At 56.9% G+C, this 41,559-nt stretch carries 33 protein-coding genes, 2 tRNA genes and 1 pseudogene; 25 read left to right on the forward strand and 11 right to left on the reverse strand.

The genetic code is table 11. The features are described 5' to 3' along the window. The 12 genes from AB5Z14_RS04170 to AB5Z14_RS04225 all read left to right on the forward strand — a co-directional run. On the forward strand, positions 1–2,061 hold a 2,061-nt coding region (locus AB5Z14_RS04170; protein WP_368130428.1), incomplete at its 5' end, for a hypothetical protein. 83 nt (positions 2,062–2,144) lie between these two features. Beyond that, a complete protein-coding gene (locus AB5Z14_RS04175) occupies positions 2,145–3,425 on the forward strand; it encodes a lipopolysaccharide biosynthesis protein (protein ID WP_368130430.1) in 1,281 nt (426 codons plus the stop codon). A gap of 5 nt (positions 3,426–3,430) precedes the next feature. Continuing rightward, positions 3,431–4,579: a glycosyltransferase family 4 protein gene (locus AB5Z14_RS04180; RefSeq protein WP_368130431.1), complete on the forward strand. Its 1,149-nt coding sequence runs from the start codon at positions 3,431–3,433 to the stop codon at positions 4,577–4,579. 121 nt (positions 4,580–4,700) lie between these two features. Next, positions 4,701–5,396, forward strand: a complete 696-nt coding sequence (locus tag AB5Z14_RS04185) for a glycosyltransferase family 2 protein (RefSeq protein WP_368130432.1) — start codon at positions 4,701–4,703, stop codon at positions 5,394–5,396. A gap of 5 nt (positions 5,397–5,401) precedes the next feature. Then, positions 5,402–5,740 carry a DUF2304 domain-containing protein gene (locus AB5Z14_RS04190; protein ID WP_368130433.1) on the forward strand — a complete coding sequence of 113 codons (339 nt, stop codon included), beginning with the start codon at positions 5,402–5,404 and terminating at the stop codon, positions 5,738–5,740. A gap of 17 nt (positions 5,741–5,757) precedes the next feature. Beyond that, positions 5,758–7,311 (forward strand): DUF2142 domain-containing protein, encoded by a 1,554-nt coding sequence (locus AB5Z14_RS04195; RefSeq protein ID WP_368130435.1) that lies wholly within the window; start codon positions 5,758–5,760, stop codon positions 7,309–7,311. Between the two features lie 131 nt (positions 7,312–7,442). Then, a complete protein-coding gene (locus AB5Z14_RS04200) occupies positions 7,443–9,800 on the forward strand; it encodes a glycosyltransferase family 2 protein (RefSeq protein WP_368130436.1) in 2,358 nt (785 codons plus the stop codon). 223 nt (positions 9,801–10,023) lie between these two features. Then, positions 10,024–10,923, forward strand: coding sequence for a glucose-1-phosphate thymidylyltransferase RfbA (gene rfbA, locus AB5Z14_RS04205; protein WP_124786700.1), 900 nt, complete (start codon positions 10,024–10,026; stop codon positions 10,921–10,923). Between the two features lie 95 nt (positions 10,924–11,018). Then, positions 11,019–11,456 carry a DUF4869 domain-containing protein gene (locus tag AB5Z14_RS04210; RefSeq protein WP_117790449.1) on the forward strand — a complete coding sequence of 146 codons (438 nt, stop codon included), beginning with the start codon at positions 11,019–11,021 and terminating at the stop codon, positions 11,454–11,456. A 9-nt stretch (positions 11,457–11,465) separates the two neighbouring features. Then, positions 11,466–12,440 (forward strand): hypothetical protein, encoded by a 975-nt coding sequence (locus AB5Z14_RS04215; RefSeq protein WP_368130438.1) that lies wholly within the window; start codon positions 11,466–11,468, stop codon positions 12,438–12,440. A gap of 75 nt (positions 12,441–12,515) precedes the next feature. Continuing rightward, complete coding sequence (rfbB, locus tag AB5Z14_RS04220; RefSeq protein WP_368130439.1) at positions 12,516–13,535, forward strand: dTDP-glucose 4,6-dehydratase; 1,020 nt, start codon at positions 12,516–12,518, stop codon at positions 13,533–13,535. A gap of 123 nt (positions 13,536–13,658) precedes the next feature. Continuing rightward, positions 13,659–15,113, forward strand: a complete 1,455-nt coding sequence (locus AB5Z14_RS04225) for a sugar nucleotide-binding protein (protein ID WP_368130441.1) — start codon at positions 13,659–13,661, stop codon at positions 15,111–15,113. Positions 15,114–15,150: 37 nt separating this feature from the next. Here the strand turns inward: AB5Z14_RS04225 and AB5Z14_RS04230 are convergent, their stop codons facing one another. Genes AB5Z14_RS04230 through AB5Z14_RS04240 form a run of 3 tightly spaced genes read right to left on the reverse strand, consistent with a single transcriptional unit; the run spans position 15,151 to position 19,492 of the window. Next, on the reverse strand, positions 15,151–17,562 hold the full coding sequence (locus AB5Z14_RS04230; RefSeq protein WP_368130442.1) for a YfhO family protein: 2,412 nt from the start codon (positions 17,560–17,562) through the stop codon (positions 15,151–15,153). After that, positions 17,546–18,514, reverse strand: coding sequence for a glycosyltransferase family 2 protein (locus AB5Z14_RS04235; RefSeq protein ID WP_117637215.1), 969 nt, complete (start codon positions 18,512–18,514; stop codon positions 17,546–17,548). The genes AB5Z14_RS04230 and AB5Z14_RS04235 overlap by 17 nt, the downstream gene beginning before the upstream one ends. Positions 18,515–18,520: 6 nt before the next feature. Then, positions 18,521–19,492, reverse strand: a complete 972-nt coding sequence (locus tag AB5Z14_RS04240; RefSeq protein ID WP_368130443.1) for a glycosyltransferase family 2 protein — start codon at positions 19,490–19,492, stop codon at positions 18,521–18,523. 160 nt (positions 19,493–19,652) lie between these two features. Here AB5Z14_RS04240 and AB5Z14_RS04245 point away from each other — a divergent pair, with 160 nt between their 5' ends. From AB5Z14_RS04245 to AB5Z14_RS04255, 3 genes are all read left to right on the forward strand, one after another. Further along, positions 19,653–20,498 carry an ABC transporter permease gene (locus tag AB5Z14_RS04245; RefSeq protein ID WP_368130444.1) on the forward strand — a complete coding sequence of 282 codons (846 nt, stop codon included), beginning with the start codon at positions 19,653–19,655 and terminating at the stop codon, positions 20,496–20,498. An 11-nt stretch (positions 20,499–20,509) separates the two neighbouring features. Then, positions 20,510–21,277 (forward strand): ABC transporter ATP-binding protein, encoded by a 768-nt coding sequence (locus tag AB5Z14_RS04250; RefSeq protein WP_006236046.1) that lies wholly within the window; start codon positions 20,510–20,512, stop codon positions 21,275–21,277. Positions 21,278–21,331: 54 nt separating this feature from the next. Then, positions 21,332–21,408: transfer RNA gene (locus AB5Z14_RS04255), tRNA-Arg, on the forward strand. A gap of 104 nt (positions 21,409–21,512) precedes the next feature. On the opposite strand, the gene aroQ is transcribed toward AB5Z14_RS04255, so the two are convergent. The 8 genes from aroQ to aroF form a co-directional block, all read right to left on the reverse strand. Then, positions 21,513–21,950 (reverse strand): type II 3-dehydroquinate dehydratase, encoded by a 438-nt coding sequence (gene aroQ / locus AB5Z14_RS04260; protein WP_117564232.1) that lies wholly within the window; start codon positions 21,948–21,950, stop codon positions 21,513–21,515. Between the two features lie 64 nt (positions 21,951–22,014). Further along, positions 22,015–23,265: a shikimate kinase gene (locus tag AB5Z14_RS04265; RefSeq protein WP_368130446.1), complete on the reverse strand. Its 1,251-nt coding sequence runs from the start codon at positions 23,263–23,265 to the stop codon at positions 22,015–22,017. Then, the gene (gene pheA / locus AB5Z14_RS04270; protein ID WP_368130447.1) at positions 23,266–24,411 is read right to left on the reverse strand and encodes a prephenate dehydratase; all 1,146 of its coding nucleotides are present in this window, start codon (positions 24,409–24,411) and stop codon (positions 23,266–23,268) included. 135 nt (positions 24,412–24,546) lie between these two features. After that, the gene (gene aroC, locus AB5Z14_RS04275) at positions 24,547–25,647 is read right to left on the reverse strand and encodes a chorismate synthase (protein WP_368130449.1); all 1,101 of its coding nucleotides are present in this window, start codon (positions 25,645–25,647) and stop codon (positions 24,547–24,549) included. Position 25,648: 1 nt separating this feature from the next. Beyond that, on the reverse strand, positions 25,649–26,968 hold the full coding sequence (gene aroA / locus AB5Z14_RS04280; protein WP_368130451.1) for a 3-phosphoshikimate 1-carboxyvinyltransferase: 1,320 nt from the start codon (positions 26,966–26,968) through the stop codon (positions 25,649–25,651). Continuing rightward, the gene (aroB, locus tag AB5Z14_RS04285) at positions 26,962–28,068 is read right to left on the reverse strand and encodes a 3-dehydroquinate synthase (RefSeq protein WP_368130452.1); all 1,107 of its coding nucleotides are present in this window, start codon (positions 28,066–28,068) and stop codon (positions 26,962–26,964) included. The genes aroA and aroB overlap by 7 nt, the downstream gene beginning before the upstream one ends. 36 nt (positions 28,069–28,104) lie before the next feature. Then, positions 28,105–29,019, reverse strand: a complete 915-nt coding sequence (locus AB5Z14_RS04290) for a prephenate dehydrogenase (RefSeq protein WP_368130454.1) — start codon at positions 29,017–29,019, stop codon at positions 28,105–28,107. A gap of 3 nt (positions 29,020–29,022) precedes the next feature. Beyond that, the gene (aroF, locus tag AB5Z14_RS04295; protein ID WP_368130456.1) at positions 29,023–30,045 is read right to left on the reverse strand and encodes a 3-deoxy-7-phosphoheptulonate synthase; all 1,023 of its coding nucleotides are present in this window, start codon (positions 30,043–30,045) and stop codon (positions 29,023–29,025) included. A gap of 203 nt (positions 30,046–30,248) precedes the next feature. Here aroF and AB5Z14_RS04300 point away from each other — a divergent pair. From AB5Z14_RS04300 to AB5Z14_RS04345, 10 genes and pseudogenes are all read left to right on the forward strand, one after another. Then, positions 30,249–30,325, forward strand: a tRNA-Arg gene (locus tag AB5Z14_RS04300). Between the two features lie 75 nt (positions 30,326–30,400). After that, positions 30,401–33,124, forward strand: a complete 2,724-nt coding sequence (locus tag AB5Z14_RS04305) for an HAD-IC family P-type ATPase (protein WP_368130458.1) — start codon at positions 30,401–30,403, stop codon at positions 33,122–33,124. Between the two features lie 103 nt (positions 33,125–33,227). Further along, on the forward strand, positions 33,228–34,370 hold the full coding sequence (locus tag AB5Z14_RS04310) for a zinc ribbon domain-containing protein (protein ID WP_158549290.1): 1,143 nt from the start codon (positions 33,228–33,230) through the stop codon (positions 34,368–34,370). Between the two features lie 107 nt (positions 34,371–34,477). Next, a complete protein-coding gene (locus AB5Z14_RS04315; protein ID WP_055249980.1) occupies positions 34,478–35,020 on the forward strand; it encodes a peptidylprolyl isomerase in 543 nt (180 codons plus the stop codon). Between the two features lie 11 nt (positions 35,021–35,031). After that, positions 35,032–36,336, forward strand: coding sequence for a tetratricopeptide repeat protein (locus AB5Z14_RS04320; RefSeq protein WP_368130459.1), 1,305 nt, complete (start codon positions 35,032–35,034; stop codon positions 36,334–36,336). 127 nt (positions 36,337–36,463) lie between these two features. Beyond that, positions 36,464–37,495, forward strand: a complete 1,032-nt coding sequence (locus AB5Z14_RS04325) for a rod shape-determining protein (protein WP_006236061.1) — start codon at positions 36,464–36,466, stop codon at positions 37,493–37,495. Between the two features lie 78 nt (positions 37,496–37,573). Beyond that, positions 37,574–38,515, forward strand: a complete 942-nt coding sequence (mreC, locus tag AB5Z14_RS04330; RefSeq protein ID WP_195534792.1) for a rod shape-determining protein MreC — start codon at positions 37,574–37,576, stop codon at positions 38,513–38,515. A 12-nt stretch (positions 38,516–38,527) separates the two neighbouring features. Then, entirely contained in the window at positions 38,528–39,094 is a 567-nt protein-coding gene (locus AB5Z14_RS04335) for a rod shape-determining protein MreD (RefSeq protein ID WP_324249473.1), read from the forward strand. A gap of 13 nt (positions 39,095–39,107) precedes the next feature. Next, positions 39,108–41,177, forward strand: coding sequence for a penicillin-binding protein 2 (gene mrdA, locus AB5Z14_RS04340; protein WP_195534768.1), 2,070 nt, complete (start codon positions 39,108–39,110; stop codon positions 41,175–41,177). A 9-nt stretch (positions 41,178–41,186) separates the two neighbouring features. Beyond that, a pseudogene (locus tag AB5Z14_RS04345) lies at positions 41,187–41,559 on the forward strand (rod shape-determining protein RodA); the annotation flags it as partial.

Below are 41,559 nucleotides of genomic sequence, written 5' to 3' on the forward strand. Positions count from 1 at the left end.
ACCGGCGACGTGAACATCTGGGTGGACGCCGTCGACTCGACCGGCAGGGTGACCACCCGCAAGTTCCCGGTGCACGTTGACGCTTGCCGCGTCTCGGTCGATGGGGGGACGGACATGCAGTGGGCGCCCGGCATGAGCGTCGGCATCCATGCCGCCGCGGCGCCGGGGGCTGAGCTCAAGTTCGTCTGGCAGAAGGACTCCTGGTCCAAGTGGGGGACGGCCCAAGCGGCTTCCGCTGCGACTTCCTGCACTTGGAAGCCGTCTTCCTCGGGCAAGTACGAGATCTATGTCGATGTCATGGTCGGTGGCTTGTCTGCGACCGAGACGCTGTCGGTCAACATAGCCGAGGACTTCTCCCTCGACGGCCTCTCCGCCGAGGCGTCAGACGGCGGCGCGCCCCTCCTCGGCGACGAGTGCAAGCTCGGCCTGTCCGTGTCCGGCAACTCTGGCTCCCTCAGCTACAAGTTCGTCTGGGAGCAGGGCGGCTGGGCCCGTTGGGGCACGATCCGCAAGGGCGATTCGTCCGCCTCGTGCTCCTGGGTCCCCGAGGTAACCGGCGACGTGAACATCTGGGTGGACGCCGTCGACTCGACCGGCAGGGTGACCACCCGCAAGTTCCCGGTGCACGTGGAGAATAATCTGGATAATTTCAACTCGATATCCATTGAGTCTCCTAATGGCGTAGCAACCGCTGGTGATTCAGTTGTGATTACACCGAACCTGAGCATTCGCAAAAACCAAGGAATCTTTTATAAATATGTATGGATGAAACATTCTTGGAAGGAATGGGGTGTTATTGATTCAGGTGAGGGAAAGTCCTCTTTAGACTGGTCCGTGAAATATACGGGTGATGTATCCATCTATGTTGATGTAGTTGATACAAATACTGGACAAACTCTTACGTGTAGCGCTAATTGTCATTTCGCGCCCGAACAATGGACTTATACTTCCCTGTCTACTTCTGATGCCTTGATTAAGCCTGGCGAGAAGGTGTCGATCCGAGCAAACTGTGACGGAGTTACAGGATTTCTATCATATAAGTTTGTTTGGAGTAAAAATAACTGGTCAAAATGGGGCGTAGCTCAGAGCGGATCGAACCCTGCTCTGTCTTGGACTCCTGATAGCCCCGGTGAATATGACATTTATTGTGATGTAAGCGGATCAGACGGTAAGGTGACTTCCCGTAACGTGCATATTGGTGTCTGGGGTTTTTCTGGGGTTGCTGCAGTTTCTACTGACGGCAATCTTTCATGGGGTGTGCGCGCAGATCTGGGCACCCTTGATGCGGAGAAATCCGGACAATTTCAATTTAAATTTGTTTGGGCAAAACCTGATTGGAGCAGTTGGGGAGTACTGAAGAACGGCTCTACCGAAAATAATGCGCATTTCAACCCGTCTGAGCTGGGCTTAAACTCGGGTTACTATGATCTTTACTGTGATGTAACTTATCCTGACGGCACGGTTCATACTAAGTCGACTCAGATTTACTACAACCCCATTGGCAGTTCCACTGTGCTTGGCGTCAGCAGGATTAGTTTGGTGACATGGCTTATGTCCCATCAATATGACTCTTATTATTTGGGAACTAGGTATTCGAGTGGCTTTTCATACGATACCTGTCTTTACCCCAACGGAAGCCCAAGATGGGATGGTTTTACCGGCATGAATTGCACAGGCTTTGTTGCCCATGCTTACGCTGCTGTCGGTGGAAATGTCTCTTCGATAGGTTGGAATAATTCCCATTCTCCATGGGCCGGTGGCCCTGGTGGTGGCGGCTACATTAACGCTTGGCGATGGTATGGGTATGCCTGCGATTCCGGTTGCAAAATGTATGAGTTCCGAACTGTCCAAGATATGCTTAATAGCGGATATGCTCAAAAGGGGGATATCATTTTCTTTAAGACGGATGGTTCAATTGATTGCCATATTGGCTTTTTCTGGGGTGATACTCCTTATGAGAACAAGATGTGGCATCAGATATTGCCTGGTAATCTAATTGGTCCATGCTTTAATAACGCTAATAAGGGAGAGGTCAGGCAATCTGTCGTCCTGATCAAATAGACATGTGAGCGTGCGTGCATTCTTATTTCCGATATTGCTCGTGCGCTCCTGTGTTCTTTCAGAAGAAATGGCTGTTCTTATAGATGTCGATGTTTTTCAATAATTTCAAAACAAAAGATCTTACGACACGCGAAAACATTATGTGGAACGCTTTGGGCTCCCTAGTGTTTCTTGGATGTCAGTGGCTGATTACCGTATTTGCCGCAAGGTTATCGAATGGATATAGCGATGCTGGCGTATTGGCGATCTGCATGTCCATTGCAAATATATATGCTCAAGTTGGCTTGTTTAAAATTCGTTCTTATCAAGTATCAGATCTGACTTGCGAGTATTCTGCTTCTGAATACATCTGCTTTAGATTGATTTCAATGGCAATGGGACTTGCTTTTGTTCTCTTATATGCCATCTTTACATGTAGCCTTCCTACAGCTTTTTCGGTTTTTCTTTACTGTGTTTATAAATCATTCGAAGTATTTATTGATGTGCTGCACGGGATTGATCAAAAATCCCGCAGAATGGATCTATGCGGGATTTCGATGTTCGTGCGCGGCGTATTATCACTTCTTGTATTTATTCTCAGCTTTGCTTTTTTGAAGAGTCTAAATGTTTCATTTCTGTGTATGATTCTGGTTAACGTCCCAATTCTATTGTTGGATTGGTACGGCGCCTTTTCTGTTTGCAATGCTGGCGAATTTCATTTTGCATTTTCTGCATCCCGTTGGCGTAACTTATTTGTTGAGTGTTTGCCGTCGGCCATTGGTGTCGTCTGCTGTTCCGCTGTAACAACAGTATCCAGACAACTACTCGACTATATGTCTGGATCTGAAATATTGGGGATCTATGCGTCCGTTTGTACCCCAGCCGTTATCGTGCAAGCGGGAGCTTCATTTGTGTACGCTCCTCTCTTGGGTGATTATGCGGCATATCTGTATAACGGTGATTTTAAAAAGATACGGAAATCGTTTGTTGTAAGTGTTGCCTGCTTCCTGTTTATTACAGGGGTAAGCCTTGTTTTTTCCTACCTTTTTGGGGACTGGTTTCTGCGTACGGTGTTTGGCTCTTCAATTAGCGGCTATACAGACTTGCTGTATTTGGCTCTAGTAAGTGCGGTGTCCACCGCGTTGATTGGCTATCTAACTGACTTGTCGATTGTTTTTAGGAATATGAGGGCAAGTCTGATTTGTAATTTGATTCCACTGCTGATCGTTGGACCACTTACTATTTGGTTTGTATCTTTGTTCGGGCCCAATGGCGTAAGCATAGCAATAGTCATTTCCTTTATCATCGGTTCAATTGCGCTTTGTATATCTCTCGCAAATACGATCAAGCGACTAACGAGAAATTCGACAACAACGGGGAAGTAAAGTAAGTGCACAGCAATTATTTGATTTTCAGCGCCTGTTACCTCCCTCACTTGGGAGGAGTGGAGATATTTACCGAAAACCTCGCGCATGAATTATGCGCTGAGGGTAATAAAGTCTATATCGTGACCAACAAATTGCCTGGACTTTCGGATTCGAGCGTCGATGAGCATGGAGTCACTATTATTCGAGTCCCTTGTATATCCTTTTTGGGTGGAAGGTTTTGTCTTAATTCATTTATTAAGTCCCATAGTTTGCTTAAGGAAAAACTCGGCAGCACCGAGATCGATGGCGTTCTAATCAATACGCGCTTTTACTTTCTGTCCATTGTTGGCTTAATTTATTCCAAGTCCAGGAGAATCAAGCCTGTCGTACTTGATCATGGATCTGCATATCTGAGTTTTGGTAGTCCAATATTAAATTTGGCTGCTAAAGCTTACGAGCACTTTATTACTTTTATCGGTAAGGGGTTTTCTCCCGATTATTATGGAATTTCGGAAAAAAGCTGTGAATGGCTTCGCAATTTTAGAATTGAAGCCAAAGGCGTAATCTCAAATTCAATTGATGCTACCGCATTTTCATCTTCGAGTTCCGGTAGAAGTTTTAGGGAAGAGTTTCAGTTGACGTCTGACTGTCTTTTGGTAGCTGTTGCTGGTCGATTGATTCCAGAAAAGGGCATCGCTCAGATTATCGAAGCTTCTTCAAATGAGGAACTCATCGAGCAGAATGTTGTTTTCGTTATTGCAGGTGATGGGCCTATGAAAGCTGAAGTCGAGAATGCTTGCTCTTCCAATTTCATTTATGTCGGTAGGCTGAATCGAAATGACATGGCTGCACTTTTCTTGGACTCTGATTTACTGTGCTTGCCATCTCGCTCTGAGGGTTTTTGCACTACGCTTCTTGAGGCGTCTGCATGCGGATGCCCCTCTTTGACAACAGATGTTGGTGGTGCGTCTGAGCTTATTTTGAATGGTAGCTACGGATCAATAATGAAATCCGGAGATGCTGCTGAGATAGTAGAGCGTCTTAAATATTTAGATTCAAATCGTAAACTGCTCAAAACCCAATCCAAAAATATTTGGGAGCGAGCTGTTAGCGATTTTTCATTCTCGAAAACCGCACAGCAGGCGGAAAACGCCATGAACGCGAATCACTAGGGGTGGGTGTTCAATATTCAATTATTATGGATATGAAAGACCGCATCTTTTATATGATATTTGGTTCTGACGACTCTCTACAATATGTTTGGCTCTGATTAGTTTCATTTAAGGAATGATGATGGCTTCTACTGGTTGCAAGGTTCTTATTGCAATTCCCGCTTATAACGAAGAGGAGTGTATTGAAGGCACGATTGCTGAATTGCGTTCGAAAGCGCCTCAGTACGATTTTGTTGTAATTAATGATGGTTCGACGGATGATACTGGATCTATTCTAAAAAGATTAAATTGCAAAGTAATTACTATGCCAATTAACTGCGGACTTACCGTCGGTTTTCAGACTGCAGTTCGATATGCTGTTGATAACGGTTATGACTATTTAATTCAATTTGATGCAGATGGCCAGCATAAACCTGAATATCTTCCCGTTCTGGTGGATGAAGCCCATAAAACCAGTAGCGATATCGTTATTGGTTCGAGATTCATAACTGAAAAAAAAGATACCTCGATGCGTATGGCCGGATCGAGACTTATTTCATTTCTCATTAAACTGATGTGCGGGCAGCGTATTGCTGATCCAACATCGGGTTTCAGATTGTTTTCCAAGCCTGTTCTCGAGGAGTTTTATTCTGATAAGAGCTTAAATCCGGAACCCGAAACAATCGCATTGCTCATTAAGCGCGGTTATTCAGTCTCTGAAGTTCAGGTGTCCATGCGTGAGCGCCAGGGCGGAGAGAGCTATCTTAATCCTGTCAAATCGGTGCAGTATATGGTAAGGGTAGTCGTCTCACTTTTATTTGTGCAGAGGTTCAGGTGATTTTTATGTCCGTAACGCTTCGCGTCTTCTTGATTTTCTTCGCAGTCCTGGTTCTTCTGTTTATTGTTTCAAAGCTTAAAAGGTCACAGATGCAGGCACTTGATTGCTTTTTTTGGTTAATTTTCTGTCTGTGCTTTGTTTTAATGGCTATATTTCCTGACTTTACTGAGTTTATTTCTCGGTGTTTTGGGTTTATGAGTGCATCGAATTTTGTTTTTCTATTTGTTATTTTCGTTCTTGTGCTTCGCGACTTTTCGAATTCACTTCGCTTAGCAAAACAGGAAGAACGTCTCAACTCCCTTGTTCAGTCAATAGCTCTTGGACAGGATAGAAACGCTCGATAAGGTGAAAGGCTGCTACTTTGAAGGCAATCAAGCGCGAAAGCCATAAATACTTCTCTTTGGTGTTGCTTGGGGTATTTTTCTCTCTCTACTGTTTTTACTATTTCTACAGCAATCCACGTAAGATTACGCTATTGATCGGTACTGTGTCTGTAATTTATAGCGTTCTTACCTACTATTTGTTTTGCATTAAGTCCGATTTCCGGTACAAGATGCCATATATTTTTGGCTCTTTAGCGCTTGCTCTCATTTTTTTTGTCGTCTTCTTTCCTCCTTTCGGTGTTCCTGATGAGGTGTACCACTATCTCTCTTCCTATTGGTTGTTGGACTGTTTTAAGGGAAGGGCATCCTTTGCTGGAGGGGAATTCCCCATTAGGTCTATTGATCATGACTTAATAGATTTATTTGGGGAGTCTTCTAAAAACATCGGCAATCACTCCTTTAGCAGCCTGACTTCTTGCTTTAGCCTCTGGGCGAATGACTCAGTTGATATAACTGTGGGCGGCTATGAGTTCACAATTGGCAATTGTAATTTTATTTGTAAACTTCCCTCGATGATAGGGCTTGCCGCAGGTATCGCCTTCACTTTCGGTGCTGTTCCGACCTTTTATCTTGGTCGGCTATTCTCTGCTGTGGCCTTCTTTATTCTTGTGGTCGTCTCATATAAATTGACTCCTTATTTTAAGCATATCATCCTATTTATCGCCTTTCTCCCAATGACACTGCACCTTGCTTCTTCCTATTCTTATGATGCGGGAATCATTGGCTTATCCTTGCTTGTGTTTTCGCTGCTTATGCGCGCTTTTGCATGTGGAGAGCATGAGATTTCATATAGAGAAGTTATTGGATTCGCGATCTTAGCGTTTTTCTTTGCGCCCTGTAAATCCATTTATTGCACAGTTTTGTTTTTATTTATATTTATACCGAATGACAAATTCTCTGATAGACGAACAGCGATCATCTCAAAGGCACTGATTCTGTTATTGCCTTTTGTTTCTATCGGAATCTTCAGCCTTTCCTCTATTGCTTCTTTCGCATCTGCTTCCGTTTCATTTGATGTACGAGGGGCTGAAGTCGGCCATTTCTATTCCATGGCTGGGATCTTGAGCCACCCGTTTACTTCCTTCGTTATGCTTATACGAACTTTGATTAATGGTTTAGATTATTACTGGGAAACGATGTTTGGTTATGAGCTTGGTTGGCTGCAGACCAATCTAGCGATGCCGATTTATTTAATGGTCGTATATTTGTTTCTTGCCTTTTTTTGTTGCATTAAAGACGAGAATTACTTTCCTGAACTAAACCTCCCTGTAAGGTGCTGTTTTATTGCTGCTTCACTCATCTCGGCATTTGGGGCAATTCTTTCGATGTGGCTATGCTGCACTTTTGATACTGAAAATGTTGTTATGGGTGTTCAAGGACGTTACTTTTTACCGATTGTTCCATTTGTTCTCTCGGCTCTTCGTTTTCCCAATATTGAATTTAAGGGTTCTTTTATTCATAAGTTATTTCAGGTGGAAGTCCTGACCGGCATTTTATATATTGTGCGCTTGGTATCCATTGCTACACTTTAGTCTTTCAGCGCGCTTTATTGTCTTGTAGATATCTCCAATTGATTTCACCTTGGTATTTAACTTCTTTACCGGGATACTAATCAGGTGGGTAAGGATAATGGCGCATTTTAGTTTTAGGGGATGGTCAGATAATGGGAATTTACTATAGGGGAATATGCCGTGGTTTTGGCGCGGCATATATCCCGTTCAAGCTAAAGCATAGCGACAAAGAATTTGTTTCTGTTAATGTGGCGACTGATGCAGGGGCGTCTGTCCCCTTTTCGCTTCACTATCATCAGGATGTCGAAATCGCTGCTATCGCAGTGCCGCTCCTATCGTGTAAGGGTCTTAGGATTTCTGTAGCCGGAGCAGATAAATTCGATACCTCTCTTTCCTTCGGTGCAATTAAATGGATTTCTCGTCTTAATTACAAAATCAATCCTTCCTCCACTTCTCGCTTTCGCAATATTGAATCCGATTCTTATTTTGGAAAAATTCATATTCGTTGTAATGTCGCAGTTGAGGCCTTCGAGAAGAATGAAATCATTCTCAAGGGTGTTATATGTTCCCCTAAGATCGATTCTTTAAAACGTGTCTATGTTATCGATGGTGATTCTGAAGTCCTCGAAAACTATCCCGTATATTTGGGCAAACCTTCACAAATTAAGTATCAAGGCTTTTACCGTTACGAGTCGTCCTTTTCTCTCCGGATTCCTAAGGGCGATAAAACATTCTGCTTGGTTGCATCTGGGGATAATCTGCAGGGTTCCGGTTTTCTATCCTTGGACCCAGCTGCAGTTAAATATATGTTGGATTCAAGATCTCCTGCATTCTATAAATCCGCCTATATTGATACCTATGTTCATCTAGCGAGAATGAGGAAGCGTTCGCTTTCTTTCCTTCGTTCTCAAGATGTCCCCACGATTCAAAAAGGTGTGAAATTCAGCATTATTGTCCCCCTCTTCAATACCCCTGTCTCTTTTTTCTGGGATATGGTTAATTCGGTTGAGGAGCAGGTTTATGAAAATTGGGAGTTAATTCTTGTAAACGCTAGCCCAAATAATGCCGCGCTTTCTGCCGAGCTTGTTAGGCTGTCGGATTCAAGAATTAAGGTTGTTACCCTAACTGAAAACAAGGGAATCGCTGAGAATACAAACGCGGGTATTGAGGCTGCTTCCGGCGACTACATTGTGTTCTTCGATCACGATGACACCCTTGATCGATTTGCTTTATATAGATATGCAGAACGGATTTCGGCTCATTTTGATACGGATGCTTTGTATTGCGACGAAGACTTCCTCAATGAGGCGGGCGATTATGTTGATCCTCACTACAAATGTGATTTCAATCTTGACCTGCTGCGCGTGCACAATTACATCACTCATTTGCTTTGCGTTCGTTCCACGCTGGTTAAAGAGCTAATGCTTCGTAAAGCTTTCGATGGGGCACAAGACTATGATTTCCTTTTTCGTCTTTCCGAGAGAACCCATAGCTTTTTCCATGTTCGCGAGGTTCTCTACCATTGGCGCATCAGCGATTCTTCCACTGCTAAGAGCGCTGGCAACAAAAATTATGCTGACGAGGCTGGCCGGCGTGCCTTGCAAGAGCATTTGGATAGATGCGGACTAAATGCCTCGGCAGAGCTGACCGATACTCCCTGCTTTTATCATGTTTCTTACGCTATAGATGATGAACCTCTTGTAAGTATTGTTATCCCTAACAAGGACAGCGTTGAAGTTCTCCGTAGATGTATTGAATCAATTGAAGGCAAAACATCTTATTCGAACTACGAGATCCTTATTATCGAAAATAATAGTGTCGAAAAAGAGACGTTCGAGTATTACGACAGCGTTTGTGCCGCTTTTGAAAACGTTCGAGTTGCAACCTGGGAAGGCCCCTTTAATTATTCTGCTATTAATAACTACGGTGTCGGTATGACCAATGGGGAGTACCTTTTGTTCCTGAATAATGATACTGAAGTTATTGAGCCGAACTGGCTTTCTTCAATGCTTGGTTTCTGCCAACGCGATGATGTGGGTGTCGTTGGCGCAAAACTTCTCTACCCTGATAACACCGTTCAGCATGCTGGCGTTTTAATGATTTATTGCAACAGCGAGAACGAAATGGGCGGCCCCATTCACGTTTTCAATAATATTGACCGTGACGATCCTGGCTATATGCGCCGAGCCGTAATCTCTCAGGACCTTTCCGCTGTTACTGCTGCCTGTATGATGACGAAACGCTCTATATTCGAACAGCTTGGCGGTTTTAATGAGAGCTTTGAAGTGGCCTTTAATGATGTTGATTATTGCCTAAGGGTTCGCTCGCTTGATCAGTTGGTCGTGTTCGATGCTGACGCGCTTCTCTACCACTATGAGTCGTTTAGCCGTGGCTATGAAACTGGTGCAAAGAAGGCTCGTTTTATGCGGGAGCAGGGTAAATTGCGGACTGCATGGGCCGATTATTATGTAAATGGTGATCCCTATCATTGCCCAATGAGCACGCGTTAGCTTGCTTTGTCTGATGGGGCAATCCGTACGTATTCAACCTAGTGCGGATTGGCCACTGTTTAATGACGAAGTCAGACAATGCCTGGTCTCCTGGGCACTCTGTAAATTTAATCGTGTATGCGCTTATTTGGTTCATGGTTCTTGTACATAGTTCACGCTTTTCAACTCCATTCATCTTAGAATGGAGTTGAATTAAAACTATGTTTTGGAAGGCTTATCAGCTATGAAAGGCATCATCCTCGCCGGCGGGTCCGGCACGCGCCTGTACCCGCTCACGCTCGTGACCTCCAAGCAGCTGCTGCCGGTCTACGACAAGCCCATGATCTACTACCCGCTGTCCACCCTCATGCTGGCGGGCATCCGGGACATCCTGGTCATCTCCACGCCGACCGACCTGCCCAACTTCGAGCGCCTGCTCGGGGACGGCTCGCGCTACGGCGTGAACCTCTCCTATGCCGAGCAGCCCTCGCCGGACGGCCTGGCGCAGGCGTTCACCATCGGCGAGGAGTTCATCGACGGCGAGCCGTGCGCCCTCGTGCTCGGCGACAACATCTTCTACGGCAACGGCCTGTCGCGCCACCTGACGCGCGCCGTCCAGAACGCCGAGTCCGGTAGGGCCACGGTCTTCGGCTACCACGTGGACGACCCCGAGCGCTTCGGCGTCGTGGAGTTCGACGGGGAAGGCAGGGCCGTCTCCATCGAGGAGAAGCCCGCCGAGCCCAAGAGCTCCTATGCCGTCACCGGCCTGTACTTCTACCCGGGCGACGTGGCCGCCAAGGCGCATGGGGTCGAGCCGTCGGCCCGCGGCGAGCTGGAGATCACCACGCTCAACCAGATGTACCTGGAGGAGGGGACGCTGTCCGTCGTCACCCTCGGCCGCGGGTACGCCTGGCTGGACACCGGCACCATGGAGAGCCTGCACGAGGCCGCGGAGTTCGTCCGCGCCGTGGAGCACTCCCAGGACCTTCCCGTGTCCGTCCCCGAGGAGATCGCCTGGGAGAACGGCTGGATCACGACCGCCGAGCTTGAGGAGGCCGCCAAGGCCTACGGTAAGTCGGTCTACGGGCAGCACCTGAAGAAGGTCGCCGCCGGCGAGATCGTCAACAGCCCGCGCGAGTACTAGCGCCAGCTTGTTTTCTTTTAGGGGCCACCGTTTATCTGGTGGCCCCTTTCGTTATGATTACGTTGACCATAAAGACAATATGATTGGGAGTGGATGTGTTAAGCGTCTACTTTGGCGATATGCCAGAAGCGATTTACAACACAGCGACATATTTCAAAAACTCTTACCGGTCTTCTTGGATTACGAATCCCTATGCAGTCTCGATAATTAAAGATGTCGATCGATCGGATGTTGTCTCCGAAAACGTCATTGAAAGCCCTGTGCTTGGATCCATCTCCCCACTCCAGCTTTCTGGTGGCGTGAAAACGCTGCTGCTTATGAGATTTGATCGTAAGCAAATTTTTAACGCTTCTACCTGTGGTGACAACTGTGCCAAGTGGATTCTCGACATGGCGAAAGATCGCAAGCTCGTTGTGAATCTCTATCATGTGATGGACTTTGGTCGCGAGGATTTTAAAATTAAAGTCGTGAATAGCGGCCGAATCGTTCACAACATGGCCGAATTGATTCACGAGTCGATTCCGTATCTGTAGGTACTGCTTATGAACGGTTCGCATCTCGTTAAGATTTCCCGCCGCAGGGGAACTAAGTACACATTTACCATCAAGCGGAACATCACTATTGTGCGTGGCGATAGCGGCACGGGTAAGACGACACTGTTTGACATGGTCGCAGACTACATGCGAACGGGCGAGCAGTCGGGTGTTTCCTTGCAATGTGATTGTCCCTGTGTCGCTTTGACCGATTATGATTGGCGAAACCAGCTTTCGTCCGTTCATGACTCGATTGTATTTGTCGATGAGGGCTTAAAAGAGATTCATTCTGATGAGTTTGCCCATCATGTGCTGTATTCCTCGAATTATTTCGTGCTGATCTCAAGGGCTGATTTCCCCAATCTTCCGTATAGCGTGGATGAGATTTACAAGATTAAGACGAGCGGAAAATACCATTCTTTCATCCCTGTTTATCAAGATCGCGGGAATCATCGTTATGCTATTTCCCGGTCGGCGCCAAAACAGGACTTTTCTATCCTTCTATGCGAGGACAGTAAGTCTGGTTTCCAGTTCTTTGAACGGCATTTCGCTGACAGTGAGCTTACCTGTACTTCGGCCATGACGAACAGCGCGATTTTGCGCTGGTTGGATCAGCATCTCGACGATCGCGTGTTTGTTGTTGCGGACGGAGCGGCATTTGGGTGCTATGCGGACCGCGTCCTTAAGCTGCAAGACATTCACCGCGATACTGTTACGGTTTGTCTTCCCGAGTCGTTCGAATGGCTTCTGCTGAGCTCCGGCGTAATTCCAGGGCTAGATGTTAAGACGGTTTTGGAAACCCCAGAAGCCTTTGTAAACAGTGAGAAGTTTAAAAGCTGGGAGGATTTCTTCTATAAGTACTTACGTGAAATAACTGGGGATTCGGTTTTTCACTACGACAAAGACTGCATTCCGGAGGCGTTTTGTACGGGAGGTAATTCTGCGAAGGTTATGGCTCTTATCGCATGCCGAAATGTCCGATAGTTTTGTTGAATAGTGTCGCGGCGTCACTTCCTGCGGCATACTAAAGAAGCTGTACATGCTTCAGATTGGATTTTCATGTCTGAGATTTTTGAACCCAAGAACATCATCGTCACGGGCGGCTGCGGCTTCATCGGCAGCAACTTCGTGCACTACGTGGTCAACAACCACCCCGGGGTGCACGTGACCGTCCTGGACAAGCTGACCTACGCCGGCAACCCCGAGAACATCGCGGGCCTGCCCTCCGACCGCGTGGAGCTCGTCGTGGGCGACATCTGCGACGCCGAGCTGCTGGACAGGATCGTCCCGGGCCACGACGCCATCGTGCACTACGCCGCAGAGAGCCACAACGACAACTCCATCGCCGACCCCGAGCCGTTCCTGCGCACCAACGTGGAGGGCACCTTCCGCCTGCTGGAGGCCGTCCGCAAGCACGGCATCCGCTACCACCACGTCTCCACCGACGAGGTCTACGGCGACCTGGCGCTCGACGACCCGGCGAAGTTCACCGAGGAGACGCCCTACAAGCCGTCCTCTCCGTACAGCTCGACCAAGGCGAGCTCCGACATGCTCGTGCGCGCATGGACCCGCACCTACGGCCTTCGCGCCACGATCTCCAACTGCTCCAACAACTACGGCCCCTACCAGCACGTGGAGAAGTTCATCCCCAGGCAGATCACGAACATCATCGACGGCGTCCGCCCCAAGCTCTACGGGAAGGGCGAGAACGTCCGCGACTGGATCCACACCGAGGACCACTCCTCGGCCGTCTGGGACATCCTGACCCGCGGCCGCATGGGGGAGACCTACCTCATCGGCGCCGACGGCGAGAAGAACAACATCACCGTCCTGCGCATGATCCTCGAGGCCATGGGCCGCGACCCCGAGGACTTCGACTGGGTCGCCGACCGCCCCGGCCACGACCGCCGCTACGCCATCGACTCCACCAAGCTCCAGCGCGAGCTGGGCTGGAGGCCGGCCCACACCGACTTCGCCGAGGGACTCAAGCAGACGATCGACTGGTACGTCGCCAACGAGTCCTGGTGGCGCCCGGCCAAGGAGGCCACCGAGGCCAGATACAGGGCGCAGGGCCAGTAAGACCGCATCCCGGCGTACCGCGCCGCGGGGCGCCCGCGCGGGGCCGCAGGGCATGGGGATGATCCTGCGTCCCCGCGCGGGCGCCCCCGGTTATCCAACCTCATCGATAGGAGCTTTTCCCACATGGCAGACATCGCATTCGAGAAGGACCTCTCCGTCACCGAGACCGGCATCGAGGGCCTCAAGGTCGTCGACCTGGCCGTCCACGGCGACTCGCGCGGCTGGTTCAAGGAGAACTGGCAGCGCGCCAAGATGTGCGCGCTCGGGATCCCGGGCCTCCGCGTCGTCCAGAACAACATCTCCTACAACGACAGCCGCGGCGTCACCCGCGGCATCCACGCCGAGCCCTGGGACAAGTTCATCTCCGTGGCCCGCGGCTCGGTCTTCGGCGCCTGGGTGGACCTGCGCGAGGGCAGCGAGACCTTCGGCAAGGTCTACACGACCGTGCTGGACCCCTCCAAGGCCATCTACGTGCCGCGCGGCGTGGGCAACTCCTTCCAGGCGCTCGAGGACGGCACCGCCTACACCTACCTGGTGGACGCCCACTGGTCGCTCGAGCTGAAGAGGACCTACACCTTCGTGAACCTCGCCGACCCGGAGCTCAACATCCAGTGGCCGATCCCTCTCGACCAAGCTGTTGTCTCCGAGGCCGACCTCAACCACCCGATGCTGAAGGACGTCGTCCCGATGGCGCCGAAGCGCACCCTCGTCACCGGCTGCGACGGCCAGCTGGGCCGCGCGGTGCGCGCGCTCGCCGAGGAGCGCGGCGTGGCGAAGGACTTCGACTTCTGCGACATCGACACCTTCGACATGTCCGACCCCGACGCCTATGCGCAGTACGACTGGTCGCTCTACGGCACCGTGATCAACTGCGGCGCCTACACGGCCGTGGATAAAGCGGAGACCCCCGAGGGCCGCGTGACCGCCTGGAAGGCCAACGCCACGGGGCCGGCGCTTCTCGCCCGCACCTGCGCCGGGCACGGCATCACGCTCGTCCACGTGTCCTCCGACTACGTCTTCGACGGCACCGCCGAGGTCCACACGGAGGACGAGCCGTTCAGCCCGCTTTCCGTCTACGGCCAGACCAAGGCCGCCGGTGACATCGCCGTGGCCGGGTGCCCGCGCCACTACATCATGCGCTCCAGCTGGGTAATCGGCGAGGGCCACAACTTCGTCAAGACCATGAAGGCGCTCTCCGACCGCGTCGCCGACCCGGACGACAAGCTGGAGCAGATCACGGTCGTCGACGACCAGCTGGGCCGCCTGACCTTCACGCGCGACATGGCGGAGGCCATCTTCCATGTGCTGGACGCGAAGGCCCCCTACGGCACCTACGACTGCACCGGCTCCGGCGCCGTGAAGTCCTGGGCCGACATCGCCCGCGCCGTCTTCGAGGCCGCCAACGGCAACAGGGACAAGGTCGTGCCGGTGTCGACCGCCGACTACTACGCGAACGCCGCCGGCCCCATCGCCCCGCGCCCGGTCCACTCCGCGCTCGACCTGTCCAGGCTCGAGTCGGTCGGGTTCCACATGCCCGACTGGGAGGAAGAGCTGGGGGAGTACCTCAAGACGCTCTAGCCGATATCAACTTTTCGAGAGCAAAAGCCGCCGCTTGTTAACGGCGGCTTTTCTTATGCCTGGTGAATAGCCCCGCTGCAACAAGGGCGGCGGCGGTCGCCAGACTCACTGCAAGCCCCGCAAGGGCGCCCGGAGTCTTGTAGGTCATCACGATCCTATTCGCGCCTTTCTGCATGTTCAGGGATGACAGGCCCTTATCGGCGGCGGGCGTTAGTTCTGCGGCGGTTCCGTTTACCGTTACGTTCCAGCCCTCATCGTACGGAACGCTCAGCAGCAGGTTGCCGTCATCCTTGGCGGTATACTCGCCTTCGATCCTTCCGTCCTTAAAAACCGTCGGAATAAACTCGCTCATCTTAAGCTCGCTAATAATCTGCTCGAAAACGTCCAGATTGAGAGCGTAAAAGACCAGCTCATTGTCTTGGGGCATGTCTGTATAGCCCTCTGCGACTCCGATTGCCACCGTATGCTGGCTCGGGGTGTCCGATGCGTCTGCAATCTGTCGGATATTGTTGTCGAATCTCCAAGCCTCGTTTTTGATTGTTCGCTGGTCGATGGTGAGGGCGACGGGCCAATAACTGCCGGCGGTCGCATCTTTGTTGATGTAGAGATACCCGATGGAGCTTGCCGGTACAGTAACGCTCCATTGCTTTAAGCTATCGCCATTCTCCGTGCTCGTGGCCTCGATCTTGGTATAGAGCTCGACCTCACGGCCTAGGATTTTGCTGTAGAGGTCGTTCTGCTTTTCGAAGGGGTTCCCGCTCTTTAGCGTGCTGTTTTGGATATCGCTTGAGGCTGCGACGCCAATGCTGAGCGCATAGGGGTTCTCGTACACCGCGCTTGTGGAGTCGGCCTTATTCGTCTTGGCCGAAACGTATCCCGCAGGCGCGTTCTCGGCAATGGCGTACTTAACTCCCAGCAGGGCATCGACGGCAAGAATGGGTTCGGCATAACGGGTCGAAAACTCGCCGACGCCGCTGTATCCAAGGGAGTTGAGCAATGCAATTGCCTGCGGGTTATTTGCGGATGAGTAGGACGACAGCTGGTTGTACCCAAGCGTTAAGCCCTCGTTGAGGGCGGCGCTATCGGCGCGCGTGGTCGTTCGATCGATGCGGTAGAATGACGCAGAATCCTGGTCTTGAATGGCTGTGATCGTGTTGGTTGCGGTAGTCACATAGGTACAGTTGGCATCTTCGGAATAGCCTGCGTACAGTTGGTTCCACATCACATGGGCGTTGGCAAATAGTTCAATTGCCGTGAGTGCCAGGAGCGGCATGATGATGGCCGGACGATGGGCTCGACGTAATGTTGGCTGCTCATTGAGTTTCTGCAACGCGTATCCTGCAGCCCACAGCGCAAAGAAGCTAAGCAAAAAGGCCGTGCGCGAGTAGAAGCCGTTAGGAACGCGCATGCCGCACCAGATGTACTCGAGCGGGCTCAAAACGGAGCTTGCGACCAGGATTATCGTGACGACGAGTGTTGCGATGCGCGTCTTGATTGAAACCGTGCGGTTAACCAGCAGGCTCATCGCAAGCAGCATCATGATGATGCCGCAATAGAACTGCGGTGTGCTTTCGTTGCTTACCCACATGCAGGGAAGAAAGCCCCTGATGAGCGACTTGAGGCTGGTTTTAAGTAGGGGGCCGAGTGCTAGAACGGGACCGCCCTTGGACATGGCAAGGATGGTCGGCAAAAAGGTCCAAGCGGACAGAAGCAGTCCAAGCGCGATGGCCCCGGCGAATCGCAGGGCCCGATCGAGCATGAGCTTCCAACTAAATCCTTCTTCTGCAACATAATCGACAAATTCGACCAATACGAAGATGCAGAGGAACAGGATGCTGATGTAGGCCGTATACCAGCAGAACATGACATTGAGCGCCGTTGCGATGACGAGACAGATCATGCGCTGCTTGCGGATGAGCTCGTAGCATCCGTAGGCGCAGATGGGCAGCAGGATCAGGCAGTCGATCCAGAGCGGGTTGCGCATGTTGCTGATGGTCCAGCTGCAAAACGTGAACGAGAGGGAAAGCAGGAATATGGAGGGTTTAGACAGGTCAAAGCGCTTTTGCACATACCAAGCGCTGCTGATGTGGATGCAGCCCAGTTTGAGCGCGGAGATAACAAACACGAAGAGCGTCAACTTGTCTGCGGGAAACAGCGCGCAGAGCAGGTTGAAGGGGCTGGCGAGGTAGTAGCTATAGAGCCCCCATGTGTTCATGCCGAGTCCTTGCGAGAAGGAATAGCGAAGGTTTGCCTCACCTAAAAGGACGCGCCGGAACCAAGCAAAGAAGTCGATGTATTGGAATTTGAGATCGTTGGTGAGAAACGAGTTGTCGCCAAAGGGGTAGACATGCCCTGCCGCTGCAAGTGCGACAAAGAGTGCGACGGAAAATGCGAAGCAGGCGGCGTAGAACGCCACATTCTTGAGCGTGCTGTTATTGGGCCGTGTCATCAGATTCCTCGTTGGATTCTCGAATGATATAGATGGGACGTCGCTTGGTTTCCAAGTAGGCTTTTGCCAAGTATTCACCTATGATTCCTAAGCACAGAAGTTGCATGCCGCCAAACAGCGTTATGAGGCAGGCGAGCGACGGCCATCCGCCGACGGGGTCGCCCCAGACAAGCGTCTTTACTAGGATGACGACGAATCCCAGAATAGCGATGAGACAGAAGACGATACCTGTGAGGGCGGCGAGGGAGAGCGGTGCCGTGGAAAACGCGACGATGCCGTCGATGGAATAGAGGAGCAGCGACCAAAAGCTCCATTTGGTCTCGCCGGCCACGCGGTTGACGTTTACGTAGGGGAGCCATTTGGTCTTGAAGCCCACCCAGCCGTAAATGCCCTTGGAGAATCGGTTGTATTCGCCCATGGAGATGATGGCGTTGACCATAGGCCGCTTCATGAGCCTAAAATCGCGTGCTCCGTCGACGATGTCGGCCTTGGAAATGCGGTTGATGATCTTGTAGAACATACGGGCACAGAACGACCTGATGGGAGGCTCGCCTTTGCGGGTGGTCCTGCGTGTGGCGACGTTGTCGTAGTCTTCGGTTTGTAAGATCTCGTACATCTGCGGCAGGAGCGAGGGCGGGTCCTGCATGTCGGCATCCATGGTGGCGACATAGTCGCCCTTTGCGTGCTGGAGTCCGGCGAGTAGCGCCGCCTCCTTGCCAAAGTTGCGCGAGAAAGAGTGCCAGCGGATGGCGTATGGATGCGCCGCCGCGGCTTCTGCTTTCATGACGGCGAGCGTTTTGTCTGCCGAGCCATCGTCGATGAGGACTGCCTCAAAGGAGATGCCGGGGTCTTGCTGGGTCATGATGCGAACGACGCCATCGAGCTCTTTGAGAAAGATCGGAAGTGATTCCTGCTCGTTGTAGCACGGCACGACGATGGAGATGAGCGGCATGGTGGTTTACCTCTCGCTTGGCTTGGTGGCGAACTTGCCGGGCTGGTCGTCGTAGACGTACTTGCTATACACGTTGACCTCCCACTGCTTTTTTTCGACCTTTGCCACGGAATCGAGGATGAATCCGGTTGCAAGGCTCAGGCCGCACAGGAACATAAACGACGCGGCGAGCATGGCGGTGGGGAAGCGCGGAACGAGGCCGGTCTGGAAATACTCGACAACGATGGGCATGCCCAGGGCGAGGCCGATCACCGCAAACAGAAGCGCGACGAGGCTGAAGAACTTCAGCGGGCGGTAGTCCTTGAACAGCGTGCCGATCATCGCAACGACTTTAATGCCGTCGCTCACGGTATTGAGCTTGGACTCGGAACCTTCCGGACGGTCGCGGTATTCGATGGGCACATCTTTGATGCGCCAGCGGTGGTCGACGGCGTGGATCGAGAGCTCGGTTTCGATCTGGAAGCCCTCGGAAAGCACAGGGAAGGTTTTGACGAATGGGCGGCTCATGGCGCGGTAACCGGTCATGACGTCATCGAAGCTGTAGCCATAGATCCACTTGATCATGGCGCGTACCAGGTTGTTGCCAAAGCCGTGGAAGGCACGCTTGTTCTCCTCGGCGTAGGTGCCGTTGGAAAGGCGATCGCCTACGGTCATGTCGGCCGTGCCGTTAAGGATGGGCTCGCAGAGGGCCTTGGCCGCTTCGGCGGGGTAGGTGTCATCGCCGTCGACCATCAGGTAGCAATCGGCATCGATGTCGCGAAACATCTGGCGGCAGACGTTGCCCTTGCCCTGACGCGGCTCAAAGCGGACCGTCGCACCATGCTCTGTTGCGATGCGGGAAGTCTCGTCCGACGAGTTATTGTCATAGACATAGACCGTCGCCTGCGGAAGCTCGCGGTGAAAGTCGTCGACGACCTTACCGATCGTGAGGGCTTCGTTGTAGCAGGGGATAATGACGGCAATGGATTCAGAATTCACTCAATGCTCCTTTGGAATTAAACCCTAGAAAGTATAGCCCTTTGCGCCTAGCATCCTAAGATGTGGGTTAGTTCTCCAGTTTTGTTGCGCGATTCGTTTGCCTGCCTGTCGGGTCTATACTGTTCGTTTGTCAACGATTACGAGTAAAGGAGTTGCATCCGTGTCGGATCAGACAAAGCAACAAGAAACTCGCAGTCTGCCTGCGACGTTTGCTAAGAACGAATTTGAGAAGGATGCGTTTATCCTTCGTCAGCTGGTTACCAAGGATTTTAAGATCAAGTATCGCCGTAGCGTTCTGGGCGTCGCATGGTCGGTGCTCAACCCGCTTCTGATGATGATCGTCATGGCCATCGTGTTCTCGACGATTTTTGCCCAGGGCCGCAATGGCTCGATTACGCCCGAGATGTACCCGCTGTATTTGATCGTGGGTAACGTCACCTTTGCCGTCATGTCCGAGTCTACGAACCAGGCCCTGACGTCGATCGTGGGTGCTGCCCCGCTGCTCAAGAAGGTTAAGGTGCACCGCTGGGTCTTCCCGGTGCAGAAGGTGCTCTTCTCGCTGGTCAACTTTGCCTTCTCCCTGGTCGCCGTCGCCATCGTTATGCTGTGGTTCCGCGTTATGCCTTCTTGGCACCTGATTCTGCTGCCGGTTTGCCTGCTGCTGCTTATGTGCTTCTGCATGGGCCTGGGCATGATGCTCTCCGCCCTTACGGTCTTCTTCCGCGACGTTATGCATCTATGGAGCGTTGTCATTACGGCGTGGACTTACATCACGCCTATTTTCTGGACGACCGACTTCGTTGTGCAAATGCCGCATCTCGTGCGCATTCTGGTCTATGCGAACCCCATGTATAACTACCTGCAGTTTATGCGCGATATCTTCCTGTTCCAGACTACGCCCTCGCTTTTGACGTTTGGCATGTGCGTCGCTTGGGCGGTTCTTGCGCTTGTTATTGGCTACACCGTGTTCCATAAGTCCGAGCGCAAGTTCATCCTCTACATCTAAGGAGTGCTGTGATGACTGAATCTGTTGTTGATTACAGCGAGCAGCCTCTGGCTGTCGAGGTCGACGACGTCACCATGATCTTTAACATGGCGTCCGAGTCGCTGACCAACCTCAAGGAGTACTTCATTAAGCTTGCCAAGCACGAGTTGTTCTTTGAGGAGTTTAGGGCGCTCAAGCATATCTCGTTCGATATTCATCGCGGCGAGGTTGTCGGTCTGGTTGGCACCAATGGCTCCGGCAAGTCCACGATGCTCAAGATCATCGCCGGCGTGCTTGAGCCTAGCGAGGGCAGCGTTAAGGTGCACGGTAACATCGCGCCGCTGATTGAGCTTGGTGCCGGCTTTGACCCCGAGCTGACGGCTCGCGAGAACATCTACCTGAACGGCGCTCTGCTCGGATATACCAAGGAGTTCATCGATGCCAACTTTGACGGCATTATCGAGTTCGCTGAGCTGCAGAACTTTGTCGATATGCCGCTTAAGAACTTCTCCTCGGGCATGGTGGCGCGTATCGCCTTTGCAATCGCGACGATTACCGAGCCCGATATTCTGATCGTTGACGAGACGCTGTCCGTCGGTGATGTGTTCTTCCAGCAGAAGTGCGAGGCCCGCATCCAGCACTTTATCCAGAGCGGTGACGTGACGGTTCTGTTCGTTTCGCACTCCATGGAGCAGGTTGAGCGCATCTGCCAGCGTGCCGTTTGGATTGAGAAGGGTGACCTTCGTATGGACGGCCCGGTCGATGAGGTCTGCAAGGCGTACCGCGAGCAGTTCAACTAGGTTATAATTACTTGCGCCTGACAGGCTTGCGCTTGCTTGGGCGTGCGGTTATTTGCTCCATTAGCTCAGTTGGATAGAGCAGGGGACTTCTAATCCCAAGGTCGACGGTTCGAATCCGCCATGGAGCACCATCGTTTATTAAGCCCAGACCGCTTGGTGGTCTGGGCTTTTTTCATCTTGTGTGCTGTTGGAGCCGAGCGCGAGCAAGCCGCTGCTGTTTGTTGGGGTTGGCATTTTACTTTTCGATACGCTCCCTCAGCAGCTCCAGCGCGTGTGCGTAGCCCTGCAGGCCCTCGCCGGTGATGGTGGCAAAGCAGGCTAGGCGTGCATAGCTCACCTGACGGAAGTCCTCGCGGGTCTCGACAGCGCTGATGTGGACCTCGACGGCAGGGATGGCGACGGCCTTGAGGGCGTCGAGGATCGCGACGCTCGTGTGCGTGTAGGCCGCCGGGTTGATGACGATACCGTCGACCTTGCCGTAGGCCTCCTGGATCTTGTCGACGATGCTGCCCTCGTGGTTGGACTGGAAAACCTCGACCTCGTCGAAGCCCTGTGCGGCGCCCGCTTCCTGGCAGATCTGCACTAAGCGGTCGTAGTTGTCGCTGCCATAGATGCCCGGCTCACGAATGCCGAGCATGTTGAGGTTGGGACCGTTGATGACGAGTGCTTTCATGGTTGCTTCCTTTGCAGTCGAGAAACCACCACAAAGGTGCCTGTCCCCTCTGTGGTGGTTTTGGTTAGAGAGCGGGTGGGAGGGTGTCGAGGAGGGCTTGGGCGGTGTTGGCGGCGCAGTCGCGTGAGTCGATGATGTAGTCGGCCCAAGCGCTGTAGCGCGGCATGCGCTGCTCGGCCAGCTTGTCGATGCCATCGCGGGCGGTGATGGGGCGTCCCTTGTGGGCGAGTTCGTCGAGCTTGCGGTTGAGCATCACAATCTGGCTGTTCTGGTGCAGTAGCGGGTAGTTCTCGTCGCGCGTGACCACGCCGCCGCCCGTGGAAAGCACCAGGCCGCTGCGCTTGGAGATGTCGGCCAGCGCCGCCGTCTCCTGTTCGCGGAAGGCCGCCTCGCCGCGCTCGACGATAAAGTCGGCGCAGAGCATGCCCAGGCGCTCCTCGAGGGCGCGGTCCAGGTCGATGTGCTCTCGCCCCGTGAGCAGGGCAATCTGCTCGCCCACGCGGGTCTTGCCCGAGCCCGGCATACCGATCAGCGCGATGTTCTGTTCGCGGCGTGACAGGCGCTCCGTTACGTCCAGAATTCGCTCACGCGGAGTGACCTGGCCGGTGTAGCGCTCAACGGCTTGCGCCGCCTGGGCCACGAGCATCAGCAGGCCGCCGATGCGGGGGATGCCGCGGCGCTCGGCCTCGAGCATGAGTCCCGTGCGTGCAGGGTTGTAGACAATGTCGATGACGCCCTCGAGCGCATCGAGCCCCTCGAGCGTGCAGGGGGCATCGGGACAGTGGGGGAACATGCCGGCGGGCGTGCAGTTGACGAGCAACGCGGCGTCGGACTGCTGCGCGATGTTGTCGTAGTTGACTTCGCTCGTGCGGCCGACCGGCACGACGATGGCGCCCAGGTCGCCGAGCACCATGCTGGCAGTGGTGCCGGCGCCACCGGTGGCACCGAGCACGAGGGCCTTCTTGCCGGCGACCTCAGCGCCCAGCTCCTCGACTAGGCACTGAAAGCCGAAGTAGTCGGTGTTGTCGCCGCGCAGGCGGCCGTCGGGCAGGCGCGTGATGGTGTTGACGTTTCCCATACGCTCGGCGAGTGGACTCAGCTCGTCCAGGTATTCCATGACGGCGCGCTTGTAGGGGATGGTCACGTTGGTGCCCTCCCATTCGTCACCCGTCATAAAAGCCTGGAGGTCCTCGGGCTCGCGCTCAAAACGCACATACTCTAGCCCCGCGAGCTCCTTGTAGATGGTCGGGGTGTAGCTGTGGCCCAGCACGCGGCCCAGCACGCCGTAGGGGCGGGTTGCGGCGACATCGGTCATCTAGAGCACCTCCGTGTAACTGCCAAAGTAGGTGAAGCTCTCGCAGACGTCGTCGATGGAATCGAGCAGGTCATCGAGGGCCTTGCTGCCAAAGGGGCAGTTCAGATCAAAGTAGAACATAAACTCAAAGTCGTGCCCGGGGATGGGGCGGCTCTCGAGCTTGATGAGGTTGATATTGAGCGCGTAGAAGCGCTCGAGTACGCGATAGAGTGCGCCCGGCTCGTTGGCCGTGGTAATCATGAGCGAGGTGCGGTTGGCGCCGGGGTAGACGCGTGGCTCGCGGCTGATGACGACAAAGCGCGTGTAGTTGTTGTCCGAGTCCTGGATGTTGGGCTCCAGTACCTCTAGGCCATAGAGTGCCGCGCAGCTGCGCGATGCGATGGCGGCAACATCGGTGCGTTCGGAGCTGGCGACCATCTCGGCCGACATGGCCGTGTTGGGGTACTTGGTGGCGTGCAGGTCGTGCGCCTCGATAAAGCCGGCGCATTGGGCAATGGCCTGGCCGTGGCTGTAGACCTCGTGCACGTCCGCAAGCTTGGTGCCGGGCTTGACGAGCAAGTTGTGGTCGATTTTGAGGCGAAGCGAGCGCACGATGTGAAAGTCGAACTGGGCGAGCAGGTCGTAGACGGCGTTGACCGAGCCGGCGGTGGAGTTCTCGATGGGCAGCACGCCAAACTCGCAGAAGCCGTCGCGCACGGCGCGCATGACGCCCTCGAAGGTCTCGAAAAATGCAATGTCGGGCACGTCGAAGAGCTTGCACGCGGCGATCTGGCTGTAGGCACCCTCGACGCCCTGGCAGGCGACGGTTGCCGTCTGGGGGAAGGGCGTGTCGAGGGGTGCTGCCGTGGCGTGGGCTTTCTGCGACACCGTGATGCCCTTGAGCTCGTTGATATAGCGCTGCTGCTCGGCCTTGCTCATGCTCATGAGGAGGCGGAACAACGTGATAGTCTGTGCCTCGTAGCGCTCGGGTGCGCGGCCGGCGAGGTTGTTGAGCTTGGAGCGCTCTCGGGCGGGGTCGAAGACGGCCTTGCCCATCTTGATTTTTGACTTGGCGACCTCGGTGGCAATGTCCATGCGCTCGACAAAGCTATTGAGGAGTGTGGTATCGATGCCGTCGATGGCTTGGCGAATATCGGCAAGGTCCATAGGGACCCCTTTCACGTGTCGGTGATTTTTCTGGGACGGGGATTAAAAAATCATTGTGTACCTAATGATTTTTTAATCCCCGTCCCAGAAAAATCACTGGGTGGGCGTGGGGGCCGGAGTTGGCCCCCACGGGGATTACTGGCGCTGAGAGGCGTCCTCGAGGAGGGCGTCCCAGATGGCCAGTGCTGCGGCTGCTTCGGCTACGGGGACGGCGCGGGGGACGATGCAAGGATCGTGGCGGCCGTGGACCGAGAGCTCGGCATTTTCCATGGCGTCCATGTCCACCGTCTGCTGCTCGCGGCCGATGGAGGGCGTCGGCTTTACGGCCATACGCCACATGACGGGCGCGCCAGTCGAAATGCCACCCAGGATGCCGCCGGCGTTGTTGGACTCAACCTCGATCTCGCCGGTCTCGGCATCGATGCGATACGGGTCGTTGTTCTCGCTGCCACGCATGGCGGCGACGGCAAAGCCCATGCCAAACTCCACGCCCTTAACGGCGGGAATGCCAAAGGCGATCTGCGCGATGCGGTTCTCGATACCGTCGAACATGGGGTCGCCGATGCCCGCGGGCAGGCCGTAGATGCCGCACTCCACGATGCCGCCGATGCTGTCGAGCTCATCGCGCGCGGCCAGAATCTCCTCGCGCATGCGGCCGGCAGCCGCCGCGTCGATGCACGGCAGGTCGTTCGAAAGAATCGCCTTGCGGTCGGACTCGCGATAGACCATGTCGTCCATGGGCAGGTCGGAGATGCCGCCGATCTGGGCCACGTGCGCCATCACCTTGATGCCGCGGGCTTCGAGCGCTTGCAGCGCGATGCCGCCGGCGATACACAGGGGCGCCGTCAAGCGGCCGGAGAAGTGTCCGCCGCCGGCGACGTCGTGCATGTTGTGGTACTTCACGCGCGCGGGGAAATCCGCATGGCCCGGGCGGGGCTTACGGCGCAGCTCGGAGTAGTCTTTGGAGCGCGTGTTGGTGTTCTCGATGATCGCGGCGATAGGCGCACCGGTGGTGTGCCCATCGACCACGCCGGCGATAATGTGCGCGGCGTCGGCCTCGCGGCGTTTGGTTGCGGTCTCGTCGCGACCGGGGGCGCGACGGTCGAGGAAGGCCTGCAACTGCTCCTGGTCCACGGCGATGCCCGCCGGAATGCCATCGAGTGAGCAGCCGATGGCGGGGGAGTGCGACTGGCCGAAAATGCTCAGATGCAAGACGTTGCCAAAGGTCGAGGACATGCTATTCCTCCTCGAGCGTGACCTTGCCGCCCAGCAGGCGGTAGTGGTCAAAGAAATCGGGATAGGACTTGTTGACCGCCTCGGCGCCGTGGATCACGACCTCGCCGGTGGCGCGGCTCGCGGCGATAGCGGCCATCATGGCGATGCGATGGTCGTTGTGCGAATCAACTTCGCCGCCAGTAAAGGCATCGACGCCCTTGATGATGAGGTCGTCACCGGCGATGCGCACCTGCGCGCCCAGCGCGGTGAGCTCGCGGGTGGTGGTGACCAGGCGATCGGATTCCTTGATGCGCAGACGGGCACAGTCGCGGATGAACGTGCGGCCCTGCGCCAGCGAGGCCACGGCCGAGATAACGGGCACGAGGTCGGGGATGTCGTGGGCGCTCATCTCAAAGCCGGCGAGCTTGTCGGACTGGACGGTGGCAGCGTTGGTGGAGCGCACGATGCGGGCACCAAAGCGCGAGAGCGCAGCGAGCACGTTGCGGTCGCCCTGCGCGGAGCTCAGCGACACGCCCTCTACGGTGATCGGGTCGGTGCCGATGGCGCCGGCGCACAGCCAGAAGGCTGCGTTGGACCAGTCGCCCTCGACGGCTACGCTGCCGGGTGTGCGGTACGAGCCGCTACTCACGTGGAAGTTCGTGACCTCGGGCTGGCCGTCCTTGGCGGGGATACGCTCGACGTTGACCTCGACACCGAAGGCCTTCATGGCCTGGATCGTCAGGTTGATGTAGGGGCGGCTCTCGATGAGGCCGGTCACCTGTACGCAGGAGGGCTGGGCCAGCAGCGGGGCTGCCAGCAGCAGGCCGGAGATATACTGCGAGCTCACGTTGCCCGGCAGCACAAAGGTGCCCGGCCGCATGCGCCCGCTCGTCTTGAGCGGAAAACCGCCCAGACCCTGCAGGTCGCAGCCGGCGGCGATGATCTCGTCCGAGAGCGGGGAGAGCGGGCGGGCATCCAGGCGACCCTGGCCCACAAAGGTGGCCTCCGCGCCCAGCGCGCAAGCGACGGGCAGCATAAAGCGCAGCGTGGAGCCGCTCTCGCCGCAGTCGAGCGTGCCGCCGGCGAGGGCTTTGAGCAGGCCAAATTCAACGCTCTTCATGGTAGGGTGGACCTGGAAGCCGTCCTCGACGGTCTCGATGCGGGCACCGAGCGCCGTGAGGCAGCGTACCGTGGCCTCGATATCGGCGCAGGTGGTGTTGCAGGTGACGTGTGTCTCGCCGTTGGCAAGCGCGGCACAGATGATCAGGCGGTGCGCCATCGACTTGGACGCGATGGCGGGAACGGTACCCTTGAGCGGGGACGGGGTGATGCGGGCTAGCATGCGGATGCGTCTCCCTTCTGGCCGAGGCCCTCGGCAATTAAATCGTGGAAGGTGGAAAGCGGCGTGCGGTCGATGCTGCAGCGGCCGATGCCGTGTGGAATCACCAGATCGATGGTGTCACCGGCGCGTTTTTTGTCGTGCAGCGCCTCGGCAAAAATGGCGTCGGCGGAAAGCTCGCAGCGGGTCTTGAGGCCGTGGCGGGCGCAGAGCTCCTCGATGCGGCCGGGCAGCTCGGCGTCGCAAATTCCGTGCAGGGCGGCGGCACGCGTGATAATGCCCATGCCGATCGACACGCAGTTGCCGTGTCCCAGCTCAAAGTGCTCGCAGGCCTCGACGGCGTGTCCGGCGCTGTGTCCAAAGTTGAGCAGCTTGCGCTGGTTGGTCTCGCGCTCGTCGGCAACGACCACGGCGCGCTTGATGTCGATATTGCGGGCGATGATGAGCGCTACGCGGGCCACGTCGCGGTTGAGCAGCTCCAGCGTGAGCGGGGTCTTCTCCAGCTCGGCGAAGAGCTCCGGGTCGGCGATCACGGCGTGCTTGACGACCTCGCCGCAGCCGTCGGCGAACTGCTCGGGAGTGAGGGTGGCCAGGCACCCCACGTCGGCGATAACCACGCTCGGCTGCCAAAAGGCGCCGGCCAAGTTCTTGCCGGCAGCCAGGTCGATGGCGGTCTTGCCTCCCACCGACGAATCCACCATGGCGAGCAGGCTCGTGGGGATCTGCACAAACTTGCAGCCGCGCATGTAGGTGGCGGCCACAAAGCCCGTCACGTCGCCCACGACACCGCCGCCGAGTGCCACGATCACGTCGGAGCGCGAAAGCTCGTGCTCGGCCACAAACTCCAAAATGGCAACATAGGTTTCGGCGCGCTTATGGGCCTCGCCGGCCTCGAAGGTGCAGATGCTCACCTCGTAGCCTGACGCTTCCAGGCTCTGCTTAACGGGCATCTGGTAGAGGGGGCCCACGTTGGTGTCCGTAACGATGACGGCCTTGGTGCCGCCGGCAGTGGCGCGCACGAGCGGTCCCGCCTGCTCCAGCAAAAACGTGCCAACATGCACCTGGTAGGGGCGTGCGGTGTCGATATCGATGGTAATCGCCATAAGCTTCGGTCCTTTCGACCTGGCGTGATGGGTGGTCTAGTGGGAGGCCTCGTCATCGAGCGCGCGCTTAATGCGGTCGCCCTCGGCAAGGAGGTTCTCCAGATAGCGCTGGTCGCGGTCCTTGAGCGCACGGCTGTAGGCGCCGAGCGACTCGATGAGATGGTCGATCTCGAAGGCGAGCGCATCGGCGTCGTCGATCATGAGCTCGGACCACATCTGCGGGTTGAGATGCGCCACGCGGGTGAGGTCACGGTAGCTACCGGCCGAAAAGCCATGGTGGACCTGGGCGGTCGGGCTCTTGACGTAGGCGTTGGACACCACGTGCGCAAGCTGGCTGGTAAAGGCGATGACGCGGTCGTGCTCGGCAGCGCTGGTCACGCTGAACTTGCCAAAGCCCAGGGGGCGCACCATCTCGCGCACCTGGCCCAAGAGCTCCAGCTTGAGCGCGTCGTCCACCGCGGGCGGCACGAGCACCAGCGGTGCGCCCTGGAACAGGTCGGCGCGGGAGTGCGCGTAGCCCGAGAACTGCGTGCCCGCCATGGGGTGCGCGCCCACAAAGTAGAAGCCGTGCTCGCGTGCGAGCTCAAAGGCGCGCTTGCACACAATGCCCTTGACGCCCACCGTGTCGATGACCACGGGCCCCATGATGGCCTCGGTATCGGTGGCGTCGGCGAGCGCCTGGGCGTGCGCCTCGAGCCACTCGATGCAGGCTTCGGGGTAGCAGGCCAGCACGATAATGTCGCACTCGCCGAGCGTCTCGTCGTTGAGCTCGCCGGCGACGGTGCCCATGCTGGCTGCCGTCATAACGTCATCGTCGGGATCCCAGGCCAGCACGCGGACGTCCGCCTGCGCATAGCCGCGGGCAAAACTGCCGCCGATAAGGCCTAGGCCCACGATACCGGCGCACTTGGGGCCGCCTTGGTTAACGCGTGCGTTTCTCACCGTTCCCATGGACTACTCCATGGTCTCTTGGCAGACGACCTCGCGGATGGCGCGAATGCGGCGCATAGTGTCGTCGAACTGGTCGGGGGTGAGGGCCTGGGCGCCGTCGGACCAAGCGCGGCTCGGCTCGTCGTGGACCTCGATCTCTAGGCCGTTGGCGCCGCAGGCAGTCGCGGCGAGCGCCATGGGCTCGACGTAGCGGGTGTAGCCGGTGGCATGGCTGGGGTCGGCGACGACGGGCAGGTGCGACATGTGGTGCAGCACCGGCACGGCGTTGAGGTCGAAGGTGTTGCGGGTGCGGGTCTCGAAGGTGCGGATGCCGCGCTCGCACAGGATGACGTTGTCGTTGCCCTCGCTCATGATGTACTCAGCGGCCATGAGCAGCTCGTCGATCGTGCCGGACATGCCGCGCTTGAGCAGGATCGGGGTCTGCGTCTTGCCGACCTCCTTGAGCAGGGGGAAGTTCTGGGCGTTACGGGCGCCGATCTGCATGACGTCGATCTTCTTGTCGAGGAAGACCTGCACGTCGCGCGGGTCCATGATCTCGGTGACGATCGGCATGTCGAGCTCGGCCGATGCCTCACACAGCAGGTCGAGGCCGGCGGGGCCCATGCCCTGGTAGGCGTACGGGGAGGTGCGCGGCTTGTAGGCGCCGCCGCGCAGCATCGTGGCGCCGGCAGCCTTCACGCGGCGGGCGATGCGGATGAGGTTCTCGCCCTCGACGGAGCAGGGGCCGGCGATGACCTGGAACTGGTCGCCGCCGATCTTGACGCCGTGGCCGCAGTCGATGACGGAGTCCTCGGGATGGAACTTGCGGTTCGCGCGCTTGAACGGCTCGGAGACGCGTTGCACGCGCTCGACGACGTCCATGGACTCGAGCAGGAACGGGTCGATCTTAGTTGTATCGCCCACCAAGCCGATGATGGTCTCGTTCTCGCCGCGCGAGACGTCGGTTTTCAGGCCCTTCTTTTCAATCCAGCTGACGATGTGGCTGACGGCCTCGTCGCTGGCGCTCTGCTTTAAAATTGCAATCATGGTGTGCCTCTCACCTCGATGGATAACCCTTGCAAAAACGGCCCGCATCGCGAGCCGTAATATATGGTGCATGAGAGTTTATACTATCTGACTCACTTTTGCCGCCTAAAGCGCGCCGTTGCGGCGCGTTTTCCTCGGAATTGCAAAGCTTTTTCTTTTATTTTGATAGCCCATGGCGCACTTGGGTATAATGCATTCCGTTCGCCCTATTAGCTCAGGGGATTAGAGCGTCTGCCTCCGGAGCAGAAGGCCGTTGGTTCGAATCCAACATGGGGCACCATCGAACGTAAGACCGTCCGAACCTCGTATGGTCCGGGCGGTTTTCTTATACCGATACGACGTGATGGGACGTGGTATGGCAGCTACGGATATCGAGCGTGGACTTTCGACCGCCGAGGTCGAGGAACGCATTGCCGCTGGCAAGATCAACCGCAACATGGAGCTCAAGACCAAGTCGGTCCGAGAGCTGATCATCGAAAATCTCTGCACGCTGTTCAACTTGATCAATGTGGTCTTGGCGATTCTGGTCCTGTTGACGGGGTCGTTTAAGAATCTGACGTTTCTGTTCGTGGTGTTCCTCAACACCGCCATTGGCGTCATCCAGTCCATGCGTTCCAAGCGGATGGTCGACAAGCTTACGCTGCTCACCTCCAAGAAGGCCATTGCGGTGCGTGACGGCGCCGAGGTGGAGCTCGACCTGGACCAGATCGTGCTCGACGACATCATTCGCCTGGGACGCGGCGACCAGATTCCCGCCGACGCCGTGGTGGTGTCGGGCGAGGCGCTCGTTAACGAGAGCCTGCTGACGGGCGAGAGCGACCTCATTAAGAAGCAGCCCGGCTCCGAGCTCATGAGCGGCAGCTTTATCGATTCGGGCCTGCTGCGCGCCCGTGTGATCCATGTCGGCGCCGACAACTACGTGGCCAAGATCAACAATGAGGCCAAGTACGTGAAAAAGGTCAATTCCGAGATCATGAACGCGCTGAACGCCATCGTGCGGTTCGCGAGCATCATCATGATTCCGCTTGGCCTGGCGCTGTTCGCCTCGAGTGTGAGTGAGCTGTGGGATGCCGCGGGAACCCCGGGCGATAGCGCGCTTTCGTGGTGCTTCTCCGAATTGTTGGCCGGCCGCGTGCCTTCTTCGGCGCTGCTGTCCACGGTGGGCGCCCTGCTGGGCATGATTCCGCAGGGTTTGGTGCTGCTGACTTCGTCGGTGCTCGCCATCGCCACGGTGCGTCTGGCACGTCGCAAGGTGTTGGCCCAGCAGCTCTACTGCATCGAGACGCTCGCGCGCGTCGATGTGCTGTGCCTGGACAAGACGGGCACCATTACCTCGGGCCGTATGGAGGTCGAGGGCACCTATCCGCTGCCGGTTGAGGGCGTGAGCTTTGGTGTGGACTCGGACGAGGCGGCCGTTCCCGTCGATACCACGGTGCTCGATTTTGCGCTCGCTAACGTGGCACGCGCGACTTCGGCGGATGCCAACGAGACCTGCCAGGCGCTGCTCAACTACTATGCCGACCGTCCGGTCGAGGTGTCCGAGCCCTTGTCGGTCATTCCGTTCTCCTCGTCTAAAAAGTGGAGCGGCGCTTCGTTTGCCCAGGGCTCCTATGTGATGGGCGCAGCGCAGTTTGTGCTTTCGGACCGTGTATTTGCGCAGGTTGAGAACCGCGTGGCCGAGCTTGCCGATACCTGCCGTGTGCTCGTGGTGGCGCGCGTGGATGGCTTTACGCCCGACGGCGATATGATGGGCGAGGCAGAGCCCGTGGGCTTTGTGACCATCCGCGACGAGATTCGTACTTCGGCTGCCGAGACCATCGGCTACTTTAACGAGCAGGGCGTGACCCTCAACGTGATCAGCGGCGATGACCCCCGCACGGTGTCGTCGATCGCGCGCGTGGTGGGCGTGCCGGGGGCGGATGCGTATGTGGACGCCACGACGCTCGATACGCCGTCCAAGCTCGATGCGGCGGTGGACCGCTACCACGTCTTTGGCCGCGTGACCCCGCAGCAGAAGCGCGAGCTCGTACAGGCACTCAAGCGTCGCGGGCACACTGTGGCCATGACGGGCGATGGCGTCAACGATGTCCTGGCGCTCAAGGAAGCCGACTGCTCCGTGGCGATGGCCGCGGGCTCCGATGCCGCGCGCAATGTTGCCGAGATCGTGCTCGTCGATAACGACTTTGCCTCGATGCCCGCCGTGGTGGCCGAGGGCCGTCGTTCCATCAACAACCTGCAACGCTCTGCCGCGTTGTTCCTCACTAAGACGTTGTTCTCGATGGGTCTGGCGGCGCTGTGCATCGCGCTGCCGCCGTATCCCTTTGAGCCCATCCAGATGACGCTCATCAACTTTTTCTGCATCGGCGCGCCGGGCTTTGTGCTGGGCCTGGAGCCCAACAACGCCCGCGTGAAGGGGTCGTTCCTGACCAACGTGCTCAAGCGTGCGCTGCCGGCGTCGATTGCGGTCATTTTGGCCGCGATGCTCGATATCTTCGTGGCCCGCGTGTTTGGGTTTAGCCAGCTCACGCTGTCCACGATGTGCCTGCTCACGTCGTGTGCGGCGAGCGTCAGCCTTATCTGGCGCATCTCGCAGCCGCTCACTCCCTTGCGCGTGGCGCTCTTTGTGTTTGTAGTTGCCGGCATCCTGACGGGCGTTATCGGATTCCCGAAGCTGCTGTCTATTGCCAACCTGTCGATGGGTCAGATGGTTTTCTTGGCTGTCATCGTGGTCTTTACCTGCTCGGTGTTCTTTAAGCTCGCCACGATGATGGATTCGCTCAAGCCGCGTCGTCGTCATGCCGCAACTGGTTTTGGCCGCGGTGTGCGCGTCCGCTTGGGTCGCGGTGGCGGCAAGGTGAGCTCGACGGGTTCGACGGCGGAGCGTTTTGCCAAGCGCGTCGCCGCCGACATGGCACAGCGCCGCGAAGCTCGCACCGTTCGCGAGGCCGAGGTTCGCGCACTCGAGGGCGTGGCCCAGGCCCAGCCCAAGAAAAAGAAGGGTAGCGGAGCCAAGCGCTCTCGCGTAACCAAGTCCGCCCAAGGCATCAAAGTCTCGATGCCGAGCAAAAAGAAGAAGTAACTACGCGCCCTGGCGATGTTGAATTGGCGCCTTGCTCCTGTGGGGCCGTGGCGATGTTATGCTCTAACCTCGATTGTTTGAATTGCTTCGAAAAGAGGATGCCGTGATCTGCCCGCATTGCCTTAAGACTATCGAGGACGGCGCCTCGTTCTGCCCCTACTGCAACGCCTATGTGGGTCCGGGCGATGGTCCGGAGCACACCGAGTTCGTGTTCTGTGAGGGCTGCGGTGCCCGTCTTTCTCCGCATGATCGTACGTGCCCCAAATGCGGACGCCCCGCTCCGGGTATCCTCTCCGAGGACGCGGCAGCATCCGATCTGGCAGCGGGCCGCACGGCGGGCTTTCCGCGCCTAACGCAAGAGCAGATCGATACCGAGGTGCCGCATGCGCCGGCCTCTGCCGCTGCGGTGCTTTCGGACGCCGCCGACCCCAATGAGACCTGCGTGCTGCCGGCTTTCGATAAGGATTTCGGTATCCCCAAGGTCGATATTCCCATGCCCGTTTCCCTGCATGACGATGCTCAAAAACCCAAGCGCAAGGTGCACCCCGACGAGGACGCCTATCACAAGCACAAGCGTCATATTCCCAAGCCGCTTATCGTCATCGCGGTCCTTGCCGTCGTTTGCGGCGGTGCCTATTGGTTCGTGACGACCGATCCCATGGGTGTTATGCCCGGCTTCTACGACCAGTTTGGCCAAGCTGCGCAAACCACCTTCCCCACGCGCCAAAAGGGCGAGGCGACTGAGGACGATACCAAGCAGGACGATTCTGCCGAGGTGGTCCAGGAAGAAACCGTGCTCACCGATGATCAGCTCTATACCAGGCTCGACGGTCTGTATCAGACCATCGTGTCCTACGCTGACGAGGACCAGATCGGCGAGGTCATCGATTCCTTTAACAACGGCTATCTCCGAACGCCGCTGTCCACCCGTCAGGAGCTGTCGCAGAGTGCCTACGCCCTGCGCGACCAGATCAAAAAGACGCAAGATGAGCTTAACAACCTGAAAGTACAGGACGATACGGTCTATGCGGATGACATCGCCCACTTAAAGCAGCTTGCCGAGTGGATGTATGAGCGCGTCGACGTGATCTGCCAGAGCTGGGACATCTCGCTGGCCATTCCCGATGGCGAGTCGATGAGTTCCCACCAAAGCGAGATCTTGGCGCCCATCGCGCAGGGTGGCAACAGCGCGCTGAACCAGTACGACGCCAATGTGGGTTCCTGGAAGCCGCAGCAGCGTTCCTAAAATTAGTTCGCCATAGTCGGCATAACCTACGTGCGCAATTGATGTAAGCCCGTGCTTATTGCTACAATTCGTACAAATATGCTTTAAATGCACGAGGAAGGAACCACATGTTTGGTTTTAAGAAAGAGCTCTACACGCCCGAGTATCAGCTTGTCGGCGACGAGTGCGCCGTAATCGAGACGTCGAAGGGTACCATCAAGGTCAAGTTTGACGGCGAGGGCGCTCCCATTCATGTCGCGAACTTCTGCGAGCTTTCCACGATGGGCTTCTATGATGGCCTTAAGTTCCATCGCTATGTGCCCGGTTTTGTTATCCAAGGTGGCGACCCCAATACCCGCGACATGTCCGGCGCCGACGTCGCCGCCGGTCTTGAGGGCCCCGACGGCATGCCCGGTACCGGTGGCCCCGGCTACTGCATCAAGGGCGAGTTTGCCACCAATCCGCGCAACAGCCATGTCGATGGCGCCCTTGCCATGGCACGCTCCATGGACCCCGATTCCGCGGGTTCGCAGTTCTACTTCTGCCTGGGTGCCCAGCATAACCTCGATTCCGGTTACACCGTCTTTGGTACCACGGTCGAGGGTCTCGATGTGATTTCGCAGCTGCGTGCCGGCGACGAGATCGTCCATGTCGAGATCGTTCACGAGTAAAGGGGACTTCCTTGAATAGCCAGCTGATCCAACAGGGCCGCGCCGCTTACCGCGCGGGTGATTTTTCCGCTGCAGCCCAGATGCTTGGGGCGGCAAAGACTCCCGATGAGATTATGGGCGAGGCCGATCACCTTCGTGGCAACGCCTTGATGCACCTGGGCATGTATGCCGAGGCCGCCGAGGCCTATGCCGCCGCCCTCAACGACGGCACCTACGGCAAGCGCGGCGCGCTGCTCACCAACCGCGGCAAGGCGCTTGCCGCCGTGGGCGACTACACGACGGCCGCTCAGGCGTTCTCTGCTGCTACGCAGGATGCTTCCTATGCCACGCCGTTCAAGGCCTATCTGGGCCTGGGCAATGCGCTGTTCCAGTCGGGCGACTATGCCAACGCAGGAACCGCCTTCCGTCAGGCTGCCATCGACGGCGCCAATCCGGCTCCTGCCGCCGCACTCGGCGAGCTCGGTCGTTGCTTCATTAAGCTCGGCCGTCCGGCGGATGCCGTGGAGACCTACCGCACGGCTATCGACTTTGCCGGTCCCCGCGACGACACGCGTGCGCTCAACGCCGGCATGGGTCAGGCGCTTTCTGCCGCCGGCCGTCCCTCCGACGCACTCGATGCCTTTAACGCCGCTACTGCCGATGGCATCTACCAGCTCACCTCCGAGCAGGCCGACGAGCTTGCCCGCGTGCACGATTCGCTTGCCGCGCTGTCTGCCCAGACGGCCATGGCCACGGCTCCGGCGCCCGCGATGGACGCTTCTGCCGTCGACCCGCTCGATCCTACGGGTGCGACCGGTCAGTTTATGCCCGACCCCTCGGACACCGGCTTCTTCACGCTGTCCGAGTCCGAGATGGTTCAGCAGGACCGCCAAGACCGTAAGCAGGCCAAGGTCCGTCGCCGTCATCGCCACACGGGTCTCAAGGTCTTCATCGTGCTGCTTCTGCTCATCCTGATCGCCGCGGGCGGTCTGGGCTTTGCCTACACGCGCGGCTTTGGCTTCCCGTCTCAGGAGTCTGTCGTTACCGATCTGTTCCAGGCTGCCGGCGACGGTGACGCCGCAAAGGCCGAGTCTTGCCTGGCCTCGAGCCTGTCCGAGGACGCTAAGTCGATGATCATCTCCTCGATTCCGCAGGGTGCCACCGTGTCCGTCGAGGGCATGGATCAGTCCATGACCGAGACGACCGCCAAGGTGAAGGCATCGCTGTCCAAGGGCGGCGAGCAGGAGTACACCGTCAAATTCGTGCGCTCCGACAACCATATCGGCTGGGCCGTTTCTTCGCTTGATATGGATTTCTCGGCTGCTGACAACCAGTAGTGACCTTATGGGATTTAGCTTTGCCCGGCGCTTCACCGCAAGTGAGGCGCCGGGCTTGCGCTAGTATGATGAGCTAGTAGTTTTCCAGCAATCATCCAACACATCAGGAGTTGCGTTGTTTTCTTTGATGGATATGTTCTTCGGTAGCTATGCGGGCGATCTTGCCATCGACCTCGGCACCGCCAATACGCTTGTCTCCGTGCGCGGCAAGGGCATCGTCATTCGCGAGCCCTCTGTTGTCGCCATCGACAAGAACGACGAGCGCATCTTGGCGGTCGGTATCGAGGCAAAGCGCATGCTCGGCCGTACGCCCGGCAACATCGTGGCTGTTCGTCCCCTGAAGGACGGCGTCATCGCCGACTTCGATGTTACCGAGGCCATGCTTCGCTACTTTATCGACAAGGCGTCCGAGAAGCGCTATCCGTGGACTCCGCGTCCGCGTGTTGTCGTCTGCGTTCCCTCCGGTGTCACGTCGGTCGAGAAGCGCGCTGTCTTTGAGGCCACGATCCAGGCCGGTGCCCGCCAGGCCTATCTGATCGAAGAGCCTATGGCAGCTGCTATTGGCGCCGACCTGCCCGTCGAGGAACCCACCGGCTCCATGGTCATCGACATCGGCGGCGGTACCACCGAGGTTGCCGTTATCGCTATGGGCGGCATCGTCGTCTCGCAGTCCATCCGTATTGCCGGCGACGAGTTCGATCAGGCCATCCTCACGCACGTTCGTGATGCCTACAACCTGGCCATCGGCGAGCGTACGGCAGAGGACATCAAGATCAAGGTCGGCTCCGCCGTGCCGCTTAAGGACGAGCTCGACGTCGAGGTCAACGGCCGCGACGTGATCACCGGTCTGCCCAAGACCGTGCGCATCGAGAGCGAGGAGATTCGTCGCGCGCTCAACAAGCCGCTCGACGAGATGGCCAAGGCCGTCAAGGACGCACTCGACGCTACGCCTCCCGATCTTGCCTCGGACCTTATGTACTACGGCATTTTACTGACTGGTGGCGGCGCGCTGCTGCGCGGGCTCGACGTGCGTCTGCGCGATGAGACCGGTGTTTCGGTCAACGTTAGCCCCACGGCGCTCGATAACGTCGTGAACGGCTGCGCCCGCGTGCTCGAGGCCAACGCGTTTGACGGTGGCTTCGTCCAGACCAATGCTTAATTTCCAAAAGGTGGATTCCATTTGGCACGATCTTCGGGTTTCTCCACAAATCTGAATACCAAGCGACAATCAACGGGTATGCGCCCGTTGATTGTTTTCAGCCTGATTTCGGTGTTGCTGCTCACGTTTTACATCCGCGAGGGCGAGGCTGGGCCGATTCATGCCGTTCGTTCGGGTGTGACGACGATCACCTCGCCGGTGCGCTTCGTGGGCTCGGCCGTGGCCGCGCCGTTCAATGCGATTGGCAACGTGTTCTCCAACCTCACGGCGTCGCAGGAAACGCTCGACGAGCTCAAAAAGCAAAACGAGGACCTGACCTCAAAGGTTGCTGAGCTTTCCGAGGCCCAGAAGACTGCTGAGCGCTTGGAGGGTCTGGTCGGGCTGCAGTCCACCTACAACCTCAAGTCGACCGCGGCCCGTATCGTTGGCGCCTCGGGCGATGCCTGGACCTCAACGGTCACCATCGATAAGGGTTCTGCCGACGGGCTTTCCATTAACATGCCCGTGACGAGCTCGGCCGGTGTTATCGGCCAGATTATCGAGGTTTCGGCCAAGACGTCGACCGTGCGCCTGATTGGCGACGAGAACTCGGGCGTGTCCGCTATGGTGCAGGACACGCGTGCCCAGGGTATGTTGCAGGGTCAGGCTGACGGTACGTTGCGTCTTGAGTACGTGAGTGTCGACTCCGACGTCAAAGTGGGCGACATCATCGTGACCTCGGGCATCGGTGGCGTATTCCCCAAGGGCTTGCCGCTCGGCACTGTGTCCTCGGTGGAGAAGTCTGCCAACGACGTGTACTACACCATTGTGGTGCGCGCCCAGACTACGGCCGAGAACAACGAGGAAGTGCTCGTCATCACCTCGCTGACCGACGAGCAGTCGGCTTCGGACGAGGACGTGAGCACCGCCAACAGCACGCCGCAAGGCACGTCGCGCGATGCCGCGACCAAGACTAAGGACGAGAGTTCGGACGACAGCTCCGACACGTCCGAAACGACCGACTCCGGTTCGAGTGAATAGGGAGGCATGTCCGTGGATCTTCACGAGCAGGGGGCTGGCTCCCGTACCTTTGTGATTGCCGCCATCGTCTGCGTGTTGCTGCAGGCGGGTTTGGCCCCGCAGATCTCCATCGCTGGCGGTCGCGTTAACTTTATGATTATCCTGGTGTGCCTGAGCGCGTTCTCGGGCGACCCCACGCGTGCCGTCGTCTGCGGTTTTTGCAGCGGCCTGTTTTACGACCTTTCGGCGGCTGTTCCGGTGGGCGTCATGTCTTTGCTGCTGACGGTTGGCAGCTTTGCCCTGGTGCATAGCGCTGCCGGTCAGACAAGCGGCACCCCGAGCGCGCGCGGCGTTACCGTAGGTGTCTTCGCGCTCATCATCAACGTGATCTACAGCATCATCTTGCTGTTCATGAGTCTGGAGACAAGCTTTGTCGTGGCGATTTTTGGCCACGCCCTGCCGTCTTCGATCCTGACGGGCCTGGTCGCCATTCCGTTTTTGATGTCCGGCGTCGTGCCGCAGTCCGGTTACGGATTCTCCGCACGTGGCGGTCGTCAGACGGGTATGCGCTTTAAGCCCAAGACTCGCAAACTCAAATAGGGGAGGCTCGTAGATGTCTTCCCAGATGACGGTTGTTATCGCCGGTATCGTGCTGCTCGTGGCCATTGTGGTCGCACTGGTCATTATGCGTCGCGGCGATTCCCGCTTTACCTACGACACGCAGCATGGAACGGCCCCGCGCGCCACCGAGGGCGAGGGCAATACCGCAGCGACCGCCTTTAAGGGCCGCTTCTCCATCCTCACCGCAGGCGTGGGCGCGATGTTTGCGGCGCTTGCCGTTAAGCTGTGGGGCATGCAGATGGTCTCGTCGGATTATTACGAGAAACAGGCCAACAGCAATCAGACTCGCACCGTCACCACGCCTGCCGTTCGCGGGCGCATTCTCGATCGCAACGGCGTGGCGCTGGTGCAAAACCGTCCCTCGCTTGCCGTCGTCGCCTATCGCGACCTTGCCGACGATACCGTGTTGGTCCATCATCTCGCCAACGTTCTGGGCATGCCCTACATTGCGGTCCTTCGCAACATTCAGGACAATTCCGAGGGCGCTCAGAGCCTGCATACCATCGCGACGGACGTGCGCCGCTCGACGGTCGCCTATATTCAGGAGCACGCCGGCGAGTTCCCGGGCGTGAAGATTGCCGAGCGTACCGAGCGTCAGTACCCGTATGGCGAGACCGCCTGCCATATCTTGGGCTATACCGGCACCATCACCTCCGAGCAGCTCGAGGCGCAGAATAGGAAGTCCTCTAATGACAATGATGCCTCTGCTGGCCAGATTACGTACCAGTCGGGCGATATCGTGGGTCAGGCGGGCGTTGAGAGCTACTACGAAAACCTGCTGCAGGGTATCCGCGGCGAGCAGACCGTCAAGGTCGATGCCTCAGGCAACGTGACCGGTCAGGCCGGTGCCGTGCCCGCCAAGGCCGGCTCGGATATTAAGCTCACGCTCGACCTTAAGATTCAGCAGGCTTGCGAGACGGCGTTGGCGAGCGCTATCGAGCTTGCCAAGACCACAGGCTACAGCAATGCCGGCAACGGTGCCGTGGTGTGCCTCGATCCCAATAACGGCGAGATCCTGGGCATGGCAAGCGAGCCCAAGTTCGATCCTTCTGTTTTTATCGGCGGCGTCTCCAACGACGTGTGGACCGAGCTCAACGATGACGAGGGTTCGCACCCGCTGCTCAACCGCGCCATCAGCGGCCAGTACATGTCGGCCTCGACCATTAAGCCGCTCTCGGCGCTGGCTGGCCTTGAGTTTGGAACCTACACTTCAACACAGACAACCAACTGCACGGGCTATTGGACGGGCCTGGGCAAGGCTTGGGGCAAGCGCTGCTGGCTGACGTCTGGTCACGGCACCATGACGCTGCAGTCGGGTATCGCCAACTCGTGCGACCCCGTCTTCTACGACATGGGCAAGGCATTCTTTTACGACGACCAGCATTCCGAGGGCCTGCAGGAGGTCTTTCGCCGTTGGGGCCTGGGCAAGACCTGCGGCATCGACCTGCCGAGTGAGGGCGCGGGCCGTATTCCCGATGCCGAGTGGAAAGAGTCGTACTTTACCGACGCCTCGGCCGAGGATCGCAAATGGAACGCGGGCGATATGACCAATATTGCTATCGGCCAGGGCGACATCCTGGTGACGCCTTTGCAGATGGCCTGCGCCTATATGGGCCTTGCCAACGGCGGCAAGCAGTACGTGCCGCACGTGTTCTTGTCGGCCGTGTCGCGCGATGGCGACGGCGATGCCTATAAGTACAACGGCAAGGGCAAGAAAAAGCGCCTGGAGGCCAAAATCAATAGCGACTCGGATCTGGCTCTTGTTCGCAACGGCATGCACGACGTGATTTATACCGCTTCGACGTCGCTGGCGGCTCACTTTGGCACCCTGACGCCGCAGGTATACGGTAAGTCGGGCACGGGCGAGAAAAGCGGCGAGGACGAATACGCATGGTTTTGCGCCTATGCCCCGGCCGATGACCCCAAGTACGTCATCGCTACCGTCCTAGAGCAGGGCGGCGGTGGCTCCGATACCGCAATGCATGTCGTGCGTGACGTGCTCGGCGTGATTTATGACGAGCCCGATACCTCATCGGCTTCGGGCGATTCTTCGGTTCGATAGGAGGTTGCGATGGATTTTTCGCCGGCGGATCTGTTCCGCTCAACCAAGACCGGCTCCCGTAGCAGCCTAGACCGCGTCAACAAGCAGCTTTCGGCCTCGCGCGGCACGTTTCGCCAGAAGGTCAATGTCGGTGTTCTGCTGGCCTCTGTGGCGCTCGTTACCTACGGCGCCATCATCATCTGGTCGGCCTCGCAGTTTAAGGCCGATGCGTCATTCTCACGCCATCTGCTGGGAATCGTTATTGGCGCAATCCTGGCGGTGCTTGTTTGGCGTACCGACCTGCGCGGCATCTCCAACTTCTCGACGGCGCTGCTCGTCATCGACCTGATCGTGATCTTCTCGCCCAAGATTCCCGGTCTTTCCTATACGGGCGGCCTAGGTA

The organism is Collinsella aerofaciens (assembly GCF_040910265.1).
GTDB lineage: Bacteria > Actinomycetota > Coriobacteriia > Coriobacteriales > Coriobacteriaceae > Collinsella > Collinsella aerofaciens_BK.

Bases quoted from the DNA above. Each gene is read 5' to 3' on its own strand.
- AB5Z14_RS04175 (WP_368130430.1), top strand. From the start codon at position 2,145: ATGTCGATGTTTTTCAATAATTTCAAAACAAAAGATCTTACGACACGC.
- AB5Z14_RS04185 (WP_368130432.1), top strand. From the start codon at position 4,701: ATGGCTTCTACTGGTTGCAAGGTTCTTATTGCAATTCCCGCTTATAAC.
- rfbA (WP_124786700.1), top strand. From the start codon at position 10,024: ATGAAAGGCATCATCCTCGCCGGCGGGTCCGGCACGCGCCTGTACCCG.
- AB5Z14_RS04190 (WP_368130433.1), top strand. From the start codon at position 5,402: ATGTCCGTAACGCTTCGCGTCTTCTTGATTTTCTTCGCAGTCCTGGTT.
- aroA (WP_368130451.1), bottom strand. From the start codon at position 26,968: ATGCTAGCCCGCATCACCCCGTCCCCGCTCAAGGGTACCGTTCCCGCC.
- mrdA (WP_195534768.1), top strand. From the start codon at position 39,108: ATGTCTTCCCAGATGACGGTTGTTATCGCCGGTATCGTGCTGCTCGTG.
- AB5Z14_RS04265 (WP_368130446.1), bottom strand. From the start codon at position 23,265: ATGACCGATGTCGCCGCAACCCGCCCCTACGGCGTGCTGGGCCGCGTG.
- AB5Z14_RS04200 (WP_368130436.1), top strand. From the start codon at position 7,443: ATGGGAATTTACTATAGGGGAATATGCCGTGGTTTTGGCGCGGCATAT.
- aroQ (WP_117564232.1), bottom strand. From the start codon at position 21,950: ATGAAAGCACTCGTCATCAACGGTCCCAACCTCAACATGCTCGGCATT.
- AB5Z14_RS04305 (WP_368130458.1), top strand. From the start codon at position 30,401: ATGGCAGCTACGGATATCGAGCGTGGACTTTCGACCGCCGAGGTCGAG.
- AB5Z14_RS04315 (WP_055249980.1), top strand. From the start codon at position 34,478: ATGTTTGGTTTTAAGAAAGAGCTCTACACGCCCGAGTATCAGCTTGTC.
- aroC (WP_368130449.1), bottom strand. From the start codon at position 25,647: ATGTCCTCGACCTTTGGCAACGTCTTGCATCTGAGCATTTTCGGCCAG.
- AB5Z14_RS04290 (WP_368130454.1), bottom strand. From the start codon at position 29,019: ATGGGAACGGTGAGAAACGCACGCGTTAACCAAGGCGGCCCCAAGTGC.
- AB5Z14_RS04235 (WP_117637215.1), bottom strand. From the start codon at position 18,514: ATGCCGCTCATCTCCATCGTCGTGCCGTGCTACAACGAGCAGGAATCA.
- AB5Z14_RS04230 (WP_368130442.1), bottom strand. From the start codon at position 17,562: ATGACACGGCCCAATAACAGCACGCTCAAGAATGTGGCGTTCTACGCC.
- mreC (WP_195534792.1), top strand. From the start codon at position 37,574: ATGCGCCCGTTGATTGTTTTCAGCCTGATTTCGGTGTTGCTGCTCACG.
- AB5Z14_RS04225 (WP_368130441.1), top strand. From the start codon at position 13,659: ATGGCAGACATCGCATTCGAGAAGGACCTCTCCGTCACCGAGACCGGC.
- rfbB (WP_368130439.1), top strand. From the start codon at position 12,516: ATGTCTGAGATTTTTGAACCCAAGAACATCATCGTCACGGGCGGCTGC.
- AB5Z14_RS04215 (WP_368130438.1), top strand. From the start codon at position 11,466: ATGAACGGTTCGCATCTCGTTAAGATTTCCCGCCGCAGGGGAACTAAG.
- pheA (WP_368130447.1), bottom strand. From the start codon at position 24,411: ATGGACCTTGCCGATATTCGCCAAGCCATCGACGGCATCGATACCACA.
- AB5Z14_RS04325 (WP_006236061.1), top strand. From the start codon at position 36,464: ATGGATATGTTCTTCGGTAGCTATGCGGGCGATCTTGCCATCGACCTC.
- AB5Z14_RS04250 (WP_006236046.1), top strand. From the start codon at position 20,510: ATGACTGAATCTGTTGTTGATTACAGCGAGCAGCCTCTGGCTGTCGAG.
- aroF (WP_368130456.1), bottom strand. From the start codon at position 30,045: ATGATTGCAATTTTAAAGCAGAGCGCCAGCGACGAGGCCGTCAGCCAC.
- aroB (WP_368130452.1), bottom strand. From the start codon at position 28,068: ATGGCGATTACCATCGATATCGACACCGCACGCCCCTACCAGGTGCAT.